The following is a 57671-nucleotide window of genomic DNA, read 5'->3' on the forward strand; positions in this document are numbered from 1 at the left end:
CAGTTCCACCAGTTCCACCAGTTCCACCAGTTCCACCAGTTCCACCAGTTCCGCCAGTTCCGCCAGTTCCGCCAGTTCCGCCAGTTCCGCCAGTTCCACCAGTTCCGCCAGTTCCACCAGTTCCACCAGTTCCACCAGTTCCACCAGTTCCACCAGTTCCACCAGTTCCGCCGGTTCCGCCAGTTCCACCAGTTCCACCGTCATCACCAAACCCACAGCCGCCGTCTTTGCATTTTTCACATTCTTCACAATAGGGCGCTTCGGCCTCGAACGTTTCTAGCTGGGCTGGGGTTAGCGGTGGCGGCACGGCTAATTTCAGCGCCTCAAGAGGAGATTTTATGGAGAGTGCGGAGCCGCTCCCCGCGGAGCCTGTACCGATGTGCACGCCTGCAGACATATAAATGCCTGATGGATTGAGCGTGATAAATTTCCCACCGGCTTTGAGGGTTAACTCGGTTCCTGCATCAATAACGACTTTGCTACCGGCGCTGTAGTGGATTTCTTTGCTGGCCTTCACGATGTGGGATTTTCCGACCTTTTGTTGCAGACTTGCCCCTATCTCAAGCGAAACATCACCGCTGATTTTGCTGCGCATTTCTCCCTGAATGATTTCGTGGCGATCACGGGTTAGCTCGGTAATTTGATCTCGTTCTATTTTGTGATGCTGGTCGCGCAGAATTTGCCATTGCGCGTCGTTTTCAACACGGGCGTGGAAGTCTTTTTGAGCACGTAAATAGAGTTCTTCTTTGCCGGAGGTATCTTCGAAAGAGAGCTCGTTATAGCCTTGGCCTTTCAGAGTTTTACTGCGCAAAACGGTTTTGGTTTTATTGGCGGGTAAGGCATACGGGGGATGATTGAGCGCGTTGTAGGTCATTCCGGTGACGATAGGACGATCGACATCGCCGTTAAGGTAAGAGACGATCACCTCTTGTCCGATACGTGGAATGGCCATCATGCCGAAGCCGCTGCCGTTCCAGCCTTGCGATACGCGTATCCAACACGATGCTTTTTCATCCGCTGGGTTATAACGATCCCAGTGAAAATGCACGCGAATGCAGCCATCTTCATTCACATAGATCTCTTCACCAGCGGGCCCCACCACGGTTGCCACTTCGTCGCCGTCGGCGGTAGGTTTGTAGCGGTAGGGAGCGCGCCAATCAGTTCTCCCCGGAATGAAGCGAAAATGATTCGTTAGCGTGGTTCCCTGATGATGCTCGCCGTTATCTTGCTCAAGCGCTTCAGGCATTTTCCCATGATGCTCAATGGCGACGATTTGCCATTTGTCATTCATGGCGGCAACGGGGTGCTCGGTGAGCGTAAAAATCTCGCCCGGCATCAAGGCGGCGCAGTTAGACTGACCGGTTCCCGTGCGGCTGTCAGCTTGCAGTTGTTCAATACGATATTTGGTTAACGGGGTTGCTTCGCCGTCGTTTTGAAAACGGCCATAGCTTTCAAAGACTGAAAAAGAAGTCGGTTTACGCGAACTGCCGTTAGGCCAACCATCGAGCTGCAAACGGTCGGCAGGATTAAGGTAGTTGCGGTCTTTTTGCACGGTTTTTTGCGGGCGCATGTGCGCCCCAAAGCGCCATTGAGAAATGATATCGCCAGAAACAGCGCCTTTTGGGTGCGGGTTATAGGTTAGGGTACTGCCCGTTACCATGCCTAAATAGCTGTCGCTGTAGCACAAGCCTTTGGGTTCAAACCAAAAGACAAAACCTTCTTCGGCCGCCATACGGGTGAAGAATTCGAAGCCTGATTCGCGCTTTTGTGTCACATACTCATGTGCTGGGTGTGCGTCTTTCATCATCACACAGCTGCCCTGAACACAATGCTGCTTGAGTAATTCAGTCAGTAGGTCAGGTACTGATTTTTGATGATAAATGCGGCTGTCTTGATCAAGCGTCATCACCCACATGGCGGGGCGCACGGTGAGATAATAATAGGTGCGGCGAAAGCCGGAATCTCCCTGTTCGGCGCTGGTAACGACGCCGGTGACGATGCGTTTAACATCGCCATCAACGGTGATGGTCAACACGGCACTTTGTAGCAGCTGTGACTGCATATCGATGCTATCTGACGTGCTGACCAACGTGAGGGTGAGCGTAAACAACTCCGATAACCCTTCGCTCAAGTTGAATTCGGCAACGTCAAACGTCTCAATCGGTAGGGCACCGATTTGACAGGAAAAATAGAGACCAGTATCCATTGGCATGGTGCAACGTTCCTTATAGAAGCTCTATTGGGGAAGTAGAAAATCGTGGAGGGGAAAATATCGTGCTTGATGGGCTTTGTATGTAGTTAATTAATTATGCCAATGAGTTTAACTATTTGATTGTAATGAATATTAATGGTTATTTAATGCAGATTTAATGCTGGGAACAGCAAAGGTATAAACGCCGAGCAGTCAACGTCGGCGTTTAAATAGGATAGGTGAACTAATACATCCGTCGGCTCAGCCCCAGCGTATCGAGGATCTTGGTGGCAATCTCTTCGACTGAGTGATTGGTGGTGTTGAGATAGCGGATTTGATTTTTGCGATACAAGGCTTCAACTTCGGCTAGTTCCAGTCGGCACTGACGCATCGAGGCATAACGGCTATTTTCTCGGCGTCCTTCGCGAATCGCGGCAAGTCGGTCAGGGTTTATCGTTAGGCCAAAAAGCTTATGTTGATAGGCTTTAATCGCGGGCGGCAGTTGGAGGTTATCCATGTCATCGGCGGTAAAAGGATAGTTCGCGGCGCGGATACCGAACTGCATGGCGAGATAAAGGCTAGTGGGGGTTTTTCCACAGCGAGAAACGCCGAGTAAGATGACCTGTGCCTGATCGAGATTACGCAGAGAGATGCCATCGTCGTGCGCTAACGTGTAGTCAATGGCGGCGATACGGGCATCATACTTTAGTAGGTTATGTTCAGTCAGACCGTGGGTGAGATTGGCGACGTGAACTGGATTCATGCCTAATTCATCCTGCAACGGTGCCACCAGCGCCCGAACGATGTCCTGACAAAAGCCTTCGCTGCTGTGAATAATTTCGCGAATTTTAGGCGAGACAATGGAATAGAAGACTAGCGGGCGTGATCCGGTACGTTGATAGATATCGTTAATTTGCTGGCAGACCGCTTCGGCACGAGTTTCAGTTTCTACAAAGGGTAGGGTAAATGAGGTGATGTCGACGGGAAACTGCGACAGTACCGCGTGACCGAGAACTTCGGCGGTAATTGCCGTGCCATCTGAAATATAAAATACGCTTCTTTCCACTCCGCGCTCCTGTAGGGATTTTTCTGACGTAGTTCCTACTCTAGCGCACTCACATTTTATTTACATATTTTATATTTCAAACTGCAAGCATGCGAAAACATGCTTTAGCGGCATGCTTTTAACCGAAGAAGCAGCCAAATTCATCACGATCGACAATACGCATCGCAATACTGAAAGAGGGGACTGCATCGTCTTGATAGAGATGCCATTCGGCATTAGGGCGCATCCAGTAGAGGGTCCATTGTTTGGAGTCTTCTACATAGGTCACTTTTATAGAAGGCTGTTCAACCATTTTGGGCTTCTTACCTTCGTCTGAGGCGTGTAGCTCAAAAATGTCGATGTCATGGCCCGTAATTCGATATGAAAGGTCATTTTCATGGCGCAGGTTTTCGGCAGGGCGACGCTTCGATAAAAATAAATCCATACAGCGTTTAATATCTTGGAGCTCTAAATCGGTAAAAATCATGGCAATAACCTTAAATGTAAAATCTTTTGCTGTGATGTTTAAACAACTAACTCGATAGAACGGGATAAAAACAGATACGCGTGGTGACGGATTGATTAGCCAGAAGGATAACGTTTGAGGGGAAAACGTGTCAGGAACTCATCCATTGATGAAAATTATTGAATGCGTTTAATTACTGAAATTGACTAATCACGCAGTAAATTAACACTAAAATTGATTAATAGCTATTCAAAGCCTTCTGGGCACTGGTTTTTCAGTTTTATCTGTGTGGATATGGACTAATTAACCAAGGAAATCGTTTGCCTGTATCAAACCGATTGTCCTTCAGCTTTCTATGGTTTTTTGCTGACGGATTTCAGCAATTCTGAGTAGAAAAGTGCGGTTTGAAGAAAATTCATGATATTCACCAATAGGTGGATCGATTCACCTGTCTTGGCGAAACCCCACATTGTGCTAGTCTGAAAACGCCGGATTTACGGCCACAATTATTTTCTGTACCCATCTTTGAATGTGAAAAGGATTGTCTCGATGTCTAGTAATGGCCCTGACTTGCATAACGTGCTTTGGTACAACCAGCTCGGCATGCACGATGTTGATCGGGTGGGGGGCAAGAATGCCTCTCTGGGAGAAATGATCACCAATCTGTCTGAGCTTGGTGTTTCGGTGCCTAATGGTTTTGCTACTACCGCACAGGCATTCAATGATTTTCTGGAACAAAGCGGTGTTAACCAGCGTATTTATGATTTGCTGGATAAGACAGATATTGATGACGTAACACAACTGGCCAAAGCGGGCGCACAGATCCGTCAGTGGGTCGTTGAAACGCCATTTACTCCAGCATTAGAGCGTGACATTCGTAGTGCTTATCAACAACTGGCACAAGATAATGCCGATGCGTCTTTTGCCGTGCGTTCATCCGCGACGGCTGAAGATATGCCTGACGCATCATTTGCCGGTCAGCAAGAAACTTTCCTCAACGTTCAAGGTATCGACGCGGTGATGGTAGCGGTGAAGCATGTTTTTGCCTCGCTGTTTAACGATCGCGCCATTTCTTATCGTGTGCATCAAGGCTATGACCATCGTGGCGTTGCACTCTCTGCGGGCGTGCAGCTGATGGTGCGCTCGGATTTAGCTGCTGCGGGTGTGATGTTCACCATTGATACCGAATCGGGCTTCGATCAGGTTGTTTTCATTACTTCAGCCTACGGTCTGGGCGAAATGGTGGTGCAGGGTGCGGTAAACCCTGATGAGTTTTACGTTCACAAACCGACGCTGCAAAAGGGTAAACCTGCGATTGTGCGTCGCACCATGGGTTCGAAGAAAATCCGAATGGTGTATGCCGAAAGCCAAGAGCACGGCAAACAGGTTCGCATTGAAGATGTTGAAGATGACGCACGCAATCGCTTTAGTTTGAACGATCATGAAGTGGAGCAGTTGGCGCATCAGGCGCTAATGATTGAGCAACACTATGGTCGCCCAATGGATATCGAGTGGGCGAAAGATGGACACACCGGTAAGCTGTTTATCGTTCAGGCGCGCCCAGAAACCGTTCGTTCCAATGAACAAGTGATGGAGCGCTACCAACTGACGGGCCACAGCGAAGTCCTTACCGAAGGCCGAGCCATCGGTCATCGCATTGGTGCTGGGCCGGTAAAAGTTATCCATGACATCAGTGAAATGAACCGCATTGAGCCGGGTGATGTGCTGGTGACGGATATGACCGATCCTGATTGGGAACCAATCATGAAGAAAGCATCGGCCATTGTTACCAACCGAGGCGGACGTACCTGTCACGCGGCCATTATCGCACGTGAACTGGGTATTCCTGCAGTGGTGGGCTGTGGCGATGCCACGGAACATTTGCGTGACGGTCAGAAAGTCACAGTTTCCTGTGCCGAAGGCGATACCGGCTATGTTTACAGCGATATGCTGGACTTCACGGTGCATAGTTCTCAGGTTTCGACCATGCCTGATCTGCCGTTGAAGATTATGATGAACATTGGTAACCCGGACCGTGCCTTTGACTTTGCTCGCCTTCCTAACGAGGGTGTGGGTCTTGCGCGCTTGGAGTTCATCATTAACCGCATGATTGGCGTGCATCCGCGTGCTCTGCTCGAGTTTGACCAGCAAGATGCTGAGACTCAGGCGGAGATTAAGCAGATGATGCAAGGCTATGATAGCCCCGTCGAGTTTTACATCGGCCGCTTAACGGAAGGGATCGCCACGCTGGCGGCTGCATTCTGGCCAAAACGCGTTATCGTGCGCCTGTCTGACTTTAAGTCCAATGAGTATGCCAATCTGGTGGGCGGTGAGCGCTATGAGCCACATGAAGAGAACCCAATGCTGGGCTTCCGTGGTGCGGGCCGTTACGTTGCAGACAGCTTTAAAGATTGCTTTGCACTGGAATGTGCCGCGGTAAAACGCGTCCGTAATGATATGGGGCTGACTAACGTTGAAGTTATGATCCCATTTGTTCGTACGGTTGCTCAGGCTGAAGCGGTGGTTAAGCAACTGGCGTCGGAAGGGCTTAAACGCGGTGAGAACGATCTTAAGGTCATTATGATGTGTGAAATTCCATCAAATGCCCTGTTGGCCGATCAGTTCCTTGAACATTTCGATGGTTTCTCCATTGGCTCAAACGATATGACTCAGCTAACGCTGGGCTTGGACCGTGATTCCGGTGTGGTTTCTGAGCTGTTTGATGAACGCAATGAGGCTGTCAAAGCACTGCTTTCTATGGCGATCAGAGCGGCTAAGGCTCAAGGAAAATACGTGGGTATTTGCGGGCAGGGTCCTTCAGATCACGAAGATTTTGCGCGCTGGTTGATGGATGAAGGTATTGATAGTTTATCCTTAAATCCAGATACGGTAGTTCAAACGTGGATTAATTTGTCAGAAAAATAGATTCGGCTATAAATTAAACGAATCTTAAATTGAGCGACTGTTATTTACAGTCGCTTTTTTTATAATTTAAGATATTTTCGATGATTTATTAGGCTGGAAAAATAATAAAAAAAAAGCCCATCATAGGGAGATGGGCAAAGACTACACACAGCAATTCGGTAAGAAGTTACGCTTAAACAAAGCGGCTCCTTTAGGGGTACTTAGCAATCTAAGTTACTGAACATGATAGGTATGGTGGCTTAGATCGTCTTTAAGAATCATCTGAATCAGAATAGGTTATATTATATAACCCATTTTTAGTTATTACGATAGTTTGTTTTCAGCATATTTAAGAATAATCTTTAATGGTTGGATAATTAACCACAAATAAAAAAGATAAATATTTATTTATGATTAATTTAAGAAAAAACTTAAGGATATTCTTAATTGTGTCGCTTGTGTATTGAAAATAAATGCTGCGAGTTGTGAATAGTCTTAATTAAAAACGGGGCCATTGGCCCCGTGATGATATATCGATGTTTTTGATTCTGCTTAGAGCTGATCTAATTCACGCGCTACCTGTTCGACGTCTTTCACCGGCTCAGGCGCTTCATGTACCCAGGCAGAGACCAAGCGGTAAGAAACGGCAAGTACCACCGGACCGATAAATAGACCGATCATGCCGAAGGCCAACAGACCGCCGATAACGCCAGACAAAATGAGTATCATCGGCAAATCAGCACCCATGCGAATCAGCGCAGGACGCAGGAAGTTGTCCAGCGTACCTACCACACAGCTCCACACTAGCAGTACCGTTCCCCATGTGGTGTCACCACTCCAATACAGCCAGATGATGGCGGGAACCAGCACTATCAATGGCCCAAGCTGTGCCAAACAACAAATGAACATGAGCACCGTGAGCAGCGTGGCGTAGCCAATTCCGCTAATCGCCAGACCAATACCGCCGAGAACCGATTGTACCAGCGCGGTGACCACCACGCCGAGCGCAACGGCGCGGATAGCTTGAGCGGCAAGAACTACCGCCGCATCGCCACGTTCAGAGCCAAGGCGAACAGCAAAATGGCGGATACCTAAGGCGACATCTTCGCCACGGCTATAGAGCAGCGCACTGAATAGCAGCATCAGTGAACAATGCAATACGAATGAACCGACATGCGCGGCTTGAGCAACAAACCACGTGATGGTTTGACCAATGTAGGGCTGTATTTTGGCAATAATAATGCTGCCGCCACCGGCTAACATTGAATGCCAGCTGTTATACAGTTTGTGCCCAACGGCAGGAATGCTTTTTAACCAAAGCAGATCGGGAATAGACCAGTTTTTCGCGGACGATGCCCACTCAAGAACAGGGCCGCTATTATCAATAAGGCTGCCTATCACGAGGGCAATAGGAATAATGAAGAGTAGCAGTAATAATAACGTCATGAGCAACACTGCAATCCAGCGCTTACCCCAAAATATATTCTGCAATTTAATTAGCACTGGCCAAGTGGCGATAACAATCATGCTGGCCCATGCGAATCCAAGAATAAATGGTTGCACCACCCAAAGGCAGGCGACAATCATCAACGATACAAACAGAACCCCGAACATGATGCGGGGGAGATCGTATTTGTGCTGCGGTTTATACATTTGAAATCCATCCTAAAATAGAACATTGAGTTCCCTATGCCTATGATGACCCATCACGGGTAAAAACCCTAGCGTCACTATGTAAGAAAGCATAGCAGGTGGATGTAATTTAAGCGTGGATATTCAATCTTATAAGCAGATATCTCACGGCAGCTGAAAGCGATAAGCAAAGGGCTTACGCGGATGCCACTTAGTTGCTGGTGAAATAATGGACGATAAATGCCACTGTCGTTACTACGGCAAATAGCTGAGCACAAAATTCCACAGAGGTTTTAGGGAAATAAGACATAAAATGCACCTAATGAAATAATCAGAGTTGCAGTATCGATTTCGAACCTTAACGAAACATTAAGAAAATTGAGATTCTGATTTTTATAGGCAAAGTGAGAAGGCGTGAGTGCTCAGTAGAATGTTCGACTCACATCGCGTTTAGCCAGCGATATATTTGGTGTAGTTGCAATCGTATTGTTATCAAAGGGTAAATTTTGTTGCCGCTGACATCGGCATCCACGCTTTTTTTGTGATAGCTTCTTAGGTTCATGCTTTGCACATAAGCCATTCAGCGAAGCGCATGAATAATAAAAAAGGGTGGATCTGCCTTTCAGATTCAGGCACTGCGCATAGATGCAGACAGTTTCGATGTGAGCACGCTTTGATAAGCCTTATTTGATAAGCAACCATGACAGGGTTGAGACGGATGATCCCACAAATTTCTCAGGCACCAGGACTCGTTCAACTGGTGCTGGACTTCTTGCAATCGCTGAAAAGTAACGGTTTTACCGGCGATATGGATACTAGCTATGCGGCGCGCCTGACGATGGCCACCGACAACAGTATTTATCAATTATTACCGGATGCGGTGCTGTTCCCTCGTTCCACGCCCGATGTGGCATTGATTGCTCGCGTAGCAAGTGAAGAGCGCTATCGCTCGCTGGTGTTTACTCCGCGCGGTGGCGGTACAGGGACTAACGGACAATCCCTAAACCGCGGTATTGTGGTGGATATGTCACGCCACATGAATCGTATTCTGGAGATTAACCCAGAAGAAGGCTGGGTAAGGGTTGAAGCTGGGGTTATCAAAGATCAGCTAAATCAATATTTAAAGCCTTTCGGCTACTTTTTTGCACCAGAACTTTCCACCAGTAATCGTGCCACGCTTGGGGGGATGATAAACACCGATGCTTCAGGGCAAGGCTCACTGGTGTATGGCAAAACGTCTGATCATGTATTAGGGCTGCGAACTGTTTTGCTGGGCGGCGAGCTTCTGGATACCGCTCCCATCCCGGTCGAACTGGCGGAAAAACTTGCGCAAAGCGGCTCACTGGGAGGAAAAATCTATCGCGCAGTGGTGGATTCCTGCCGAAATAACCGCACGCTGATTATTGATAAATTCCCCGCGTTAAACCGTTTTCTAACCGGCTATGATTTGCGCCACGTATTTAGCGATGATATGCAAACGTTTGACCTGACGCGCATTATCACAGGATCTGAAGGGACTCTGGCGTTCGTGACAGAAGCCAAACTCGATATAACTCCGATCCCGAAAGTGCGGCGGTTGGTGAATATTAAATATGACTCCTTCGATTCTGCGCTGCGTAACGCGCCTTATATGGTTGAGGCAAAGGCGTTGTCGGTGGAAACCGTGGATTCACGGGTTCTGAATCTGGCGCGTGAAGACATTGTTTGGCATTCCGTTAGCGAAATGATTTTAGATGTTCCCAATAAAGAGATGCTGGGGCTCAATATCGTTGAGTTTGCCGGTGACGATCTGGCGTTGATTGATGCGCGTGTTGCTTCATTATGCCAACGCATGGACGAGCTGATAGCGGCACAGCAAGCTGGGGTGATCGGCTATCAAGTTTGCGAAGATCTCTCGGGTATAGAACGCATCTATGCGATGCGCAAAAAAGCGGTGGGGCTACTGGGTAATGCGAAGGGGCAGGCTAAGCCGATCCCTTTCGTGGAGGATACTTGCGTACCACCACAGCATCTGGCCGATTATATTGCTGAGTTTCGCGCGTTGCTCGATAGCCACAATTTAGCCTATGGCATGTTTGGTCACGTTGATGCGGGCGTTTTGCATGTGCGACCTGCCTTAGATATGTGCGATCCTCAGCAGGAAATGCTGATGGAAACGCTATCCGATAAAGTGGTTGAACTCACGGCCAAGTACGGTGGCTTGCTGTGGGGAGAGCATGGTAAAGGTTTTCGTGCTCAATACAGCCCTGAATTCTTTGGTGACACGTTGTTTACCGAATTGCGCCGCATCAAAGCCGCGTTTGATCCGGACAATCGCCTGAATCCGGGGAAAATTTGTTCTCCACTCGACTGCGATGAACCGATGATGCAGGTCGATGCCCAAAAGCGTGGAACCTTCGACAGACGCATTCCGCTTCAGGTGCGAACTGAATATCGTGGTGCGATGGAGTGCAACGGCAATGGCTTGTGCTTTAACTTTGATGTGCGCAGCCCCATGTGTCCGTCGATGAAAATCACCGGCGATAGAATTCATTCGCCTAAAGGCCGAGCTACGCTGGTGCGCGAATGGCTGCGATTGCTTTCCGAGCAGGGAGTCGACCCGTTAACCCTTGAACAAAAATTGGGTGAACGATCAACCGTGCGCGGAATGATTGAAAAAACACGTAATTCTTGGCACGCCAAAAAAGGCGAATATGATTTCTCGCACGAGGTCAAAGACGCCATGTCAGGCTGTTTGGCCTGCAAAGCCTGTTCAACCCAATGCCCGATCAAAATTGATGTTCCCGGTTTTCGCGCCAAGTTTTTACAGCTATATCACACGCGTTATCTGCGGCCGGTACGTGACTATCTGGTCGCAGGCGTTGAAAGCTACACACCGTTGATGGCGAAGGCGCCTAAGGTATTTAACTTCTTCTTCAGCCAGCCGTGGCTGCGTAGTATGAGTGAAAAACGGATTGGCATGGTGGATTTACCGTTACTGTCGACGCCAACGCTTAAGCAGTCGCTAGCAGGTCACAGTGCCTATCAAACCACCTTGGAACAGCTCGAAAAACTGGGCGAGCAAGATCGCCAGCGCCATGTGTTGATCGTGCAGGATCCCTTCACGACTTACTATGATGCTCAGGTAGTGGCAGATTTTGTTCGCTTGGTTGAACGCTTAGGATTTCAGCCCGTCCTACTGCCGTTTTCGCCGAATGGCAAGGCTCAGCATATCAAAGGCTTCCTCACTCGTTTTGCCAAAACTGCCCAAAAAACGGCAGACTTTCTCAATCGCGTTGCGCGTTTGGGAATGCCAATGGTGGGTGTCGATCCCGCGTTGGTGCTGTGCTACCGCGATGAGTATCGTGAGATTTTAGGTGACCAGCGGGGAGATTTCAGCGTGCAGTTGGTTCACGAGTGGCTGCAAAAAGCATTGCCTCAGCCGCAGGAGACACCGCCACAAACGGGGGAGTCATGGTACTTGTTCGGACACTGTACTGAAACGACGGCCTTGCCTGCCAGCACACAGCAGTGGCAGAAAATATTTGCCCGCTATGGCGCTACCTTAGAAAATGTCAGCGTTGGATGCTGTGGCATGGCTGGAACTTATGGCCATGAGAGTAAGAACCTCGCTAACTCGCTGGGCATTTATGAGCTATCGTGGCATCAGGCACTGCAACGCTTGCCGCGTCAGCGCTGTCTTGCTCCTGGCTATTCTTGCCGCAGCCAGGTTAAACGCATTGAAGGAAACGGATTACGCCATCCACTACAGGCACTTTTGGAGATTGTTCGATGATTTGGAAACGTGCGGCAACGCTTGAGCAGCTTAATCAAACCGGTGCCGATTGTATGGTCGGCCATCTTGATATCCAAATTACCCGTATGGGTGATGATGAACTCGAAGGGACGATGCCGGTCGATCGTCGCACGACGCAGCCTTTCGGCTTGCTGCATGGCGGGGCTTCAGTGGTATTAGCCGAAACGCTAGGCTCGCTGGCTGGCTATCTGTGTAGTGAAGGTAAGCAGCAAGTGGTTGGCTTAGAAATTAATGCTAATCACATTCGTGCGGTGCGTGAAGGGCGAGTTCGAGGCGTGTGTAAGGCCGTACATGTTGGTCGACGCCATCAGGTGTGGCAGATAGAAATTTTTGATCAGCAAAATCGCTTATGCTGCACCTCTCGGCTAACGACCGCGGTGATTGATCCCGCTTAAATCATGAATCTTATCGCTACGCCCTTTAGTCAAGCTGAAGGGCGTATCTATTTACGCCATATACTGAGTGAAATTTCCCTGAAGGTTTAAATTTCAAAACGTTAAGGCTAGTATTAGATATCGTTTTTTTGCGACTGAAAGAGGATGCCGTGACTGATACTAATGTCATTTCGGGTGAACAGTTAAAAATTCAGGATGCTGTTTATGCTTTGCAGCTCGACGGCAAAGGTGGAAGCGTTCCGGTTACGGATCTCACGCAGGCGACCTGCGAACATCCTTGTTGGCTACATTTGGATTATGCGCGCCAAGAAACTCAACGCTGGCTGACAAACTCTGTGTTGTTGCCTGACTCCGTACGCGAGTGTCTGGGCGGTGAAAGCATGCGTCCGCGCGTGACACGCTTGGGCGACGGCACCATGATTACGCTGCGTAGCATTAACTTCAATAACGATTCACGCCCCGATCAATTGGTGGTAATACGCCTCTATATGACGGGTAAGCTGGTGGTGTCGACGCGCCATCGTAAAGTGTATGCCATTGACGAAGTGCTGACCGATCTGCAAAACGGCACTGGCCCTGTGAGCAGCGGCGATTTATTAGTACAGGTTGCCGATGCGCTAACTGACCATGCCAGCGAATTCATTGAAGACCTGCATGATAAAATTATCGATCTTGAAGACAATCTGCTCGACCAACAGGTTCCTGAGCGTGGACAGCTTGCGCTAATTCGCAAACAGCTGATTGTGCTACGTCGCTATATGGCGCCACAGCGCGATGTTTTTGCCCGCTTGGCCAGTGAACGTTTACCGTGGATGACCGATGACGATCGCCGCCGTATGCAGGATATTTCAGATCGTCTTGGCCGTGGCTTGGATGACTTAGACGGCAGCATTGCGCGTACTGCTATTCTGGCTGATGAAATTTCAAACCTGATGGCGGATGCGATGAACCGCCGTACCTATACGATGTCGTTGCTGGCCATGCTGTTCCTGCCAACGACATTTTTAACCGGGCTTTTTGGGGTGAACTTAGGTGGTATTCCTGGTAATACGTCGCCGGTTGCGTTTGCTACGTTCTGCTTTTTGCTAGTTTTGTTGTGTGTTTTCGTTGTGGTCTGGTTAAAACGTAGTAAATGGTTGTAAATACTCACGGCGGAATTTTTGTGGCAAATCAAAGAAATCGGTATGAATAGCCAAAACAGCCCGCGATATTGAGCCATATCAACATTTATACTTTAGAGGTAGGGCAAACTTCATTTCGCAGGTGAATGCAACGCCAAGCGATGGGCGTTGCGCTCCATATTGTCTTACTTCCTAATTTTTTGAATTATTGCATAGCACATTTAATTCGTAACATGCCGACTTTTAGTCGGCATTTTTTTTGCCTTCTCAAACTAATCTATTTCCACTACTGCCTTGCATATTTCGTTTTCCAACGAAGCATTACCTCTATAAACCGCTAACTTAACGCTTATCTACGGAGCGGAGAGAAATCATGATCGCGGTAATCTTTGAGGCAAAAACCAACCCAAATCAGCAGGAGCGTTACTTACAGCTCGCTAATGAACTCAGACCATTGTTAGAAGAGATCGAGGGATTCATCAGTATCGAACGTTTTCAAAGTTTGACTGTGCAAGGAAAAATTCTGTCACTGTCGTGGTGGCGTGATGAAAATGCGGTGTTAGCGTGGAGGAATAATGTTTTCCATCAGGCAGCTCAGATTGAGGGGCGTGAATCCATTTTCTTAAACTATACAATCCGAGTTGCTCATGTTGCTAGAGCTTATTCTTCAGAAGATAAAGGATAAGCAAATATGCATGATATCCATATTGTGTTGAAAAATGCACCGGGTGAGTTGGCTTGGTTAAACAAGATCCTTGCACTTAATGGTATTAGGGTTGAGGGGGGATGTGTATTAGCGGTAGAAGGACATTGCCATGTGCATTTTCTGGTCGGTAATGGACACCGAACGAAGGCTGTACTCGAGGGTGAGGGCTTTCGCGTTTGCCATATCCAGCATCCTTTGATTGTAGGATTTCAGCAGGATCGATTGGGGGAAATTACCGCTGCGTTGTCGATCAAAGGTGTTAATGTTTTAGCCCATTATTGCGATCGGGCGAATCGGCTTATTTTTATTACAGATAATGAGAAAATTGCCCTGCAAGCCACGGAGTTATGGGCCGTTCAGACCTAATTGAGATGCCAATACATGAATACCGAGCTGATTGATAATGCTGATGCACTTGAGCTTTCTATGGCAGCAGTAGCTGCCGCGATGTCAGACCCATCACGAGTGAAAATTCTTTGCGCATTGATGGATGGTAGGGCATGGACAGCGACAGAGCTGAGCGCCGTTACTGAAGTCTCGGCTTCGACGGCAAGTGCACATTTGAGCCGATTGCTGACGAATAAGTTAATTATTTGCCTTTCTCAAGGCCGGCATCGCTATTACCGACTAGCAGGAAACGAAACGGCAGAGCTTATTGAAATGATAATGGGGGTTTCGTGGCAGCGAAACCCTGTTCAAAAGACACGTGCACCACTTGAGCTACGAGAGCTAAGAACCTGCTACAACCATTTGGCGGGGGAGGTTGCGGTGAAAATATATGATTCAATGAGTCATGCTGGGTGGTTTAATTCTGAAGGAACTTCGTTAACAGATTTAGGCCATAGACAATTTAAAATGCTCGGTATTCATCTCGACACGAATACCAAAGGTAAAGTTTGCTGTGGATGTGTGGACTGGAGTGAGCGTCGATTTCATCTTGGTGGCGAGGCTGGGGCAAAATTACTATTACACTGCGAGCATAAGCAATGGATACAAAGAGTTAAAGGATTTCGTAAGGTAAACATAACGCCAGATGGCAGAAGGGCAATGGCGAGGCTTTTTAATATCGATGGCTAGCACTCAGATATAAAAACGCCGCTTTGCGCGGCGTTTATTTTACTGATGAGTCATTATTTCACTTCAACGACATCCAAACGTACCACGCTATCGAAGTTTGGTGCATCTTCATCATCAGCTAATCCGACGGGGATCAGAGGCAGCTCTTCGCGGTCAAAAGCCAAATCACCGCCGTCGACAACTTCGCCGCCGTGCTGAATGCCTTTAAAATCAAACAGATTGATATCAGCAAGATGCGAAGGTACTACGTTCTGCATCGCACTAAACATGGTTTCGATGCGGCCAGGATGACGACGATCCCAATCACGCAGCATATCTTTGATGACCTGACGCTGTAAGTTCGGCTGTGAGCCGCACAGGTTGCACGGAATGATTGGGAAAGCGCGTGCTTCAGCGAAACGTTCAATATCTTTTTCACGGCAGTAGGCCAGCGGACGAATAACGATGTGCTTGCCGTCATCACTCATCAATTTAGGTGGCATGCCTTTCAGCTTGCCGCCGTAGAACATGTTTAAGAACAGCGTTTGCAGCATGTCATCACGATGATGGCCTAATGCAATCTTAGTGGCGCCCAGTTCGGTCGCGGTGCGATACAAGATCCCACGACGTAGGCGAGAGCAGAGTGAGCAGGTGGTTTTGCCTTCTGGAATCTTTTCTTTAACTATGCCATAGGTATTTTCTTCTACGATTTTATATTCTACGCCGATGCTTTCTAAATACGCTGGCAGGATATCCTCGGGGAACCCGGGCTGTTTCTGATCAAGATTCACGGCGATTAAGCTGAAATTGATAGGCGCGCTTTGTTGCAGGTTGCGCAGGATTTCCAGCATGGTGTAGCTGTCTTTGCCACCGGATAAGCAAACCATAATACGGTCGCCTTCTTCGATCATGTTGTAATCGACGATGGCTTCACCCACATTGCGGCGCAGGCGTTTTTGTAGCTTGTTGAGGTTGTATTGATCTTTCTTGTTGATGGTTTGTTCTTCTGACATTGAATATGTATCCGGTGTTATGAGGCTCGCAGGGTTAAGCACCCAACGCGCAATAATCATGGCAGACTATCAGGCCTGATGGGCAAGGCCAACTGCATCTAACCTACGCGGTTAGCGCATGTTCTGCTTCGTGGCGTGTATGGTACGGATTACGGCGACGAATTCCAGCGAGTTTTACAGCTTTGTTCCACATTGCCCCGAAATGACGGTAGTCTTTTCTTTAAGCATAAGCGCAGAGTGCTTCGTAGAGTTTATTATTTCGTTTTTATAGATAAATAATCGACAGTTCAAACTGTTACATCGCGAAGGAGCTATTTCTAATAATCTTTGTATGATGAATTTTACTGTCGTATGTAAATTGTTTATCTTGGTAATTGTATGGTTTAAGTCAAATAACTGACTTTTTTAACTTAAATGAAGAAATTTTCATGTGTAATCTGCTGTTCAGCGATTCTTTTTATCGGTTTTGTTGCAACAATGTTGATGATGATGCTCCTCGTTAAAATTATCATATGGGCTGCCCCAATACTTTTTAACGATCACCACAACTATATTTTCTTAAAGGAAGATATTGAATTACATCGTTTAGAGCATTTATTTAAAACGGTTTCATTCAATCTTGGAGACTCATTGATTAATTCAGCTTGAGATGCTTATTTTGAGCAGTTCATGCTAGGCCCCATGCTAAATCAATCATCAACAGGCGCTATCTGACGATTTTTGTTGGTTGTATTTAGCTCGGGGCTAACGGTTAAAACTATTGAACATTGAGACTATACGTTAATTTTGAGCCTGTTTGGTAGTGCGCTGGTTCTATAACGACGTTCCATATTCCTTCCAGAGGAATGTCAATATTTGCTGGGAAGTTACAAAAATACCCTCCGAAGTAGCTAGCCCCATCTCCATCATTGTATGAGTGATAATTACGCTCATCCATGAGTAAAACCATCGCTGGCTGCGAGCAGGTTACAAGTAAGAGCGAATTTTGCTGTAGAAACAGTTTTCTGTGTGGCATAGAAAAAACCTATAAAAGAGAAAAGGCCCTTGCATCCGAATTCAAGCAAGGGTGCCAAAAAGCTAAATAGGGAAATGTTAAATTGATAAGCAGCACTTGATAAACAATGTGATGGCGAATCGGATTATGAGTGCTTGAACACGTTTGTGCAATAAAAATGGAACTAAAAATAAACTTTATTTTAACAAATATGCAGTTTTTCTAATGTAACAAGAGAGGTGTTAGAAAGGTAATGGCTCAAAGTTCCAGTCGATACATGCCTGCAGGCTGATATGGGTATCAGCCTGAGCTACATTGCCGAACTTGGTGCTAATTAGACGGGGTGGTTAGCAGATGCAAAAACTAAGAATAGGGCTTTGAAGTGCTAGCTAGCGGGTGATTGAGTCATTTTTTAAGCCAAACCACAAGTTTTCTTAGTGCTTCATCAAAAAACAAGAGAGGGTACTTCCACACTTCAATTTCTCTCTAACCTCTAATCTCTTGTACATAGATTTAAGTGTGTTCTTGTTTTCTTTAGGAATGCCCATATCGCAGTTAGAAACTGAGAAAGCGAGTATCACTGAAGCTGCAGTGAGAACAGCATTGTTCAATGTTTTGCCCTCGTTGAGATATTTATACAAATAATAGCACTCCTAAATATTTGTTAAACAAATCGCAGATAATTATTTTGTCTCACACTGTTAGGAATTCTCCACATAGGTATTTAACCGTAGATAACGAACCCCGTACTCATGTACAAAAGCGTCTTATGAATATTATTAGCATGAATATAATTTCAATCATTGGCGGTGGTTGCGATGGGAGAGGGAATGTAGTTTTGAACGTTATTACTTTAGATGATAATTACAATTATCTATCGATGTAAAAATCAATTAGCAGAGGACAGCAGCACATGAGTTACACAGATACCATGCTTACCGACATGTTGAACACGGCGAATGAAGGGAAATGCTAACAATATAAAATTACTAACTTAATTTATTATCAACGATGTAAAACTAAAGCCCCTAAATTAGGGGCCAAAGATTATTTTCTACCCAGCAAATAGCCTATAATTAGGCCAATACCGGCTGAGATAGCCACCGAGGCAAGAGGATTTGTTTCTACTTGCTGTTTTGCTGTATCCATCGCGTCAGAGGCTGCACCTAGACCTTTGCCGTAAATTTGTCTGGCTTGTCCTTCTAATCGATGTTGGTGTGAATTGGTCGCTTCGCCATAGGATGCTTCTACTTGACCAGCTGCTTCATTTGCCACGCCTTTCGCTTTTTCGAACATACCCATAAATTAGCTCCTTATTAAATAAAAACGACTTATTCAGCATAGAAGAGAATTTTGAATCCTGCTGGCTATAAGACTATAGTAATATCGATGTTTGCGTTAAGCTATTGATTTTATTTATTAAATCTCTTGAGTGGTTCTGTTCGTTCTCATAAAGCCGCGCCCGCGGTTTCTACTGGTTATTCGCGAGCGGCTACATCGGGTTCCAACGTTCGAGCTATTTCTATTTATATAGGTATTTATATGGGTATGCCTGTTCAGGTATTTGATAAGTTTTATGCCAGTCCGTATGCACGCGCCTGCTCTATTTGGTCAAACAAATTTGCTAGGTGTATTAAAAAGATAGAGTGAATAGGGGGATTATTTTTCCGTGACTAAAATAGTTGGAGCAGAAATTTTTATCTAGTTCAATGAATAGTTATACGCAAAATTATATCGGTGTTGTTTAAAAAATATTGTTTTCATTGCCGATACTGATGACCCATTATCGCTTCGTAACCAGATTATTACTTGATTAAATTAAAAAGAAATAAAATGAAGCGTGAAAAATATGAGTTGTTAACTGCTGATAATGCGATGCTTTTATTAGTAGATAATCAGGACGGCACGATGAGTTGGACAAATACTCTTCCATTACGTGATCTGAAGAGAAATACCTTATTGCTGACTAAAGCCGCAAAAGCAATAGGTATGCCAATGATTATGACAACTAGTATGGAAACTGAAGCTCAAGGGCCATTGATGCATGAGTTGCAGGATATTGTCCCAGATATTTATGACAATCGAATCAAACGTGAAGGCATTGTCGATGCATTTATGGATCCTGCTTTTGAAAAAGAAGTTAAAAATACAAAACGCTGCCGTATTATTATTGCGGGAATTACGACTGAGGTATGTGTAACGTTTCCTACCATCAGAGCACTTCGTGAAGGTTATGATGTGTTTGATGTTCAGGATGCTTCTGCGGCGGTAACAAAAATAGCAGAAGACGCAGCTATGCGCCGTATGGAGGCTGAAGGTGCCGTTCCTGTCTCTACATTGCAGATTGTTGCTGAATTAGCAAAAAGCTGGGCTTCTGACGAGGGTAAAATTCTGAATGAATATCTTTTTGAAGATTTGTTTTCAAAATTATAATCATTAAAACTCACTCTTATTGACTAACACACATCTCGAAATCAAGTACCCATGGAGCCAGGGGCATTGACGCGAATATACTAAAGCACACGTGAAATTAGTAGCACGTGAAACATAAACTTATGCAAAAAAGTTTATGGTGTTTTACCGTGTATTCTACAAAGTATTGATGGACGAGATGTTGTGTTTGTTACGAATTTGCGCCGGTGTATAATACATAGACCGGTATATCTATAATAAGAATCGAACCTTAGTAAGCCTCAGTTAGAAGGTATTGAAATCAACCTGAACGAATAAATGCTGTACTTCCTCGTTCGTTCACACTAAATCAAGAATGATTTACAGAAAAAGTGCATACAAAAAATGTATAATCTGTCTAATAGCAATTGCACGGTTGTCATATGAATATGAATTGTAGGTTTTTTGTTATTTTATTAGCATCATTCACACTCAGTGCGTGTATCGTACAAGAGCCCAAAGATATTTCTTTGGACGATGCTGCAACAATGATTAATGACAATGATACGCAAAATAGCAGTGTGGTTAAAAGTAAATTTGGTGTAACAACGGGAGCAGGGTGCCTAGAAGCATTAAGCTTTCTGATGAAAGAAGAACCTACTAAGTATAACGATCTTGCCGCTGCGTATCATGACATCGCAGAGGGATATCGATTTTTGGATGAAAATAGCAACATCATGGAACCTGATGCGCGTGAAATGTACTCGATGTCGCTTAGTATGAGAAACGATGTGCTTTGCTCCAAGCTTAAGTTTGCAGGTTTTCAACTTCTAAAAGATAAAATGAATTTTTAGCAAAATATTCGATGTTCTTTCAATTTATATGACAGCTGGAAATATTCCTAGCTACGTCTGACAGGTTATTAGTTAGATGCAAAAATCCAACGCTGGCGTAGTTCTTCATGACTTATGCCCAAGAGGGAGAACTGGCTACCGGACAGCGTTGAATTCTGATAAATATTTTATTCTAGATTTTTCTTCAACGAAACAGAGAGTCTCATCTATCAAAAAGGCGTATTTATGCTAGGCACAATACCCGCCTTTATGATGAGAGCCGGAGCCACCGTAGGGGTGCTCGCCTTTTGGACATGCGATTGCTGATGCCGAGGCGGTTCCAAGCATTGCCACAATTAATAATGCTAAAATCTTTTTCATTAATTCGTCCTTAATTAATATTGAATTCATTTGTAGTGGATATGTATTGCCGATAACTATAAATATCCACCAGCGAGTGTATAGCTTTATTGTTTAGCGATCGATTAGAAATGAGTAAATAAATTAATATTTTATTATTTGATTAAAATGTTCAAATAATTCGCATGCCATATATTTCTTGATCTAATGAATTCTTATTTTGATAACTATTGCTTGATGAATTACTTGCTGCAAATGAGAGGCGGCTTAGTGCTTAGCTGCATCAGTTTCTGAATGAAAAATTGGGAGGTGGCCATTAATTATGAAACTAAATTGCTGCCTTAAATATCAATAAAATGTATAGTTTAAATATTATTTATACAAACCTTCTCCAGAGAAACACACCAATGACCATAACGCTTCGTCATGAAACACCGCAGGATATCGATACCATAGAATCAGTTACCGCTAGTGCATTTTTAAATGCGGAACATACCGATCATAACGAGCATTTGATCGTTAACGCGCTCAGAGATGCCGGAGCACTCCCTCTTTCGCTGGTGGCGTTGGATGCTCAACGTCTAGGTGATCAACACATTGTAGGGCACGCTTCTATTTCGCCTGTGACCATTAGCGGCGGTGAGTCAGGTTGGTATGGTTTAGCGCCGGTTTCCGTTGTTCCTGATTTTCAAGGAAAAGGGATTGGTTCTATGTTAGTTAAACAAATTCTTGCTGAATTGAAATCTCTCGGTGCAGCAGGGTGTGTCGTGCTCGGCGATCCAGGCTTCTATGGCCGCTTTGGATTTGTTGCCGATGATTCGCTGGTTTTGCCACAGGTTCCTGCTGAATATTTTCAGACCTTGGCATTCAAAGGACATGTTCCAGTGGGGACCGTTGAGTTTCATGCCGCATTTAGCGTAACGAACTAGGTTTATCCACACTTACGAGCCGTAAAGCCCAAACTGTGGCTTTACGGTTTTTTCAACATAATGTTGAAAAAATGATTTTTCGTTGATATTGTATCCTCCATTCTCTGCATGCGCTTCAGCGCCATCTGGTATTCAGCCTCTATGAAGACTTCGGTAAACGATCCTTGTATTTCTGATGTCACTGATCCTGCCATCATCAGTGAACGTACATTAGTTGTTAAAGTATTACGCAGCGCGCTGCAAATGCTGGGGTGCGTTGTCGGACGCAATACCGAAGTCGTATTGCATGATCTAACTAATCCTCAGAACTCAATATTGGCAATCGCGAATGGACATGTTTCTGGGCGCCAAGTGGGCAGCTCTGTTTTAGCAGGGCCACAAAATGATAGGGGCTTTTCTGCTGTGATGCAGGAGATCCAAGACGTTTCAAGCGATGAACCTTCTGTGGTGGGGGGTTATGAGACGTTGACTCGCTCGGGCAAAAAGCTGCGCAGTGCGACAGTGGTATACCGTGACGCTCAGGGACATCCGTTTGCCAGTTTATGTGTTAACTCTGACATTAGCGGTATTGAGGCTGCTCAGGCGTGTTTAGCTCAGCTTTTGGCGACGGGCGGGCAGCACGAAAATCAGGCATCAGAGCCGCCCGATATGGAATATCTGATGACGGAAATTATTCAGGGCGCAATGCAGCATAGCGGCACGAAAAACGGTGCCATGAATAAGAAGGCTAAGCTTGAGGCTGTACGTCAGATGCAGGATCGCGGCATCTTTATTGTGAAAGGCGGAGTGGAGAAGGCCGCGAAGGCGCTGGGTGTCACTCGCTATACGATTTATAACTATCTGGAAGAAATCAGACAGAGCCAAACTGTCGCCAAAGCTCAGACATCATCGAGGAAAAAATAATGCAAATTGAAATCTTTCAGGTAGATGCCTTTACTGCTCGTGCATTTGGCGGTAATCCTGCAGCCGTATGTCCGCTAGACGAATGGCTTGATGACAGCACTTTGCAGCAGATTGCGACGGAAAATAATTTGTCTGAAACCGCATTTTTTGTGCGTAATGACGAAATGATAGAGCTTCGTTGGTTTACTCCGCTGGTTGAAGTTGATCTTTGTGGCCACGCCACGTTAGCCACAGCATGGGTGTTGTTCAACCATTTCCATGAAAAAAGCCGTGTGTTGAATTTTTCAACGCGTAGCGGTGCGCTGAGTGTGACGCGCGACGGTGATTTTTTGGCAATGGATTTTCCTGCCAAAAATCCTGTTCAAGTTGATATTCCTGATGGGTTGGCTCAGGCGCTTAATCTATCAGTGCCTATTCGTGAAATTTATAAGGCCGACGATTACATTGTGCTGGTGGATTCGCCTGACGATATCGAAAGCCTTGAGCCAGATTTTTCTCTGCTAGCTAACTATCCCGTACGCGGCGTAGTCGTTACGGCGGCAGGGAGTCAGTTTGATTTTGTTTCACGCTGGTTTGGCCCCAACGTTGGCGTGAATGAAGATCCTGTCACGGGATCTGCACATACCTGTTTGGCTCCAATTTGGGCAGAGAAAATGGGTAAGAGCATTCTTACCGCTCAGCAAGGTGGAAAACGAAAAGGGCAGTTACGTTGCCAATTGCATACTCACGCCAACGGAGAGTCGCGCGTTATTATCAGCGGGCAAGCGGTGCTTTATCTCCACGGGACGATAACAGTTTAATTTCTAACTTGCCTAAAGGTGAAAACAATGACGACAAATATTCATCGCTTTGCCAGTGAATTACCTTTTCCGTTTGCTAAAGCCGTACAAGCTGGCGATTTTCTGTTCTTATCAGGACAGGTATCGATGTCTGCCGAAGGTAAACCGATTTACGGCAGCGTTGCGGAACAAACTGAAAATATCATGCAAAGCATCGCGAAAACATTAAGCGAATGTGGTTCTGATTTAGATTCAGTGGTTAAAGTCACCGTCTGGCTATCTGACATGAAACATTTCGCTGAATTTAATCAAGTCTATGCAACTTATTTCAAGCAAGGTTTCCCAGCGAGATCGGCAATTAGCTGCGATCTTGTGATGGGATTAGATGTTGAGGTTGAAGTACAGGCCGTCATCAAAAAATAATTAATATTTATAATAAAAAGGCCTGCAATTTTGCAGGCCTTTTTATATTTGAAATTCTATTTATACACTGAAAACTTCTTGGTAATCGGTTTTAGTGCTTCAGAATCGCCAAACAATGCAATAGCAATAAAGTCTAGCTTATCAAGTTCGGTATTTAGCGTGTCTGAAATTTGCTGTTCAGCGGAATGAGAAAGCATTGTACTCGTAAAGAAATTATAAGTAACACCCGCTTCATTCGCTTTCTGAGTCGCCGTGGCAAGTTGACTACTATTTTTAGCCTGTAATACAACGACAGGGTAGTGGCTCAAGTTGGCTTTTAATCTACTGCTGGCATTTTGATATTCATCAAACACGTTGCCTTCGGCACAGACTGTAATTCCAGAACTAAGGTGGCAGGCTGCATTCATCAGCGTACTGACTTCATGATTTCGATTAAGAATAACATAAAGTTTCTTTTCGTTATCTTCGTACATTTTATTTTCTCATCTAGATATATGCCTTTAAATATATACAATCAAATGGATTCATTCAATTATTATATTTAAATTATTATCGATGATGTTTTTATTTGGATGCAAAGTGAGTGTTTAAAAAAAGATATCAGTTTTTAGTTCGAATGTTAGTGGGAAAGTGTTGCTGTGTGCAAAAAAAGAAAGCCGCAACAAATATATGCTGCGGCATAACATTAGCCTTGATGTGGCATCAAAGAAGGGTCTGCAACTACGGCGGGTTTTTGGCTGACAAGAGCCTGCTCATCTTGAGAAATGCTCCCACTGTTGTCTGCCCATGTCCCTTCCATCGTTTTCGTAACATTCTGATGTTGATAGTTTAAATCTTGATTTTGGGCTGCAATGTGCGTGCTTTCTGTACCACCGCTATTGTCGGCCCATGGGATCTGCATGTCTGCGGCGAACGCAGTACTGGCTGTTACTGTAGCGAATACAACAGATAAAATTAGCTTTTTCATACAATGCCTTATTTTGAAATTAGAATATATTTCTATGGCGTCCATTGCTGTGTTGAAAATTTCCTTATTTGATGGGTTTATTCTCGCGCTTATTGACTATGAATAAAATCCATTAAGTGAAGCCTTATGTATATATTCGTTTCATTTATGAAATACATAAAAATATTGTATTTTTAAATCTTAAAGCTATATGGCATTTTTGTTATTTACTTTGAGTAATTAAAAAGCCACCCGAAGGTGGCTTTAAGCAGAGCGCTGAAAAAAGATTAAAACTGATAAACTAAACCAACAGCGACTACGTCATCGGTAGAAATACCGTTCTCTTTGTAGAAGCTATCGTCATTGTCTAACAGGTTGATTTTATAATCAACGTAGGTAGACATATTTTTGTTGAAGTAATAGGTAGTACCTACAGAAACGTATTTAACCAGATCTTTGTCGCCAATGCTGTTTGCTGCAGATTGCGTGTTGGCGGTGTAGAGATCTTTGCCTTTAGACTGCAGGTAGGAAACTTCGGGACGCAGACCAAAATCGAACTGGTATTGTGCCGTGACTTCAAAGTTTTGAGTTTTATTTGCAATCTGATTGCTATCGCCATCGCCATATGGCGTCATGTTGTTAGTTTCAGCATACATAGTCGCTAAATAGACGTTGTTAGCATCATATTTCAGACCAACAGTCCATGCATCAGCTTTGTCACCGCGAGCGGTAGATAGATTGGTTTGTTGGTCGGTACGATCGGAGGAAGCATAGCTTGCACCAGCGCTGATACCCATACCGAAGTCATAAGTGGTCGATAAGCCATAACCGTCACCGTTCTGATGCTGAACGTCACGTGAGTTATTGCTCAGTTTTTCATTGTCATTATTGATGCCATCGTTTTTACCTTGATACTGTACTGCAACGTTCAGGCCATCAACTAAACCAAAGAAACCAGTATTACGGTAAGTTGCCACGCCGTTTGCACGACCGGTCATGAAGTTATCAGCCTGAGTATAAGAGTCGCCCCCAAACTCTGGCAGCATATCGGTCCAGCCCTCAACGTCGTACAGCACGCCGTAGTTACGGCCATAATCGAATGAGCCGTAGTCGCCAAATTTGAGACCTGCAAAACCTAAACGAGTGAAGTTACCGTCGCTGCCATTACCTTCAGTGTTATTTACCTGAACGTTATATTCCCACTGGCCATAACCGGTCAGTTGGTCTGTAATCTGAGTTTCACCCTTGAAGCCAACACGTACGTAAGACTGGTCGCCATCTTTGCTTGAGTCGTCAGAGAAATAATGTAGGCCATCAACTTTGCCATACAAATCTAATTTGTTGCCGTCTTTATTATAAACTTCAGCTGAGTGAGCTGCGCCTGCTGCCAACAGAGCGGGAATAACCATCGCCAATACTTTTCTTTTCATGATAAAATCCTTGTTATTTTTCGTGTGAATAAAAAACACTTAATCATAGGTTTTAATTAATCATTACAGCCATTAGATGCTAACGATTAAGTTCCATTTATCTGTAAGTGTAATTTGTAATAAGATAGCTGAAAGTGATAATAAACATGTCGTCTGCAATCTTGATTATTTTGATGAATGTTTTTGGTATGATTAATTAAAAGATAATTTTCAGTTAATTCAATACTGATTTATTTTTAATTGTAAATGGCTTACTGCTTTTTTTGCATTCTTGCTCACAATTTATTTTTTATTTTGAAAATAAAAAAGCAGACCGAAGTCTGCTTTTATTTATTATTGGAATATAAAATTAAGCCGCATTTTCTGGCGTTATGATAGGGCGCTGAACAGGAACGTTGAGATACGTCATAATGCCGTCTGCGGCATGTCGACCTTCAGCAATGGCTGTTACAACTAGGTCGGCACCGCGCACTGCATCACCACCGGCAAATATTTTTTTATTGCTGGTTTGATAAGGAATAGCCGTCTCTACGCTGGCGATAATTCGCCCCCATTGATCCAGTTTTACGTTTTCTGCTTCGAGCCAAGGCATTTTATGCGGGTTAAAACCAAAGGCGATGACCACGGCATCGGCAGGCATGACAAATTCGGAACCTGGAACGGGCTTCGGTCGACGGCGTCCTGCGGCATCAGGTTCACCCATAACGGTTCTTAGCATGCTGATGCCGGTAACGCACCCATCGTCATTAATTTCAATGCTCAGCGGCTGCACGTTAAATTCAAATTCAACGCCTTCTTCGCGCGCATTTTTAACTTCTTTCTTCGAACCCGGCATATTGGCTTCATCACGGCGATAGGCGCAGGTTACCGTTTCTGCGCCGTGGCGGATGGAGGTACGCACGCAGTCCATTGCCGTATCTCCGCCGCCCAGCACCACAACGCGTTTGTTTGCCATATTGATGTAGGGTTCTTCTGGGAGCTCAGGTAATCCCATAACCTGCTTGGTATTTGCAATTAAGAAAGGTAGGGCATCGTACACGCCTTCAGCGTCTTCGTTTTCTAAACCGGCTTTCATTGATTGGTAGGTGCCTGCACCGACAAATACCGCATCGTAGCTCTCAAGTAATTCATTGAGCGTAATGTCACGGCCGATTTCAGTGTTTAAATGGAACTCAATGCCCATCGCAGTAAATATTTCTCGGCGATGCGCCAGAATAGATTTATCCAGTTTGAACGAAGGAATACCAAAGGTCAGCAGCCCACCGATTTCAGGGTGACGGTCATAAACGACGGCTTTAATACCGTTGCGCGCCAAAATATCCGCACAGCCTAACCCCGCGGGACCCGCACCGATAATAGCAACGCGTTTATCCACCGGTTTCACGTATGAAAGATCGGGTGTCCATCCCATTTCAAAGGCTTTGTCTGATATGAAACGTTCTATGTTACCCACGGTAACGGCACCGAACTCTTTACCCAGCGTACATGAACCTTCACAAAGACGATCTTGTGGACACACGCGTCCGGTGACTTCTGGCAGACAGTTTGTTTGATGCGAAAGCTCAACGGCTTCCAAAATACGACCTTCTTTAACTAGTTTTACCCAATGCGGTATGCGGTTGTGTAATGGGCATGTCCATTCACACACGCTGTGGCTTCCGCATGACAGACAACGGCTGGCTTGCCCGCTGGCCTCTTCTTGGCTGAAGGTGGGGTAGATCTCAACAAACGTTGCCTTGCGAATTGCAATCGGCTTTTTCACCGGATCATGCCGCGCAGGAGTGCTCAGCATCTGCGGTACTTTGCTCGGTTTCACTGAGCGATTTGGCATCACGATAGGCGCTGCGGATTGGAGTACTTTGCTGGCGCTGCCGTCAAAGAGTAATCCTGAGTCATCGTTCATCATGGCGCGAAGTTGGCGCTGGCGACGCAGATTATTTAGCGTTTCATCATCGATCAGCTTTAATGCATTGCTTGGACAACTGGTGACGCAGGATGGGGCATCGGCGACGCCTGCGCACAGATCACATTTGTGGGCGTTAGCGATAACACCGTCAGGCAATGTTTCTGTGGGCGCTGGCTGGGTAATCACTTCCATGGCGCCAAAAGGGCAGGCCACAACGCAGGTTTTACAGCCAATACATTTCTCTTGAATAACTTGAATACTGTTGTCGCGCTTTTCTATCGCGTGGTTTGGGCACACGTTGGCGCAAGGTGCATCTTCACAGTGACGGCATAATACCGCCGTGTGTTTGTGCTCAAGTTTGAGCACGTGAATTCTTGGCTGGAATTGTGCAGGGGTTAGCACATGTTCGCCGTGATTACGTGCCATAACACAGGCAACTTCACAGGCCCGGCAACCGATGCAGTTTTTAGCATCAGCAATAACAAATCGATTCATAACGACCTCACCCACGTCCGGTTAAAATTATTAGTTTTGTTCCGGTGATGCACATAGCATGCAAAGATTAGGGAAAATGACTTATTGAAGGCTAAGGAATTAGCCAATTGTGCAACGTATCACATTTACCCTATGGTTATTGCTCAAAAGAACGGCAATAACCGAGTGAAGATGCGCTGAGTCAATTTTCAATCGTAATAGATTTTGGATTTGTTTATTCGCGATATCAAAATGACACACCAATGTCATTTGATGTGTAGTTATTGATAATCAAAATAGATAATTAATTATTTCAGACTGAAACCTTTCAGCCCTGAAATAGTAAATGAGAATATTAGGAAAATTGGGGGACTTATTCATTCAACTTCATAATGGTAATAAAAAAGCGATGCCAAAATGACATCGCTTTTAGGGTTATTTGCTAATGAATGCTTATTCGTCGCTATCGGTAATCGGTTTACCCGCCATTTGGCTTAAGAACTCAAAGCGTTTTTTCAGATCAGCAGCGGCATCACGATACAACTGCTGAGCGACTTCGGGTTCTTGCGTATTCAAGCGGCGGAAACGCTGTTCCTTGAGCAAGGTATCTGCCAGATCGATGGACGGCGGACGAGAGTCCAGCGCCAACGGCAGTTTGCCTTCATCACTGCGGCGTGGATCAAAGCGGTAGAGCGGCCAGAATCCGGTGGCGGTGAGCTGCTTCATTTGTTCATGGCTGTAGGCCAGATCGTAGCCGTGCTCTTCACATGGACTGTATGCAATGATTAGGGATGGTCCAGGATATGCCTCAGCTTCTTGGATGGCTTTCACCGTTTGGTTAAGCTGCGCGCCCAAAGAAATTTGTGCAACGTACACATGGCCATACATCATCATACTGACGCCCAAATCTTTGCGCGCCTTACGTTTTCCATGCTCACCAAATTTCGTCACCGCGCCCAATGGCGTAGCCTTGGATTGCTGGCCGCCGGTATTGGAGTAGCACTGCGTATCCAGCACTAATACGTTAATGTTTTCGGTCAGGCTCAAGACATGATCGAGCCCACCGAAACCAATATCGTAGGCCCAGCCATCACCACCGATAAGCCAAACAGATTTATCAACCAGATAGTCGGCGTCGGTGATTAACTGACGAGCGTCGTCAGAGTCGATTTTCTGCAATTCAGTACGCAGTTTTTCAACCTGAATACGACGTTCTTCGTTCGGTAGGTCGGGCTGATGAAGCTCATTAAGCAACTCTGACGGCAACTGCTCAGCTAGGCTGTCCAACAGGCGGTTAACGCGTTGGCGATGCTGATCGATGGTTAAACGGAAGCCAAGACCAAATTCAGCATTGTCTTCAAACAGCGAGTTGGCCCAAGCAGGACCGCGGCCATCAGCGTTAGTGGTGTATGGCGTGGTCGGTAAATTACCGCCATAAATCGATGAACAACCCGTTGCGTTAGCAATCAGGAGGCGATCGCCATACAGCTGAGTTAGCAGCTTAATGTAAGGTGTTTCACCACAGCCGGAACATGCACCCGAGTACTCGAACAGCGGTGAAATCAGCTGTGAAGTACGGATATCAATACGCTCGATTTTACTGCGTTCGATCTCTGGCAGTTCTAAGAAGAAGTCAAAGTTCGCTTTCTCTTCCGCCAAATGCTCTAAGCGCGGCTTCATGTTAATCGCTTTAATCTCAGGATTCTGGCGATCTTTCGCAGGGCACACTTCAACGCACAGATTACAGCCGGTGCAGTCTTCAGGCGCAACCTGCAACACGTATTTCTGTCCACGCATATCACGCGCTTTGACGTCCAACGAATTCAGTGATTCAGGTGCATTCTCCATCTCGTCAGGGGCAACGACTTTGGCACGAATCGCGGAATGCGGGCAGGCAGCAACGCAGTGGTTACATTGGGTACACAGCGGCGCTTCCCAAATCGGGATCTCTTCGGCGATGTTGCGTTTTTCCCAACGAGTGGTGCCCGTTGGCCAAGTGCCATCCGGCGGGAAGGCCGATACCGGTAAAGCATCGCCCAGGCCAGCTAGCATGGCGGCGGTAACGGTTTTCACAAAATCAGGCGCTTCATCGGAGACTACCGGTGGGCGCATTGCGCTGGTGTCATCGATAGGCTGTAGCGGAATAGCCGTTAATGCGGTACGTGAAACCGCCAGTGCCTGCCAGTTGCGCTCAACGATTTCATTGCCCTTACTGCTATAGCTGCGCGTGATGGCATCTTGCAGCAGTTTAAGTGCATCGTCGCTCGGCAACACGTTGGTCAGATGGAAGAATGCCATCTGCATAACGGTATTGATGCGGGCGCCGAGTTTGCATTCACGGGCAATTTTCGCCGCATTGATAATGTATACCTTGGCTTGACGCTGGTGCAGCAACGCTTGCACGTCTTTAGGCAGGTTATGCCAGATCTCATCGGCGCTGTAAGGCGTATTGATCAGGAAAACTCCGCCCGGTTTCAGACGTTCGACCATCTGATATTTTTCAATAAACTGCCACTGATGACAGCCAATGAAATCGGCTTGGCTAATCAGGTAGGCTGAATTGATCGGGTTATCGCTCACGCGTAGGTGAGACACCGTCAAGCCGCCGGCTTTTTTGGAGTCGTAAACAAAATAGCCTTGGGCGTACAGCGGGGTACTGTTACCAATGATCTTGATGTTGTTCTTGGTAGCGGACACCGTGCCGTCGCTGCCTAAACCATAGAAGAGCGCTTCTAAACGTGTGCGCTGCGGCAGAAGTTCGTCGCTCAGCGGCAGAGATAGTCCGGTCACATCATCAAAGATGCCCACGGTAAAGCGTGGACGTGGGTTATCAAGTTTCAGCTCGTTAAATACGGCTAACGCACAGTCGGGGCCAAACTCCTTGGAGGAAAGCCCGTAGCGCCCGCCGATAACGCGAGGCAATGTGTTGCGCTCGCCGCGGCTAAATGATTCAGCCAAAGCAGTCATTACATCAAGATACAGCGGCTCAGCTAACGCACCCGGTTCTTTGGTTCGATCCAAAACTGCAATGCGAGTTGCGGTGCTTGGCAGCACTTTCAGCAGATGTTCGGCAGAGAAAGGGCGGAACAAGCGCACTTTCAGCACGCCGACTTTTTCATCTCGGCTGAGAAGGGTATCAACGACTTCTTCACAGGTGCCAATAGCAGAGCCCATCAGGATCACGACACGCTCAGCTTCTGGATGACCGTAATATTCAAATGGCTGATAGTGACGACCGGTCACCTCACCGAATGCCTGCATGGCATTGGCGACGTGCTGATAGGTTTCTTGATAATAAGGATTGGTTGCTTCGCGTGACTGGAAATAGGTATCAGGGTTAGCTGAGGTTCCGCGGATCACCGGATGATCTGGCGTTAAAGCGCGTGCACGGTGCGCATCGATGGCGTCTTGCGGCATCAATGACTTAATGGTGTCGTCAGAAAGCGGAACGATTTTATTGATTTCATGAGAGGTACGAAAACCATCAAAGAAATGAATAAAAGGTACGCGACTGTTAAGCGTCGCTATATGGGAAATCAGCGCGAAGTCTTGAGCTTCCTGCACGCTATTGGCGCACAGCATGGCACAGCCGGTTTGACGAACCGCCATGACGTCTGAATGGTCGCCAAAGATAGACAATGCGTGTGTTGCAACGGTTCGCGCTGCAACGTGCAAAACGAAGGGAATAAGTTGGCCTGCAACTTTGTACAGGTTGGGGATCATCAGCAGCAATCCCTGCGATGATGTAAACGATGTCGCCAAAGCGCCCGTTTGCAATGCGCCATGAACGGTGGCTATCGCGCCGCCTTCAGACTGCATTTCAACGACGCGTGGGATGTCGCCCCAGATATTGCGGCGTCCATCGCCTGACCAAGAATCTGCTTGTTCCGCCATGGTTGAGCTTGGCGTAATAGGGTATATAGCAATAACTTCACTGGCTCGAAAAGCCACTGAAGCCACTGCGTTATTACCATCAGTGGTGATCATTAAATGTACCTTTTGTTGCTCACAACGTAATACCGTCGGTCATTCAAATGGCAAGCGCAGGCTGCTCTTGAATTCTCTAAGATATATTGCACCGGACGCAGCAATGACAATCGAGCCACGTCTCATCATGGCATGATGATAGCAAAACATAATTAGCCAGCTTGTCAGTTTCATGGCATAGCAATGGATGCTGTAAGACAAAAATAGGGGAAAGGAGGGCAGGATTAATATTAATTTACATTCTGTCATGTTCTCCAATAAGGTGATTAAAAAATGCTTATTGGAGAACGAAATAACGCTGCGTGACGAGATGTCTATTAGCGAATATCTATAAAATGTACACCCTCGATCTGCTGCAGTCTCTGGTATACCTCGCTGATATCCTGTTTTGGGCGTAGCGTTACATCGAGCGACATTTCACACAGTTCGGTATCAACATCGTGCTGGTTTACGGTTAAATAGCCCGGTTTGAGCCGCATTTGTTGTAACGCTAATAAAATGCCGGACACACTGGCGGGAACCAGCTGAATAATGATGGAGTGGTGATGACCGATCAGGCGATTACTCAGCTGACGGAAAACTTCGAGCACAATTAATGTCATTAGCGTGCCATAGATACCAATCGCATACATGCCGCTACCAATTACTAAGCCGATGGCAGCGGTCACCCAAAGCCCAGCCGCAGTGGTTAGCCCGCGCACGACCTGTTTTTGGATCATAATGGTGCCTGCGCCGAGGAAGCCCATTCCGCTAACCACCTGAGCCGCAATACGACTCGGGTCTAATCCAACGTGTGATTCCATCAGGATGTCGTTAAAACCATACTTAGAGACAATCATAAACATGGCGCTGCCGATACCGACCAATACGTGCGTACGCAATCCGGCCTCTTTAGCCCGTAGTTGGCGTTCAATACCAATTAAGCCGCCAAGAAATCCGGCTAATACGACGCGTAGCAATAAATCAGTAATCATTTGTTCCTCTCGCTGTAATTTTATTGTTTTGCAGAACGATTAAGCGTAAAAACGAATAATTATTTCACAGTACGCCCAGCTTTACGTAGCCGGCAATTTTATCTTAACCAGCCTACGGGAAAAACAGGCTAAAAGGCCTTATTTTCGTGCTATTAGCTTTTTGTAGAGATTCAGTTGATACCTTAAGCTGGCATAGGGGAATTCTGTGTGAAAAATGTACCTAAGTGCTAGCCAATTAAGGACTAGCCAATATTGATCTACAAATTAAAATCTTTGAATAAAACGAAGCGAGAGGAGTGAGTGGAAATGATAGCAAAGTTAAGTTTAGCTCTTGCGGTGGGTATTTTGCTGTCGGGATGTAGCAGTGAGCCTGAACAGCAGGCAACCAGTGCTAACGTTCATCAGCGTATCGGGATGTCAAACGCGGCGGCTGAAAATTGTGCGCTGGCGGGGGGTACTCTGGCTCTTTCAAGCCAACTCGATGGCAGTGCGGTCGGTATGTGCCAATTACCTGATGGTAAACGCTGTGGCGAATCTGCATTAATCCGTGGTGCCTGTCCCGCAAACTAATCTTGCTTTATTCTTTCGCTATCAATCATTGGGATAGCCAAACGATGATGCCGGCTATGACTCCAGCCGGCAGGGCGCATTGGCTAAATTACATCCAATCACGTTGCTGATAGACCAGCGTATGCTTGGCATTTTTCAAGATGAGTTGGCCCTTCACTAAAGTAATATCCGCGCCTTTGCTCAACACATCGCTGATGATCGGATCTAACTCCGCACGCGCGGGATCGATACACGCCATACGAGTTGAGGCTAAATTCTCCACCTTCAATGTATTATTGTTCAGCTCGCCCTGACCCATAAAGCGGTTACACATCGCCCCAGAAACATGCATTTTTTCGCCAAACTCAATTCCGGGTTCCATACGCGTTTTCGCACCGGTGATAACTTTGCCATCTACGCTTTGCAGGACAAAATGGCGATGCAAGAGATCGCTTTGCTGCAACGGCTGCTGAGCCTGAGTCGTACACGCGGCAAGTAAAACCGAGCCTAATGCCAGAGATAGCGTTTTAAATTTCATTGTATTGCCTCTATCTATTTCTACAGAATAATCGACGGCTTACACCGTAAACATAAGCCTATTCTACTCGTTTACCCCAACTGATACATACCTTACTAAAAGCAGATTTTTCTTTTGCTTCACAAAAGCGCTCTGGCGATAGGTTTTTTGTTTGCCTGCCACGTTTCTTTCGGTTTATAAATCAACACAAGTAAAAATGAAAATATCCCATAAATAAGATATTGAAAGATAAACACACAGAGGATGTTATGGTGCTGGATACGCCGGTCTTAATGACCGAACGACTGGTTTTACGGACTCACCGGCTTGAGGATTTTCCTGACCTCTGCGCAATGTGGTCAGATCCTGAAATTGTGAAATTTATTGGTGGTTCTCCACAAACGCCCGAGCAAGTTTGGCAGCGTCTGTTACGCTATACAGGCAACTGGGCACTTTTCAATTATGGCTACTGGGCCGTTTTTGATAAGAGCACACAGCAATACATCGGCAATATTGGCCTCGCCGAAAATCATCGTGAAATTGAACCGAGTCTGCGTTATCCCGAAATGGGATGGACGTTTATTCCTTCTTTTCATGGTAAAGGTTACGCGTTAGAAGCCGCAAAATGCGTTCTTGCCTGGGCGGATGAAGTGCTAAAAACGCCGGTGTGTTGCATCATCGATGAAGAAAATGTTCGTTCGGTTCGTTTAGCTGAAAAATGTGGCTTCACGTTACATAAAGAGACGGGTTACCACGGCAACATGATTTATATCATGGAGCGCAATAATGTGATCTCCAACACGGTCTAGGTCAAAAAACAAGCACGCAGTGTTTAGTCTCTAGTCACCGTGTAGGGGATACTAAGTCAACGCAGCATATTAACCTTTTTTCAAAATCAGAAAGAGGAGTGTGCCAGATGGTGAAGACTACCGCACAGCGTGTTTCAACGAGTGATGGAAACAATTTTGGCGAAAATAATATGGATTTTTTAGCCAGCAGCATTGCGTTAATGGAGTCGCAAGGACGTGAGATGGATGCCAGCAAGGTGTGTGGCAACATGTCGGCAAAGCAGCGTGAGCTGTTTAATCAGCGTTTAGCACATTATCGTCAGGCATTGCTGGTGGAGCATATCGCCTAAATTCGACGAGGGTTTTATCGCACTTTTAGTGCGAAGCTTTCAACACATAACCTCAAACAGAAAACCCCAGTTTGCACTGGGGTTTTGTTTTGCTATCTGTGAAATAAGAACCTACGCGGTGATCAGGTTTTCACAGTGTTCGCCGTTGACCAGCGTACGAATGTTATTTAGCGTGGTTTCAGAAATACTGGTCAGCGCTTCTTCGGTCAAGAAGGCCTGATGCCCGGTAAACAACACGTTGTGGCAGGCTGACAGGCGACGGAATACGTCATCTTGAATCACGTCGTTAGATTTATCTTCGAAGAACAGATCGCGTTCGTTTTCATAAACGTCCATTCCCAGCGAACCAATTTTCTGCTGTTTCAACGCTTCAATGGCCGCATCTGAATCGATCAGGCCGCCACGACTGGTGTTGATGATCATCACACCGTTCTTCATCTGGCCAAACGCAGACGCATCCAAAAGATGATGATTTTCTGGTGTTAATGGGCAGTGTAGGGTGATCACGTCAGATTTTTCATACAGCGTTTTCAAATCCACATATTCCGCGCCTAATTCCAACGCCTGTGGGTTTGGGTATGGATCATAGGCCAGCAGCTTCATGCCGAAGCCTTTTAGTATACGCATTGTGGCAACGCCGATTTTACCGGTGCCGATAACGCCCGCGGTGCGGTTATGCATATTAAAGCCAATCAGTCCTTCCAGCGAGAAGTTGGCATCGCGGGTACGTTGGTAGGCGCGATGAATGCGGCGGTTAAGGCTCATCATCAACCCCACAGCATGTTCGGCGACCGCTTCCGGTGAATAGGCCGGTACGCGTACCACTTCTAAGCCAAGCTCTTTGGCGGCTTCAAGATCGACGTTATTAAAGCCTGCACAGCGCAGCGCGATAATTTTAACGCCGAGCGCAGCCAGTTCGGTCAGCACTTCACGGCTCGCATCGTCGTTGACAAAGATACACACCGCTTCACAGCCCTGTGCAACTTTCGCCGTTTTAGGGCTTAACAGAAAGTCAAAAAACTCCAGCTCGAAACCGAATTCTTTATTTACTAGTTCAAGATATTTGCGGTCATACTGTTTAGTACTATAAATCGCGAGCTTCATAGGGGTTTCTCCACCAGAAAAGTGTGATCATGATAGCAAAAATGAACAAAACAGACAAAGCGAACGACATTTAGTATGACAAATAAGCTGATGGCCTAAACGTGCACTTTCGCTGAACTAAAATTCAACACAACGGCTAGATTTATCTAGGATTTTGCCCGATTCGTTCAGATGTATCCATTATTATGATATGTTGCGGCAGATTATTAAAAAGCAAGGCGAATTATGATCAAGTGGCTCAAAAGGTTATTTGCAGCGCTGATCGCCATATTTTTGGCATTAACGTTTCTCTGGTTAACGGTGGCACATTGGCTTCCGTGGGTAATAAAGCAGTGGCTTCCTGCCGGAACGCGCGTTGAGTTTAGCGCTCGTCCGTATTGGTCGAACGGTGCATTGCATCTGCCGGGGCTAAGCTATGTGGCGGAGGATTGCCGTTTGGGCGATCTGTCTGCGGCACGCTTACGCTATCAGCAAGGCCGCTGGCAAATGCTGGCAGATACGCTTGACGTAAATACCCAGTGTTTGGAAAAGCTCCCCTCATCGGATACTCCCTCTACGCCGCTTGAGCTGGATAAAATTCAGCGCTCTTTACCGCTGTTTGATGTGGCAATAAACCATCTTATCGTGAGTCCGTGGCAGGACTATGCCGGCGCCATCAGCGTGGTCAATAGCGCCGAGGGTCAAACGGTACGTTATCGTAGCGATCGCCTTAGCCTCGATGCGCGTCTCGATGACAAACAAAAGCTGACCGTTAAAAAGCTTTCACTGAAAGTCCCTCAAACAGATCAACCGATAGAGTTGGACGGTGAGCTACAAATACCGCTGGATATGGCGTCACTGCCGCGCAGTGGCAATATGCAGGCTCAGCTTAAAACGCCGTTTGTTGAGCAACCGCTGTTGCTGATTTCTGAATGGAAGAACAAACAAGGTAATTTGAAGATTGTTGCTAAGGGCGATAAAACGCCGTTGGCCGATTTGCCGTGGACGGTGAGCCGTCATGAGATCCACGTGAATAAAGGGCAGTGGCGTTGGCCTTATGCGCAGCAACCGTTGCAGGGTGGTATCGATCTAACCCTGACCAACTGGGATAAAAATTACCAGCAAACGCAAATTGAAGCGCGAATGAACGTGCTCACGCAGGGTAATCACGGCAAAGGTAACGTGGTCGTTAATCTCGGCCCAGGCAAACTCAGCGTGATCGATAGCAGCATGGCATTCCGCGTTACCGGCCTTGTGAATAGTCAAAATCTTTCTTTAACGGCGTCGATCCCCGGTTTACTGACCGGCAGCGTATTGAATCCTTTGCTGACGCTGGACAGTGGTTCACTGCTGCGGGCATGGGGACGTTTAGACGATCAAACCACGCTGCAAGAAGCGCGTTGGCCGCTGGCAGGCATTAAGCTCAACGCGGAAGGTGTGACCGGTCGTTTACAAGCGATCATGAAAGTGAAAGACAGCTACTGGGGCAATTTCAAATTGCACTTAGACGGTCAGGCACAGCAATTCATGCCTGATAAAGGACAGTGGCAATGGCAATATTGGGGTAACGGCGATTTACCGCCGTTGGCAGCGAAATGGGATGTGGGTGGTCGCGGCGAATGGCTAGGAAATACCATTCGTCTGAATCAGCTTTCGACCGGATTTGATAGAATTCACTATGGCATGATGACGGTGGTCAAACCGCGTTTAACCATCGGCCAGCCGATCGTTTGGGTTCGGGATGAAAAACAGCCGAAATTTACCGGTGCGTTCATGCTGGATACCAACAAAGTGGAGCTGGAAAACGGCGGTTATCTCCCACATGCCATTTTGAACCTTGCTGCCACCGGAACAGCGCCGGATCAGTTCTTATTGAAAGGCGATCTTCACGCCGAACGTATTGGCCCTATTAAGCTAAATGGGCGCTGGGACGGGGAAAGACTGCGCGGTGAAGCCTGGTGGGCAAAACAACCCACGGCGGTATTCCAACCGCTGTTATCGCCTGATCTGAATATCACGCTGCGCGACGGTGATTTTTACGCTCAGGCGGCATTCTCGGCAGCTCGAGAACAGGGCTTTGAGGCAGGCGGACACATGGTGGTGAAAAATGCCGGTATGTGGCTGAAAGACGGTGAGATGAGTGGATTAGATTTCATCATGGCTTATCGTCTGAAAAATGATGTGTGGCAGTTAGGGGCTAAGCAGCCGATTAGCCTACGAATCAAACATCTGTCTAACCTGTTTGAGATGAGCAATATCTCGGCCGACCTACAGGGTTATTATCCGTATAGCGATCGCGCTCCGTTGGTACTGTCAAACGTCGGTGTCGATATGCTTAAAGGTCATATTGGTTTTGATGCGCTGCGTCTTCCGCAACCGGCGTCAACGGTTTTGAGGCTGAAGGATATCGATCTCAGCGTGCTGTTCACCGCGCTAAAACCAAAACAGTTTGCGATGTCAGGTCGGGTAGACGGTGAGCTGCCGCTGTATCTGAAAGATGCACAATGGCTTATCCGTAACGGCTGGATTGATAACGCGTCTATGCTGACGCTGCGTCTCGACCCTGATATGGCTGATGCAATGGCTGCCAACAATATGGCGGCAGGCGCTGCGATTGAGTGGCTGCGTTATATGGAGATAAGCCGTTCGCGAGCCGAAGTTAATTTAAGTAATTTAGGGGTACTCACCATGGCGGCGACGATCCGTGGCGTGAATCCTCAGCAAAGCGCACACCGTGAGGTCGTGCTTAACTATCATCATGAAGAAAATATTTTCGAGCTTTGGCGGAGTTTACGTTTTGGCGATAATTTACAGGAGTGGCTGGAGCAAAGCCTCTCAACCCCTGCGAGGAGTGAGCATGAGCAACCTTAAGGTTTGGCTACTGGCGACGGCAGTCTGTGTACCATTGACGGGATGCATCCCCCGCATTGAGGTAGCCGCGCCGAAAGAGCCGATTACCATCAATATGAACGTCAAAATCGAACACGAAATTCATATCAAAGTAGATAAAGACGTCGAGAATTTATTGAAAACCCAATCGGGGCTGTTCTAAGGAGAATCCGATGAGAAAATCGTTAATCGCTCTGTTGGGTGCCGGTTTACTGTTTAGCAGCGCCGTTTTTGCGCTCACGCTCGATCAGGCCAAGCAGCAAGGCCGCGTGGGTGAAACCTTGAGTGGCTACATTGTGGCTATTAAACAGGACAAGGAAACGCTGGCGCTGGTGCAACAAATCAATACTGGGCGCGCCGAGAAATATCAGGAAGTGGCGAACAATAACCATATCAGCCGGGAAGACGTTGCCAAAATGGCGGGGCAAAAGCTGGTGGAACGCGCTGCTTCTGGTGAGTATGTGCGCGGTATCAACGGACAGTGGCTGCGAAAGCCCTAATTTTTCCTACAGATAATTTGGCTATAGAAATATAGACATAAAAAAACGCGCTTCTGCTTAAACAGAGCGCGTTTTTTGTTTCTTGCTTACGACGTTATCCAGACACAGGCGTTAGAGAGTAAGCAATACGAATAATACTTATGCTGTTGCTAACTGATTGATCAGTGCTTTAGCATCTTGCTGCGCTTTGGTTGCCATCTCTGGGCCGTAAGCGATCCCTTCTTCAAACACGAACTCAACGTCGGTCAGGCCAATGAAGCCTAAGAACACGCGCAGGTAAGGGGTTACCAAGTCGGTGTTGGTATCTTTATGAATACCGCCGCGGCTCGTCAGCACATAAACTTTTTTGCCTTTCAGCAAGCCTTCTGGACCTGCTTCGGTGTAGCGGAAAGTCACACCGGCACGTGCTACTAGGTCAAAATAGTTCTTCAACTGGGTTGGAATGTTGAAGTTGTACATTGGTGCTGCAATCACGATAACGTCAGACGCTTGCAGCTCTTCAATCAGGGTATTAGATAATTCTAACGCATCCTGCTGGCGCGGCGTCAATGGCGCATCGGAAGGGCGCAGCGCACCAACTAATTCACCATCTAGCACTGGAACTGGGTTTGCGGCAAGGTCACGAACCTGAATTTTGTCGTCGCTGTGCTGCTGACGCCATTGGTCAACAAAGTAATCAGCCAGAACGTTAGACTGAGAGTAGTTAGCCAGAATGCTAGATTTAAGAACCAATACGTTGCTCATGGTGATTTCCTTGTGACCTAATCGCTTAGGCTGTTTCAGACTATTTGTTGATATCAGGACGTGGCGTCCATCGCATGGAAGACACTTTATTCATAAAATCACACCAGTGATAGCGCAATAATTCGAGCCCTTTGTTCAGTTTTATTGAATGTCATTATGCGAGGGTCATATTCAAAGGAATAGTGGACGTATGCGGTGACGAGAGAATGCGTGCCTCAGGCTGCTGACAAACGCAGGCCTGTGATACAATTACAGACAGAATCCGTCATTAGAATGACGTTATTAAAAACAACAAATAACGATGGTTTTACATTTTCACCTGTTGTTCGCCATTCGTTTCAAGGAATATTGATTGTGACATCCCCGCTAAGCGCCATCGCCTCGCAGCTTGATGAATTGATGCTGCGCGATAAACAGCGTCTGATGCGCCGCATACAGGGCGCTAAAAAGGTCAAAAAATCCGAGAGCCAACAGGCTATTGCCGATACCTTGGCTATCGATCTTGCTAATGCTATGCAGCGCGTTGAAGCGCGTCGTGCTGCTTGCCCTAAAATTACCTATCCAGAAAGTTTACCGGTTAGCCAGAAAAAAGATGACATTCTGGCCGCTATTCGCGACCACCAAGTGGTTATCGTGGCGGGTGAAACCGGTTCGGGGAAAACCACGCAGCTACCGAAAATTTGTCTGGAATTAGGGCGCGGAATTAAAGGGCTGATTGGCCATACCCAGCCGCGTCGTTTGGCCGCACGCTCGGTCGGTGATCGTATCGCTCATGAGCTGGATACGTCTCTCGGCGGTGCCGTTGGTTATAAAGTTCGTTTTAACGATCAGGTGAGTGATACCACGCTGGTTAAGCTGATGACAGACGGTATTTTGCTGGCTGAAATTCAGCAAGACCGCATGCTGATGCAATATGACACGCTGATTATCGATGAGGCGCATGAACGTAGCCTGAATATCGATTTCATCCTCGGTTATCTGCGCCAGCTTTTGCCTAAACGTCCCGATCTGAAAGTGATCATTACGTCGGCGACGATTGATCCTCAGCGTTTCTCTCGTCATTTTAATAACGCACCGATTATTGAAGTCTCAGGCCGCACCTATCCGGTAGAAGTGCGCTATCGTCCAGTGGTTGATGATGCTGACGATGTAGACCGCGACCAGCTTCAGGCTATTTTTGATGCCGTGGATGAGCTTGGACGTGAGAGCCCCGGTGACATTCTGATCTTTATGAGCGGTGAACGCGAAATTCGCGATACGGCCGATGCGCTGACCAAGCTGAACTTGCCGCATACCGAGATTTTGCCGCTATATGCGCGCTTATCGGCCAGTGAACAAAATCGCGTTTTCCAAAGCCATCACGGGCGCCGCATCGTGCTGGCCACCAACGTGGCAGAAACGTCGCTAACCGTTCCGGGGATAAAATATGTTATCGATCCGGGAACGGCGCGTATTAGCCGCTACAGTTTTAGAACCAAGGTTCAGCGCTTGCCGATTGAACCTATTTCTCAAGCTTCGGCGAATCAGCGTAAAGGCCGCTGTGGACGTGTATCTGAAGGTATCTGTATTCGGTTATACAGCGAACAAGATTTCCTTTCACGCCCAGAATTTACCGATCCAGAAATTCTTCGCACTAACTTAGCCTCGGTCATTCTGCAAATGACGTCGTTGGGGCTAGGCGACATCGCTGCATTCCCGTTTGTGGAAGCACCGGATAAACGCAATATTCTTGACGGCGTTCGTTTGCTGGAAGAGCTTGGCGCGGTAACCACCTCGGAGCAGGGCCATCAGCAGCTGACGCCAATGGGTCGCCAACTGGCTCAGTTGCCTATCGATCCACGTTTGGCGCGTATGGTGCTGGAATCACAGAAACATGGCGCGGTACGAGAAGTGATGATCATCACCGCTGGGCTGTCGATTCAAGATCCGCGTGAGCGCCCGAGTGAGAAGAAGCAGGCCTCTGATGAAAAACATCGTCGCTTTGCTGATAAAGAGAGTGATTTTCTCTCGCTGGTGAACCTGTGGGATCACCTAAAAGAGCAACAAAAAGAGCTCTCGGCCAACCAATTCCGTCGCCAGTGTAAAACCGACTACCTGAATTATCTGCGCGTGCGTGAATGGCAGGATATTTACACCCAACTTAGGCAGGTCGTCAAAGAACTACGTATTCCGATTAACTCGGTACCGGGTGATTTTCGCGGCATTCATTGCTCGTTGCTCAGCGGTTTGCTCTCGCATATTGGGCAAAAAGATGCGGATAAACAGGAATTCACCGGCGCGCGTAATGCCCGATTTGCAATTTTCCCTGGTTCGGCATTATTCAAGAAACCACCAAAATGGACCATGGTGTCGGAGTTAGTGGAAACCTCCCGTTTGTGGGGGCGTATCGCCGCGCGTATCGATCCCGAATGGATCGAACCGCTTGCACAGCACCTGATTAAGAAAAGCTATAGCGAGCCGCATTGGGAGAAAGCCCAAGGTGCGGTGATGGCGACAGAAAAAGTCACGCTATACGGGCTGCCGATTGTGGCTGCGCGTAAGGTGAACTATGGCAGCATCGATCCGCAGGTCAGTCGTGAACTGTTTATTCGTCATGCGCTGGTGGAAGGTGATTGGCAAACGCGTCATGCCTTTTTCCGCGCGAATCAGCGGCTGCGTTCAGAAGTGGAAGAGCTTGAACACAAATCGCGTCGCCGCGACATTTTGGTCGATGACGAAACGTTGTTTAGTTTCTACGATCAGCGCATTGGCCATGATGTGGTGTCTGCTCGTCATTTCGATAGCTGGTGGAAAAAAGCCAGCCGCGAAGAGCCTGAGCTGCTCAATTTCGAAAAATCGATGCTGATTAAAGACGGTGCGCAAGGCGTTAGCCCACTCGATTACCCTAATTTCTGGCATCAAGGCTCATTCAAGCTGCGTCTTTCCTATCAGTTTGAGCCGGGCACTGACGCAGATGGGGTAACGGTACACATTCCATTGGCGATCCTAAACCAGATTGAAGAGTCTGGTTTCGATTGGCAAATTCCGGGCATCCGCCGTGAGCTGGTGATTGCGCTTATTAAGTCATTACCCAAACCGATTCGACGCAATTTCGTGCCAGCACCGAACTATGCCGAGGCTTTCTTGGCAAGGGCGACACCGCTTGAAATGCCGCTGTTAGAGTCAATGGAACGAGAACTGCGTCGCATGACAGGTGTGACAGTGTCACGCGAGGAGTGGCAACTCGATCAGGTTCCCGACCATCTGCGTATGACGTTCCGCGTTATTGACGACAGGAAGAAAACGTTAGCGGAAGGCAAGTCGCTGGAGGCGTTGAAAGCCGAGCTTAAAGGGCAGGTGCAGCAGACGCTATCCGAAGTTGCTGACGAAGGACTTGAGCAACAAGGTTTGCACGTATGGAGCTTCGGCTCGCTTCCGCAAAGCTACGAGCAAAAGCGTGGCGGCTACTCCATGAAGGCATTCCCCGCGTTGGTGGATGAAAAGGATAGCGTCGCTATTCGTCTTTTTGAAACTGAGCAGGAGCAGCAGCAGGCCATGTGGCAGGGTTCCCGCCGTTTATTACTGCTGAACATTCCTTCTCCGATCAAATATTTGCATGAAAAGCTGCCGAATAAAGCCAAGCTAGGACTGTATTTTAACCCTTACGGCAAAGTTTTGGATTTGATTGATGACTGTATTGCCTGTGGAATTGACTCATTAATCGCCAAACACGGTGGGCCAGCGTGGAGTGAAGAAGGGTTTACTGAACTTCATGAACAGGTGCGTGCGGAACTCAACGATGAAGTGGTTTCTATTGCGCGGCAGGTCGAGCAAATCCTGACGACGGCAAACGGTATTAATAAGCGCCTAAAAGGGCGAGTCGATATATCGCTGGCGTTGGCGCTGTCTGATATTAAAAGTCAGGTGGGTAACCTCATCTATCGTGGGTTTGTTACAGCAACGGGGGCGGCGCGTTTACCGGATGTAGAACGCTACCTGCATGCGATTGAAAGACGCTTAGAGAAACTGGCGATTGACCCACATCGGGATCGTGCGCAAATGTTGAAAGTGGAACAGGTGCAGCAGGCATGGCAGCAAATGTTGAACAAGCTACCGCCGCCACGCGTCAACGAGCCTGAAGTGAAAGAGATTCGCTGGATGATCGAAGAACTGCGGGTAAGTTATTTTGCGCAGCAATTGGGTACACCGTACCCAATTTCAGAAAAGCGTATTATGCAGGCTATTGATCAGATTCTGGCTTAGCATTTTGTTGCATCAGGCGTTTTAGGCCGTCACTGAACGCGGTGACGGCCACCGCGCGATTGTCGGCTAAATCACGATTCTCTGCGGCAGGTGCCGAGCTTTGAATCGCTATCAACCGCCAACCTGCATCCGTTGCCATCAGCAGCGGAGAACCGCTGTCACCAGGCAACGTATCACACTGATGGCTCAGCACGCCGGTTTGAGCCCAGCCCGTCACCAAGCAATTTTCATGGCTATACAAATCATCCAGATGATCCTGCGGATATCCAGCCTGCGTCACTAAGCGCTTGTTAGCCTTCAATGCCGCAGTCAGTTGTCTGCTCGTACCTTGCCATAACGGTAGGGGCTCAATCGCCGGTAACCGATCGCTTTCGATTTCAACTAAACCATAATCTTGCTGGGCAGCGGAAGAGGGAACAATCCAACCCTCGCCGTCGGCTTTAAGCCGTTTGCCTAATTTAGGATCGACCAGCGTGCGCAGTTGGGTTATTTCGTAGCGCCATTTCTGATTGTGAGAGGAAAAGCGTAGCGCAATCGCAGGATCAACCTTTCCTGGGGGCGCTAATAAACAGTGCCCTGCAGTCAGAACAAGGCGTGACGTAATCAGCGTAGCGGTGCATAAATTTCCGCTCTCGGTTTCGATTTGCCCAATAGCATCCCACGGTGAGTGAGTCACATTGGTAATTTTGATGCGGTCATCTTTGCCATAGAAGAGCTGAATTTGCTGCGCGGGTGTCAGAACCTCATCATCAGCGACGGCGGGTTGGGCGGTAATGGCACAATATAAAACCGGAGCGCATAACGTAACGGTACGTAGTAATCGCATAGAGCGGAACCTAATTGCAGTCATCCATTTACTCAGTAGTTTAACCAAATGATTGATTACGGCGAGAAATATTTGCGTAACAGATGTGAAATTCAGTTTTTTTCATGCACGACCGGCTACAAATAGAAGCATGCTGTGATGATTCCGCACAGGATCAGGGATATCAGAAGAAGTTCAAAACCATAGCGTCGAAACATATGCCATCTCCGAACCCTTCGTGGCCGCTGAAACCTATGTTCTTAACGGTGTGTGCGGCTGAATTATTCTCAAATTCAATAGATGATTAATCTTAGTGGATAGCGATTATAACGGCTGTGAGTGATTGGTTTCGGCATGTAACGCTTTGTACTCTGGATGAAAATAATTCAATAGCTCACTATTGAATCACCCTAGATGCCTGACTATAGTGGAAAAAATGTTTTATTAACCCGTGAACAGCAGGAGAGTGCATGAGCAATCAGCAGAGTCATCATAATGTCGTCGATCGTCAATTTGCCGATCAGGCCAACGCTTATCTCAGCAGTGCGGTACATGCACAGGGCGAAGATTTAAAACGCCTTACGCATCTGCTCAGCGGTGAAGACTTTGCGAGCGTTCTCGATCTCGGCTGTGGAGCCGGTCATGCAAGTTTTGCCGTGGCAGCTCAAGTTAACGACGTTGTTGCTTATGATCTCTCCGAAAAAATGCTCGCAGTGGTAAAACAGGCGGCAAGTGATAAAGGGCTGACTAATCTGAGTACCGCGCAGGGCGTTGCTGAATCCCTGCCGTTCGATAATGAATCTTTCGATATTGTTATTAGCCGTTATTCGGCGCACCACTGGTACGATGTTGGTCAGGCATTACGTGAGGTTAAGCGCGTGCTAAAGCCAGGGGGAAGGGCGATCTTTATGGACGTTGTGTCGCCAGGTCACTCTGTTTTAGATGTACATCTGCAAACGGTGGAGATTCTGCGCGATACGTCGCACGTGCGAGATTATGCGCCTGGCGAATGGTTAGCGTTTTTCACCGAGGCAGGACTACAAATCCAAACCGTCACGTCTGACCGTTTACACCTCGAGTTTGGTAGTTGGATTAGCCGCATGCGTACGCCAGAACCGCTGGTTACCGCGATTCGAATGGTACAGGAAAGCGCATCGGAAGAGGTTAAACAACATTTTGAAGTGCAGCCCGATGGCTCATTTACCAGTGATATCATGATGTTTGAAGTCGTTAAGGCTTGAAAATAGGCCGGAGCAAGTCTCCGGCTTAATCAGACATCGATTTAGTTACAACATACATTGTAAGTGCTATTAATACCCACATGAGACTTCAGTGAAGCGATGGAGTTTCGTGGAATATGAACGTACGCGCGCCGAGCAAAACAGTAGGCCCCTCATAAACAACGGATTCTGTTCTGAGAGGCCTGAGTAGTTAGCCTAAATAGCGCTGCTCTAAATGACGACGGAAGAAGCTTGGGTTGAGTGTTTCTCCGCTAGCATTTTGAATCAGCGTATCAGTATCGAAACGTGAGCCATGCTGCCAGATATTTTGGCGTAACCAACCTGAAAGCGCAGAAAGATCGCCGCGCAAGATCTGTTGGTCAAGGTCAGGGAAGGCATTTTTTGCTGAGGCGAACAGCTGAGCGGCATACATCGCACCTAGAGTGTAGGTAGGGAAATAACCAAAGGCACCGTCTGTCCAATGGATATCCTGCATACAACCATCACGGAAATTACCCTGTGTGTTTAAGCCGAGGTAAGACTGCATTTTTTCATTCCAAAGCTCTGGAATATGTTGCACTTCAATCTCGCCCTCAATCAGCGCGCGCTCAATTTCATAACGCAAAATGACATGAGCTGGGTAGCTAACTTCATCGGCATCAATACGTATAAAACCGGCCTCAACGCGCTGGTTCATACGCAAAAAGTTGCCTTGTTCAAAAGCGGGTTGATCGCCGAAAGCTTTTTGCACATAAGGGCGTAAAAACGCGAGGAAAGGCTCGCTGCGCGCCAGTTGCATTTCGAAAAATAAGCTTTGGGATTCATGGATTGCCGTTGAGCGTGCTTCACCAATCGGTTGTCCAGCCCACTGTTTTGGCAAGTTTTGCTCATACCGAGCGTGGCCTGTTTCATGCACGATGCCCAGCAATGCACTAAGAAAATCATCTTCGGTATAGCGTGTAGTAATACGCACATCTTCAGGTACTCCGCCGCAGAAGGGATGAGCACTCACGTCTAATCGGCCGTGATTAAAATCAAAGCCGAGTACCTGCATGATTTCTATGCCCAGAGCGCGCTGTTTATCAACCGCAAAAGGGCCCTGCGCGGCGAGTGTTGATTCTGTTTTCTGTTTTTCGACGATGTTTTTTAATAAATCCGGCAGCCAGCTTTTTACGTCAGCGAAGATCGTATCGAGGCGCGCGCTGGTCATGCCCGGTTCATAGAGATCGAGCAAGGCGTCGTAGCGGCTCACATTGGTTTTTTCAGCACGGATTTGCGCTTCTTCACGGCTTAATTCCACAACCGGAGTAAAGTTTTTTACGAATCCATCCCAGTCGTTATTCGGGCGCTGGGTACGCCACGCGTGCTCGCATTGCATACCGGCTAATGATTTTGCCGAAACAAACTTTTCCGGCAAGATCACGGCCTGCTGATAGCGACGTGTAATTTCAGCAAGGTTTGCCTGTTGCTCTGGGTTTAAATCTTCACTTTTCGCCTGTTCGATCCAGTCTGCAACCTGCGGGGCGGTTAACGTTTGGTGCATCAATACGCTTAATTCGGCTAGCGCTTCTGCTCGCGCCTGACTGCCGCCGGCAGGCATTTGTGTTTGCATATCCCAACCAGTAATGGCGGAAAGGTGCGAGAAGCGAGATAGGCGAGTAAACGTGTCGCGAAGATGCTGGTAGGCGTTTGTCATCGTAGGCTCCAAATGGCGTCTATACTCGTCAAACTTGAAGCGGCATCTTAGCTGATGCAACGCCGATTATTGGGGAGTATAGAGGCAATAAAAATTATAAGCGGTTATCGCTTTGTACATTGATAACCGGCACGGTATCAGCCTGACGGCGTGGCCAGGTAAATAGCATGGAAGCACCGCCCAGCGAGCTACCGCTGGCAGAAATAGTCCCTTGGTAGGCTTGAGCAATGCTGTACACAATGGCGAGCCCCAGCCCGCAGCCACCGGTTGCCCGATCGCGGCTTGGGTCTAAGCGAACAAAGGGCTCAAAGACTCTTTCGCGTTCTTCTGGCGGAATCCCTGGGCCATCATCGTCAACCTGTAAACAGGCAATGTCACCATCCAACCACAGCCCAATGCGCAGTTTTTTCTGGCTGTAGCGTAAGGCATTGTTCACTAAATTATCTAATACGCGCTCCATCAGCCGCAGATCGACTGCGCCAAAATCACCGGCGTGAGGAATATCGAGCGTAATTTCATGCTCAGGATGAATCATCTGAAAGTCTGCGATGCGTTCGGCTAACCATTTAGGCAGATCGATGGCTTCTAAATTGGTCTCAACCTGAGGGCGGTCAAGGCGAGCGTAGGTCAGCAGTTCGTCTATCAGCCCTTCGAGCTGCGCGATATCACGATTTAACGCCGTTTGCTCGGATTCAGACAGATTTTCACTCATGGCTAAGCGGTAGCGTAGACGAACCAACGGCGTGCGCAGTTCGTGGGCTATGCCATCTATCAGCTGTTTTTTGCTGATGATGAGTGTGTTGATATTGTCGGCCATTTGATTGAAAGCCACCCCGAGCCGATGCAGGCTCGACGTGGGTTCGAAATGTGTTCGCTCTTCGAGATGGCCTTCACCTAAGCGCTGAGCCGCATTCTCTAATTTCAATAAATCCTGCCAATGAGGGCGCATCCAGAGAAAAACCGGTAGGGCTAACGAAAGCCCGATGAACAGCAACAGAGCCAAATCCAGCAGGCGCATTTCATGCAAATAGAAAAGGTACGGAATCGGGCCGACGGCTAAAACGTAGTGGCTACGCGGGATGCGCTGAATAAATGAATATTCACTATCCAAAGCCACAATTTCGCCATTTCTCAATTTTTTTTCTAAATCAGAAGGGAGCTGACGTTTACCCAATGGCTCAATATGGAACTTAAACGAGAGATTCCAATCGAGCTTGTTAATGGTTTTATTCCAATCGCGTGGGGGAATTTCGCGCAGCTCACTTCGGATAAGATAGAGCGAGCTTTTCATCAGGTCATCCATTGATTGGCGTCCGGCACGCTCGGCGGTGACCTTATAAACTAGCCCAACTAGCATGGCCATCACCAGAAAGCAGACGAACAACAACAGATAAAACTGAACAAAAAGCTTTCTCATTGAAAATTATTCCCACGCATTCGGTGCAAACAGGTAGCCCTTATTTCGCACGGTTTTAATACGGAACGGGTCAATTGCGTTGTCATCCAGTTTTCGACGCAGGCGAGAAATCGCCACGTCGATGCTGCGATCCATGCCGTCATAGCTCACGCCGCGTAGAGTGAGCAGCAGGGCATCGCGATCCATAATGGTTCCCGCATGGGTCGCCAGTTCCCACAGCAGGTCGAAATCGGAGGTCGAAAGGTTAATATTCTTATCTTTCAACGTGATCTGACGATTCACTGGGTCAATACGCAACTGCCCAAAATGAATACCGTTGCGGGTATTCACCGGTGTCGCTTCGCTTTCTATTGTTTGTGGTTGATGCTGGCGTAAATGCAAGCGCAAGCGCGCCAGCAATACCGCCGGTGGCGTCGTTTTTAGAATATAGTCATTAGCGCCCATCTCAAGCGACAAGATATGATTCATATCGCTGTCGAGCGAGGTGAGCAGCACGATAGGGCCTTTGTACACGGGGCGTAAATCGCGGCATAACGTCATACCGTCTTTGCCGGGCAACATGATATCCAGCAAAACCAAGTCAGGATTAAGGCGAATAATCGTTTCCATTGCCGTATCACCGCGCGGCTCGATGGTGACATCGAGATCGTGCTTACCAAGGTATGCCGCAATAAGCTGCCCAACCTCTTGATCATCTTCAACAAATACAATGTTGTTCATAACGATTTCTATGCCTTCGCGTGGTAAAACGATTTTATATGAGTTTTGCAAACTAACGCAGTGGACGCCCACCATCCACGCTAATAGTACGGCCAGTCACGAACCGGCTGTTCAACAGAAACTCAATGGTATTCACTATTTCATGTTCACCCGGCGCTATTTTCATCAATGATTTGTCTAGCGCCTTTTGGCGGTACTCATCATCATCCAATGAATTAAACATGATTAGCGCAGGAGCAATGGCATTCACTTTAACTTCTGGTGCCAATTTCGCCGCAAAAGATCGGGTCATATTGTCCAATGCCGCTTTGCTTGCGGCATACGCGATATGTTTGGCGCTGCCGCGTTCCACCACATAATCGGTGATGTGGATAATATCGGCTCCGGCTTCGCCTTGACCAACCAGCAATGGCTCCAAAAGTTGATTAAGAAGATAGGGGGTATAGACATGAATTTGCAGCATAGATGCCAACGTTTGTTCGGGCGCGGTCTCTGGTGATTCGGCCAACCACGCACTGGCGTTATGAATAACCGCACGCAGTTTGGGCGTGTGAGCTTTAACCAGTTCGGCAAAACGATAGATTTCGTCAGTTTGGGTGAAATCACCTTGAATGCAAACCGCACCCGCGCTGCGTAATCCTTCTAACGCTGGGTATTCACTGCGATAGGCCACAATCACAGCGGTTCCCTGTGACAACAATGCATGCGCTAATGCCAGCCCGATTCTGCGGGCACCTCCAGTGATTAAGACGGGGGAGGAGTAGGCATTGGTCATGTATTCGGTCCCTATGTTTAGTGGCTTTGGCATAATGCAAATGTTGCCGCAGATTATGCCACTTGTTGCAGTTGTTAGCACATAGAGAAACGTATCTGGATGACTAATTAGATAAGGCGTGGCGTTGCTTTTAATCGTCAGACGTCCCGCCATAAACGGCGGGAAACTATTATACATCTATACAGTTAATTCATTTACCACGTCGGCCACGCTTTTCACTCCTCGGATACTGCCGATACCGGTACCCAGCGAGATATAACCTTCATCGGTATTGCCTTCAAGCATACCAATTCGTAAACCGCGCAAGCCGCCCATCACTTTTCCGATCTCTTCGTTACTGGCTCCCGCTTTATCCATCGCAACCAGTTTTTCTGTTAGCTTACCGGGCAGAGAGCGATAGTAGGCAGGTTGAGTACGGAAAAGCTGCATATCTAAGCCATCAGACTGAATAATTTTATCTTTTACCGACTGAGGCACACGGCTTTCTTCAGTGCTGATAAAGACTGAACCCGCAAAGACTCCGCTAGCGCCAAGGGCCTGTGCCGCTTTAGCCGTTCGGCCATCAGTGATGCCGCCAGCCGCCAATACAGGCACGTTTTGTACCGCATCGGCAATTAGCGGTACCACTGAAAATGTGCCTAAGGCTTTGCCGGGGAGGGTTCCACCTTCATCAAAACCGGTTGCCACAATAATATCTGCACCGGCGGCTTCAGCAATGCGGGTATTTTCTGGCGATGGGTCGAGATCGCGATAGATGATAGCAATGCCGGCGCCTTTTAATTCGTTAAACAATGCGGGGATCACCGCACCTTCACCATACGCGGTATAAACCACGACTTTGACGCCTTCTTCTTTAATAACTTGCAGGATAGGCGGAGTCCAGATGTCATTCTCAGGTGAGGGGATCAGGTTAACGCCAAACGGTTTTTCAGTCAGCGCTTTGGTTTTTCGAATTTCTTCACGCATTTTTTCAGCCGTTTCGTGTGGCGTAGATACCGCCGTTTCAGCCGTTAAACCTGCATTGGGGCCCAAAACACCAAGACCTCCAGCGTTGCTGACCGCTGCAACTAAACGGGCATCGGTAAGCCAGGATAGTGGTCCCTGAATCACCGGTTTTTCTATGCCTAAGATTTGGCAGATACGATTATTTTGCATAACACAATTTCCTTCTGAAGAACGCTTCAGACTGGTTTTTAAGAGTAGGGCGAGTCTAGTGATTTTTATTATTGAGAAAAATAGCAATACTGATACATCACTATTATTAGATATGTAACAATAAGGTTTATATATTCTCGCGTTCCGCGATTGACCTCACTGTGAATGAAGCGTGCTATGCAAATTAATCTTTTTGAATTAATTAAAGTTTTTATCGAGATTGTTGAATCTGGCAGTTTTACCCGAGCCGCAGAAAACCTGCAAATTCATCGTCCAGCAGTAACCAAAGCCCTACAGCAGTTAGAGCAGCACAGCGGCGTGCGTCTGCTACAGCGCACAACGCGCCAGATAAATTTGACGCCTGAAGGTGAGGATTTTTATCAGCGCAGCAAACCACTATTGGCACAGGCGGATGATTTGCTCGAATCCTTTGCCCCAGACCGTCCTTTATCTGGGCAGTTACGCGTGGATATGCCGATCTCCTTTGCTGCCTTGCGCGTGGTACCCAATCTGCCGGATTTTTATCGTATGCACCCCGATATAGAAATTATTCTCAGTTGCTCCGATCGTCGCCGAAATATGCTGCGTGATGGTTTGGACTGCGTCTTGCGAATGGGAGAGTTAGAAGACGGCGACTATATTTCACGCCCGTTGGGAAACATCGACATGCTCACCTGCGCCAGCCCTGCCTATCTTGCCGCGCACGGTAGGTTAGATACCCTCGAAGACTTACAGCATCATCAGGCCGTTAACTGGGTTAATAGCAATAGTCGTCAGACAATGCCGTGGATATTTAAAACAGAGACAGGAACGGCGGAGATTCACCCACCGGGTAAACTGATCATGGATAATTCTGAAGCCTACATCGTTGCAGGCCTTGCTGGCTTAGGGCTTTTACAGGGCATGCGATTTTTTCTACAGCCTTATCTCGATAGTGGGCGGCTTGTTGAGGTGTTGCCTAACTATCCAGTCCCGCACCGCAAACTGTCGTTGCTTTATCCACACCGTCACCTTTCAAGAAAAGTACGTGCGTTTGCTGAATGGCTTGAAGAATTGTTGCGGAAAGGTTAATTAAAACTAATTGGCTGACAAAAAATAAAATACTGAATATCAGTATTTAGAATTTAGAGAATGAAGTCATTAGGTATTGAATCTAGTGATATTCACTTTAAAGAAATACTCTGGTGGATGAGTATAGTGTGACTTAAATATAAGTTAGGTGAATTAAAAGAAAGGTTTTATTAGATTGCGTAAAATCACTGAGCTTAAAATTTATTTTATATAGAGAGTAGTTACTTAACGTTATAAAAACTGCAATTCAATAGGGGCAAGCTAAACATTGCTCAGGCTAGATAGTACCTGACGTCACGCCGGTAAAGGGAGGTTTGACGTTACCCATAACATAGCCGATCTTGCTGGTACTATGAAGGTAATATATTAAGTGTTAACAATGTAAAATCAAATTAACAAATAAGTTAAATTTTTAATGAGACGATAAAATAATGAAACGGCGATGATGATATTTATATTTATTATATTAAGTTTCATTTTGCATATGGTTTTCTATTTCAGAAAATGCCATTATGGGTTGGGCGTTAAAATATAAATATGACTGATTGCGTCTGCATTTTTAACCATTAAATTATTCTTTGTGCGTATGTGTCGCTGTCTTACAGAGGGGAGGCTAAGGAAATGTCCGGTATTCATTCGACCGTCGGTGATAGAGAAACACTTTGTTTTGATTACACGCGGTTTCTGTCAGCTTCCTGTGACAAGCACTGGAGTTTCTTAGACGCAATCTACGGCGTGATGCCGTTATTTGGCATGGTGACGCGTTCCCAGAATCGTTGCTCAGAATTCAAATCGATTGAAAATCTTAATGTACAGATCCGCCAGCTCGCGATGCAGGTGCTTTCTACGCAGGTCAGTGATGAAACGAATATTATCCGTCTCATTGAATTGGTGAAAAGCCAAGGATTGCAGGAGCTCGATATCCAGCTGCCTTATGCGCTTGAAGATGAACAGCTAAAAGTGATTAAGGCCGAGTGTCGTAATGCGGTTAGCATGACTCAAGATGACGAGCGTTTACACGTTGTTATTGCCGCCAAATAATCTAACAAAATAACGTTCCTAAAATTGAAAGGTGGCCTAAGCCACCTTTTTGCGTTTCTACTGGCTAATTAGCCAAGCATATTAACCAAACATAAACCATGCAGCTGGGAAGGTTGCAAGCAGCAGCAGGAAGATGCCCATGCGCTCCATTCCACACAGATCTTTTTTGCTCTCTAAACCACGACGAGCAAACATAAAGACCAACAGACCGGGCGCATACAGCATGACAGACATCAGCAGATGTGTGATGCCGGAAGCATAAATCAGCCATAGACCATAAGCACAGGCGCCGTAGGCGGCAAACATAATTCGTTTGTCTTGCTTCTGACGACCCACTTTTAACAGGAACGCGCCGACTAAGAAATAAGGCACCAAAATCATCTCTGAAGCGATAGTGAGCAAGTTATTGTAGTTTGCTCCCGTCAGCCAGATGATAATCAGGGTAACTTGAACGGCACCGTTGGTCAGCCAAAGCGATGAAGCGGGGGCTTCTTTGCTATTTTGTTTACCGAAAATCTTAGGGAACGCCCCTTGCTGGGAAGCAAGGAAGGGCACTTCCGCAGCCATAATAGTCCAGCTCAAGTAGGCACCGCACACCGATACAATCAGCCCTGCGGCAATAATAATCTCGCCGATTGGCCCCATCATATTCACCATCAAACCTGCCATTGATGGATTACGGATTTCAGCCAGTTCAGCGCGAGGCATCACACCGAGTGAAAGTAGAGTGATGAGCAGGTAAACCACTAACGCCGAAATCACGGCCAGCATGGTGGCTAAGCCAACATCTTTCTTATGCTTAGCGCGTGCAGACACGACGACTGCGCCTTCAACCCCGATGAATACCCATAGCGTGTAGAGCATCGTGTCTTTTACCTGTTCCCAAACAGGAACGCCCAGCTTGATGCCGGTAAAATCAATCTTAAAGGTATCAAGCTTGAACGCCATCGCGGCGAGAACCACAAACAGGCCCAGAGGCAATAGCTTAGCCAGTGTTGCGGCAAGATTAATACCCGCCGCCGTTTTCACCCCGCGCAGGATCAGGAAGTGAACCACCCAAAGCAAAATAGACTCGCCGACGATAGCCTGCCATGTATTACCGTCGCCAAAGACGGTATGACCCGCCGAATCAGTAAAGAAACTCAGGGCAGCAAATACAATCACCAGATACGACACGTTCGCAATAACCGCGCATAGCCAATATCCCCAAGCTGAGCAAAAACCGATGAGTTCACCGAACCCTTCTTTGGCGTAGGTAAAAATACCGCCGTCTAAGTCAGGTCGAAGTCTGGTCAGTAGCAGCATGGCGAAGGCGAGGAACAAAATGCCAACGCCGGTAATCGTCCAACCGATCAGCAATGCAGCGGGACTCGCTACAGCAGCCATATTTTGTGGCAGACTAAAAACGCCAGCCCCTAGCATAGAGCTGAGTACTAAAGCCGTTAGGGCGGTGAGTCCGAGTTTTTTATCCAATGCGAAGTCCTGAAACCAGTGTAATTAACTGTTTGATAACATATGATGAGTTTAAATACGGTTATGCGTTCAAATATGCAAAACATTAAACCGTAAAAGTGGCGCAGATTGTACGAGTTGAGGGGTGGGGGTGCAATGGATGAATATGCGTTTTATGCAAAAAAGTATGCAATTGTTAGCTGATGTTTTTCGCAGATACGTTTCGTTGCGATCGCGTGAATAATTACGCCAATAAGAAAGGGCAGCCAATGGCTGCCCTTTGCACGACATATGAAAGATTTATTATTTGAACAGATCGGCACTAATGGTGAGGTTACCACCGCTTTTGTTCTGCCACTGACGCGTAATGTGGTAGTACTTCGCACCTTTCTTCGCTGCGCGCTTAGCCACTTCAGAAGACACATCGGTCATGCTGTTGAAGTGACCTGTAAAGGTCACTGAGTCAAATGGAACCATTTGAGCAGCGGTAGTGTTATTCACTTCCTGAATCTGCGTACCGTCTGGCAGCGTAACGGTATAGCGCTTACCGGTAGACGACTGAGTTTCGAAGAAGCGACCTACACCAGTGCTTGGTGTGCCTGATGAAGCCACGCCTGGGATCTCAACGTTGGCAGCCGCTGCGCCACCGGCAGCCAGTGCGGCTTTACCCGCGTCAGAATCGGCAGGGATCGCATCTGGGCTCTGAACCTGACGTTTCGGGGCGTCAGCTTTATAAATGTAAGCCGTAATGTATTGGTTGCCGCCGCTATTGGCGTCAATCTGGCGAACGATAAAGTAGGAGGCTGCACCTTTCTTGGCTGCTGCACGGCTGATGGCATCGGTCACATCAGGCTGGCTGCGGAAGAAGCCGCTTACGGTAACGGTGTCGTAAGGCTGGAGCAGATAAGCTTCTGTCTTAGGCAGTTCTTTCACGCCGTTGAATTCGCGGTAGTTTGTCGTTTCTTTCACGGTCTCGGCATCTTTCTTATACACGTCCGCCGTG

General features: G+C 47.0%; 47 protein-coding genes and 1 pseudogene (1 of these 48 running past the window's edge). 23 read left to right on the forward strand and 25 right to left on the reverse strand.

Translation table 11 applies throughout. From position 1 onward, the window contains the following. The 3 genes from RSC70_RS05635 to RSC70_RS05645 all read right to left on the reverse strand — a co-directional run. Positions 1 to 2212, reverse strand: a 2212-nt coding sequence (locus tag RSC70_RS05635; RefSeq protein ID WP_332541977.1) for a type VI secretion system Vgr family protein, incomplete at its 3' end; no start/stop codon positions are given. 223 nt (positions 2213 to 2435) lie between these two features. After that, the gene (gene ppsR, locus RSC70_RS05640) at positions 2436 to 3257 is read right to left on the reverse strand and encodes a posphoenolpyruvate synthetase regulatory kinase/phosphorylase PpsR (protein ID WP_025801296.1); all 822 of its coding nucleotides are present in this window, start codon (positions 3255 to 3257) and stop codon (positions 2436 to 2438) included. Positions 3258 to 3375: 118 nt separating this feature from the next. After that, entirely contained in the window at positions 3376 to 3723 is a 348-nt protein-coding gene (locus RSC70_RS05645) for a DUF3024 domain-containing protein (RefSeq protein WP_040044993.1), read from the reverse strand. Positions 3724 to 4251: 528 nt separating this feature from the next. On the opposite strand from RSC70_RS05645, the gene ppsA reads away from it, so the two are divergent. Continuing rightward, positions 4252 to 6627 carry a phosphoenolpyruvate synthase gene (gene ppsA, locus RSC70_RS05650; RefSeq protein WP_025801298.1) on the forward strand — a complete coding sequence of 792 codons (2376 nt, stop codon included), beginning with the start codon at positions 4252 to 4254 and terminating at the stop codon, positions 6625 to 6627. A gap of 531 nt (positions 6628 to 7158) precedes the next feature. Here the strand turns inward: ppsA and ydiK are convergent. Continuing rightward, positions 7159 to 8259, reverse strand: coding sequence for an AI-2E family transporter YdiK (ydiK, locus tag RSC70_RS05655; protein WP_130971222.1), 1101 nt, complete (start codon positions 8257 to 8259; stop codon positions 7159 to 7161). Between the two features lie 697 nt (positions 8260 to 8956). On the opposite strand from ydiK, the gene ydiJ reads away from it, so the two are divergent. The 6 genes from ydiJ (at position 8957) to RSC70_RS05685 (ending at position 15333) form a co-directional block, all read left to right on the forward strand. Next, complete coding sequence (ydiJ, locus tag RSC70_RS05660) at positions 8957 to 12013, forward strand: D-2-hydroxyglutarate dehydrogenase YdiJ (protein WP_332541980.1); 3057 nt, start codon at positions 8957 to 8959, stop codon at positions 12011 to 12013. Then, complete coding sequence (menI, locus tag RSC70_RS05665; protein ID WP_046459535.1) at positions 12010 to 12429, forward strand: 1,4-dihydroxy-2-naphthoyl-CoA hydrolase; 420 nt, start codon at positions 12010 to 12012, stop codon at positions 12427 to 12429. Before ydiJ ends, menI begins: the two co-directional genes overlap by 4 nt. A gap of 134 nt (positions 12430 to 12563) precedes the next feature. Continuing rightward, entirely contained in the window at positions 12564 to 13571 is a 1008-nt protein-coding gene (gene zntB / locus RSC70_RS05670; protein WP_408581962.1) for a zinc transporter ZntB, read from the forward strand. Between the two features lie 352 nt (positions 13572 to 13923). Next, positions 13924 to 14235 (forward strand): antibiotic biosynthesis monooxygenase family protein, encoded by a 312-nt coding sequence (locus RSC70_RS05675; RefSeq protein WP_282807027.1) that lies wholly within the window; start codon positions 13924 to 13926, stop codon positions 14233 to 14235. Between the two features lie 6 nt (positions 14236 to 14241). Next, positions 14242 to 14622 carry an amino acid-binding protein gene (locus RSC70_RS05680; RefSeq protein ID WP_115102690.1) on the forward strand — a complete coding sequence of 127 codons (381 nt, stop codon included), beginning with the start codon at positions 14242 to 14244 and terminating at the stop codon, positions 14620 to 14622. A gap of 15 nt (positions 14623 to 14637) precedes the next feature. Then, complete coding sequence (locus RSC70_RS05685; protein ID WP_332541983.1) at positions 14638 to 15333, forward strand: ArsR/SmtB family transcription factor; 696 nt, start codon at positions 14638 to 14640, stop codon at positions 15331 to 15333. A 53-nt stretch (positions 15334 to 15386) separates the two neighbouring features. Here RSC70_RS05685 and ttcA read toward each other — a convergent pair whose 3' ends face one another. The 4 genes and pseudogenes from ttcA to RSC70_RS05700 all read right to left on the reverse strand — a co-directional run bounded on the left by ttcA (position 15387) and on the right by RSC70_RS05700 (position 18621). After that, positions 15387 to 16325 carry a tRNA 2-thiocytidine(32) synthetase TtcA gene (gene ttcA, locus RSC70_RS05690; RefSeq protein ID WP_332541984.1) on the reverse strand — a complete coding sequence of 313 codons (939 nt, stop codon included), beginning with the start codon at positions 16323 to 16325 and terminating at the stop codon, positions 15387 to 15389. Positions 16326 to 16455: 130 nt separating this feature from the next. After that, positions 16456 to 16524, reverse strand: a pseudogene (locus RSC70_RS05695) (hypothetical protein); the annotation flags it as partial. Positions 16525 to 17082: 558 nt separating this feature from the next. Continuing rightward, the gene (locus RSC70_RS21015) at positions 17083 to 17340 is read right to left on the reverse strand and encodes a DUF1883 domain-containing protein (RefSeq protein ID WP_071842627.1); all 258 of its coding nucleotides are present in this window, start codon (positions 17338 to 17340) and stop codon (positions 17083 to 17085) included. Positions 17341 to 18366: 1026 nt separating this feature from the next. Beyond that, positions 18367 to 18621, reverse strand: a complete 255-nt coding sequence (locus tag RSC70_RS05700) for a glycine zipper domain-containing protein (RefSeq protein ID WP_052439889.1) — start codon at positions 18619 to 18621, stop codon at positions 18367 to 18369. Positions 18622 to 19152: 531 nt separating this feature from the next. Here RSC70_RS05700 and RSC70_RS05705 point away from each other — a divergent pair. The 6 genes from RSC70_RS05705 to RSC70_RS05730 all read left to right on the forward strand — a co-directional run bounded on the left by RSC70_RS05705 (position 19153) and on the right by RSC70_RS05730 (position 23937). Beyond that, the gene (locus RSC70_RS05705) at positions 19153 to 19752 is read left to right on the forward strand and encodes an isochorismatase family protein (protein WP_332541986.1); all 600 of its coding nucleotides are present in this window, start codon (positions 19153 to 19155) and stop codon (positions 19750 to 19752) included. Between the two features lie 401 nt (positions 19753 to 20153). Beyond that, the gene (locus tag RSC70_RS05710) at positions 20154 to 20564 is read left to right on the forward strand and encodes a hypothetical protein (protein WP_332541988.1); all 411 of its coding nucleotides are present in this window, start codon (positions 20154 to 20156) and stop codon (positions 20562 to 20564) included. A gap of 746 nt (positions 20565 to 21310) precedes the next feature. Further along, a complete protein-coding gene (locus RSC70_RS05715) occupies positions 21311 to 21832 on the forward strand; it encodes a GNAT family N-acetyltransferase (RefSeq protein ID WP_332541990.1) in 522 nt (173 codons plus the stop codon). 141 nt (positions 21833 to 21973) lie between these two features. Then, positions 21974 to 22735 (forward strand): helix-turn-helix transcriptional regulator, encoded by a 762-nt coding sequence (locus RSC70_RS05720; RefSeq protein WP_332541992.1) that lies wholly within the window; start codon positions 21974 to 21976, stop codon positions 22733 to 22735. Beyond that, a complete protein-coding gene (locus RSC70_RS05725; RefSeq protein WP_304186053.1) occupies positions 22735 to 23535 on the forward strand; it encodes a PhzF family phenazine biosynthesis protein in 801 nt (266 codons plus the stop codon). The genes RSC70_RS05720 and RSC70_RS05725 overlap by 1 nt, the downstream gene beginning before the upstream one ends. Positions 23536 to 23562: 27 nt before the next feature. After that, the gene (locus tag RSC70_RS05730) at positions 23563 to 23937 is read left to right on the forward strand and encodes a RidA family protein (protein WP_103009675.1); all 375 of its coding nucleotides are present in this window, start codon (positions 23563 to 23565) and stop codon (positions 23935 to 23937) included. A 56-nt stretch (positions 23938 to 23993) separates the two neighbouring features. Here RSC70_RS05730 and RSC70_RS05735 read toward each other — a convergent pair whose 3' ends face one another. The 6 genes from RSC70_RS05735 to RSC70_RS05760 form a co-directional block, all read right to left on the reverse strand. Then, complete coding sequence (locus tag RSC70_RS05735) at positions 23994 to 24410, reverse strand: DUF2000 domain-containing protein (RefSeq protein WP_130999232.1); 417 nt, start codon at positions 24408 to 24410, stop codon at positions 23994 to 23996. Positions 24411 to 24622: 212 nt separating this feature from the next. Further along, positions 24623 to 24904: a hypothetical protein gene (locus tag RSC70_RS05740; RefSeq protein WP_040045166.1), complete on the reverse strand. Its 282-nt coding sequence runs from the start codon at positions 24902 to 24904 to the stop codon at positions 24623 to 24625. Positions 24905 to 25170: 266 nt separating this feature from the next. Further along, complete coding sequence (ompC, locus tag RSC70_RS05745; RefSeq protein WP_332541993.1) at positions 25171 to 26313, reverse strand: porin OmpC; 1143 nt, start codon at positions 26311 to 26313, stop codon at positions 25171 to 25173. Between the two features lie 349 nt (positions 26314 to 26662). Continuing rightward, positions 26663 to 28714, reverse strand: coding sequence for a formate-dependent uric acid utilization protein AegA (aegA, locus tag RSC70_RS05750; RefSeq protein WP_332541995.1), 2052 nt, complete (start codon positions 28712 to 28714; stop codon positions 26663 to 26665). Between the two features lie 432 nt (positions 28715 to 29146). Beyond that, positions 29147 to 32680 (reverse strand): pyruvate:ferredoxin (flavodoxin) oxidoreductase, encoded by a 3534-nt coding sequence (nifJ, locus tag RSC70_RS05755; RefSeq protein WP_282814255.1) that lies wholly within the window; start codon positions 32678 to 32680, stop codon positions 29147 to 29149. Between the two features lie 317 nt (positions 32681 to 32997). Beyond that, a complete protein-coding gene (locus RSC70_RS05760) occupies positions 32998 to 33654 on the reverse strand; it encodes an MgtC/SapB family protein (RefSeq protein WP_040044980.1) in 657 nt (218 codons plus the stop codon). Positions 33655 to 33960: 306 nt separating this feature from the next. Between RSC70_RS05760 and RSC70_RS05765 the strand changes: the two genes are divergently transcribed. After that, on the forward strand, positions 33961 to 34224 hold the full coding sequence (locus tag RSC70_RS05765; protein WP_130999228.1) for a putative hemolysin: 264 nt from the start codon (positions 33961 to 33963) through the stop codon (positions 34222 to 34224). 88 nt (positions 34225 to 34312) lie between these two features. On the opposite strand, the gene hslJ is transcribed toward RSC70_RS05765, so the two are convergent. Continuing rightward, complete coding sequence (hslJ, locus tag RSC70_RS05770) at positions 34313 to 34741, reverse strand: heat shock protein HslJ (protein ID WP_332541998.1); 429 nt, start codon at positions 34739 to 34741, stop codon at positions 34313 to 34315. A gap of 248 nt (positions 34742 to 34989) precedes the next feature. Between hslJ and RSC70_RS05775 the strand changes: the two genes are divergently transcribed. Both RSC70_RS05775 and RSC70_RS05780 read left to right on the forward strand, forming a co-directional pair. Beyond that, entirely contained in the window at positions 34990 to 35529 is a 540-nt protein-coding gene (locus tag RSC70_RS05775) for a GNAT family N-acetyltransferase (RefSeq protein WP_332542000.1), read from the forward strand. 107 nt (positions 35530 to 35636) lie between these two features. Beyond that, positions 35637 to 35858 carry a glycogen synthase gene (locus tag RSC70_RS05780; protein WP_040044977.1) on the forward strand — a complete coding sequence of 74 codons (222 nt, stop codon included), beginning with the start codon at positions 35637 to 35639 and terminating at the stop codon, positions 35856 to 35858. 111 nt (positions 35859 to 35969) lie between these two features. On the opposite strand, the gene RSC70_RS05785 is transcribed toward RSC70_RS05780, so the two are convergent. Beyond that, positions 35970 to 36962, reverse strand: a complete 993-nt coding sequence (locus tag RSC70_RS05785; RefSeq protein ID WP_040044976.1) for a 2-hydroxyacid dehydrogenase — start codon at positions 36960 to 36962, stop codon at positions 35970 to 35972. A gap of 225 nt (positions 36963 to 37187) precedes the next feature. On the opposite strand from RSC70_RS05785, the gene RSC70_RS05790 reads away from it, so the two are divergent. From RSC70_RS05790 to RSC70_RS05800, 3 genes are read left to right on the forward strand one after another with little or no spacing between them, the layout of a single operon-like run. Next, complete coding sequence (locus tag RSC70_RS05790) at positions 37188 to 39812, forward strand: YdbH family protein (protein WP_332542002.1); 2625 nt, start codon at positions 37188 to 37190, stop codon at positions 39810 to 39812. Then, on the forward strand, positions 39799 to 39993 hold the full coding sequence (locus RSC70_RS05795; RefSeq protein WP_025801325.1) for a YnbE family lipoprotein: 195 nt from the start codon (positions 39799 to 39801) through the stop codon (positions 39991 to 39993). The genes RSC70_RS05790 and RSC70_RS05795 overlap by 14 nt, the downstream gene beginning before the upstream one ends. Positions 39994 to 40003: 10 nt before the next feature. Then, positions 40004 to 40330, forward strand: a complete 327-nt coding sequence (locus RSC70_RS05800) for a YdbL family protein (protein WP_025801326.1) — start codon at positions 40004 to 40006, stop codon at positions 40328 to 40330. A 138-nt stretch (positions 40331 to 40468) separates the two neighbouring features. On the opposite strand, the gene RSC70_RS05805 is transcribed toward RSC70_RS05800, so the two are convergent. Then, on the reverse strand, positions 40469 to 41074 hold the full coding sequence (locus tag RSC70_RS05805) for an FMN-dependent NADH-azoreductase (protein ID WP_282814251.1): 606 nt from the start codon (positions 41072 to 41074) through the stop codon (positions 40469 to 40471). A 354-nt stretch (positions 41075 to 41428) separates the two neighbouring features. On the opposite strand from RSC70_RS05805, the gene hrpA reads away from it, so the two are divergent. Continuing rightward, positions 41429 to 45316, forward strand: coding sequence for an ATP-dependent RNA helicase HrpA (hrpA, locus tag RSC70_RS05810; RefSeq protein ID WP_332542004.1), 3888 nt, complete (start codon positions 41429 to 41431; stop codon positions 45314 to 45316). Here hrpA and RSC70_RS05815 read toward each other — a convergent pair. Beyond that, positions 45294 to 46142 carry a trypsin-like serine peptidase gene (locus RSC70_RS05815; RefSeq protein WP_332542005.1) on the reverse strand — a complete coding sequence of 283 codons (849 nt, stop codon included), beginning with the start codon at positions 46140 to 46142 and terminating at the stop codon, positions 45294 to 45296. The genes hrpA and RSC70_RS05815 overlap by 23 nt on opposite strands. 449 nt (positions 46143 to 46591) lie before the next feature. On the opposite strand from RSC70_RS05815, the gene RSC70_RS05820 reads away from it, so the two are divergent. Then, the gene (locus tag RSC70_RS05820; protein ID WP_282807039.1) at positions 46592 to 47362 is read left to right on the forward strand and encodes a class I SAM-dependent methyltransferase; all 771 of its coding nucleotides are present in this window, start codon (positions 46592 to 46594) and stop codon (positions 47360 to 47362) included. Positions 47363 to 47552: 190 nt separating this feature from the next. Here RSC70_RS05820 and RSC70_RS05825 read toward each other — a convergent pair whose 3' ends face one another. From RSC70_RS05825 to RSC70_RS05845, 5 genes are all read right to left on the reverse strand, one after another. Next, on the reverse strand, positions 47553 to 49037 hold the full coding sequence (locus RSC70_RS05825) for a carboxypeptidase M32 (protein ID WP_332542006.1): 1485 nt from the start codon (positions 49035 to 49037) through the stop codon (positions 47553 to 47555). A 94-nt stretch (positions 49038 to 49131) separates the two neighbouring features. Beyond that, positions 49132 to 50454: a two-component system sensor histidine kinase RstB gene (gene rstB, locus RSC70_RS05830; protein WP_332542008.1), complete on the reverse strand. Its 1323-nt coding sequence runs from the start codon at positions 50452 to 50454 to the stop codon at positions 49132 to 49134. 6 nt (positions 50455 to 50460) lie between these two features. Beyond that, positions 50461 to 51174: a two-component system response regulator RstA gene (gene rstA / locus RSC70_RS05835; protein WP_332542009.1), complete on the reverse strand. Its 714-nt coding sequence runs from the start codon at positions 51172 to 51174 to the stop codon at positions 50461 to 50463. Positions 51175 to 51226: 52 nt separating this feature from the next. Beyond that, a complete protein-coding gene (gene folM / locus RSC70_RS05840) occupies positions 51227 to 51949 on the reverse strand; it encodes a dihydromonapterin reductase (RefSeq protein ID WP_282807042.1) in 723 nt (240 codons plus the stop codon). A 177-nt stretch (positions 51950 to 52126) separates the two neighbouring features. Further along, positions 52127 to 53104: an NAD(P)H-dependent flavin oxidoreductase gene (locus tag RSC70_RS05845; RefSeq protein ID WP_040044967.1), complete on the reverse strand. Its 978-nt coding sequence runs from the start codon at positions 53102 to 53104 to the stop codon at positions 52127 to 52129. Positions 53105 to 53281: 177 nt separating this feature from the next. Here RSC70_RS05845 and RSC70_RS05850 point away from each other — a divergent pair, with 177 nt between their 5' ends. Then, positions 53282 to 54175 (forward strand): LysR family transcriptional regulator, encoded by an 894-nt coding sequence (locus tag RSC70_RS05850; RefSeq protein WP_332542010.1) that lies wholly within the window; start codon positions 53282 to 53284, stop codon positions 54173 to 54175. 621 nt (positions 54176 to 54796) lie between these two features. Then, positions 54797 to 55216, forward strand: coding sequence for a hypothetical protein (locus tag RSC70_RS05855; protein ID WP_115102662.1), 420 nt, complete (start codon positions 54797 to 54799; stop codon positions 55214 to 55216). 81 nt (positions 55217 to 55297) lie between these two features. Here the strand turns inward: RSC70_RS05855 and RSC70_RS05860 are convergent, their stop codons facing one another. Then, complete coding sequence (locus RSC70_RS05860; protein WP_025801336.1) at positions 55298 to 56689, reverse strand: amino acid permease; 1392 nt, start codon at positions 56687 to 56689, stop codon at positions 55298 to 55300. Between the two features lie 282 nt (positions 56690 to 56971). Then, positions 56972 to 57671: the 3' portion of a DUF1471 family protein YdgH gene (ydgH, locus tag RSC70_RS05865; RefSeq protein ID WP_040044964.1), read on the reverse strand. 251 nt of this gene lie beyond the right edge of the window; the window shows 700 of its 951 coding nt (coding positions 252–951); its start codon lies beyond the right edge, outside the window; its stop codon occupies positions 56972 to 56974.

It is taken from the genome of Hafnia sp., assembly GCF_036648275.1.
In the GTDB taxonomy this organism is placed as follows: Bacteria; Pseudomonadota; Gammaproteobacteria; order Enterobacterales; family Enterobacteriaceae; genus Hafnia; species Hafnia alvei.

Coding starts and splice junctions, on each gene's coding strand:
- RSC70_RS05680 (WP_115102690.1), top strand. CDS start 14,242: ATGCATGATATCCATATTGTGTTGAAAAATGCACCGGGTGAGTTGGCT.
- rstA (WP_332542009.1), bottom strand. CDS start 51,174: ATGAACAACATTGTATTTGTTGAAGATGATCAAGAGGTTGGGCAGCTT.
- RSC70_RS05795 (WP_025801325.1), top strand. CDS start 39,799: ATGAGCAACCTTAAGGTTTGGCTACTGGCGACGGCAGTCTGTGTACCA.
- ydiJ (WP_332541980.1), top strand. CDS start 8,957: ATGATCCCACAAATTTCTCAGGCACCAGGACTCGTTCAACTGGTGCTG.
- RSC70_RS05720 (WP_332541992.1), top strand. CDS start 21,974: ATGAAGACTTCGGTAAACGATCCTTGTATTTCTGATGTCACTGATCCT.
- RSC70_RS05685 (WP_332541983.1), top strand. CDS start 14,638: ATGAATACCGAGCTGATTGATAATGCTGATGCACTTGAGCTTTCTATG.
- RSC70_RS05815 (WP_332542005.1), bottom strand. CDS start 46,142: ATGCGATTACTACGTACCGTTACGTTATGCGCTCCGGTTTTATATTGT.
- folM (WP_282807042.1), bottom strand. CDS start 51,949: ATGACCAATGCCTACTCCTCCCCCGTCTTAATCACTGGAGGTGCCCGC.
- RSC70_RS05845 (WP_040044967.1), bottom strand. CDS start 53,104: ATGCAAAATAATCGTATCTGCCAAATCTTAGGCATAGAAAAACCGGTG.
- hslJ (WP_332541998.1), bottom strand. CDS start 34,741: ATGAAATTTAAAACGCTATCTCTGGCATTAGGCTCGGTTTTACTTGCC.
- RSC70_RS05730 (WP_103009675.1), top strand. CDS start 23,563: ATGACGACAAATATTCATCGCTTTGCCAGTGAATTACCTTTTCCGTTT.
- RSC70_RS05715 (WP_332541990.1), top strand. CDS start 21,311: ATGACCATAACGCTTCGTCATGAAACACCGCAGGATATCGATACCATA.
- RSC70_RS05820 (WP_282807039.1), top strand. CDS start 46,592: ATGAGCAATCAGCAGAGTCATCATAATGTCGTCGATCGTCAATTTGCC.
- RSC70_RS05785 (WP_040044976.1), bottom strand. CDS start 36,962: ATGAAGCTCGCGATTTATAGTACTAAACAGTATGACCGCAAATATCTT.
- RSC70_RS05855 (WP_115102662.1), top strand. CDS start 54,797: ATGTCCGGTATTCATTCGACCGTCGGTGATAGAGAAACACTTTGTTTT.
- rstB (WP_332542008.1), bottom strand. CDS start 50,454: ATGAGAAAGCTTTTTGTTCAGTTTTATCTGTTGTTGTTCGTCTGCTTT.
- ttcA (WP_332541984.1), bottom strand. CDS start 16,325: ATGTCAGAAGAACAAACCATCAACAAGAAAGATCAATACAACCTCAAC.
- RSC70_RS05805 (WP_282814251.1), bottom strand. CDS start 41,074: ATGAGCAACGTATTGGTTCTTAAATCTAGCATTCTGGCTAACTACTCT.
- menI (WP_046459535.1), top strand. CDS start 12,010: ATGATTTGGAAACGTGCGGCAACGCTTGAGCAGCTTAATCAAACCGGT.
- RSC70_RS05800 (WP_025801326.1), top strand. CDS start 40,004: ATGAGAAAATCGTTAATCGCTCTGTTGGGTGCCGGTTTACTGTTTAGC.
- RSC70_RS05740 (WP_040045166.1), bottom strand. CDS start 24,904: ATGAAAAAGCTAATTTTATCTGTTGTATTCGCTACAGTAACAGCCAGT.
- nifJ (WP_282814255.1), bottom strand. CDS start 32,680: ATGATCACCACTGATGGTAATAACGCAGTGGCTTCAGTGGCTTTTCGA.
- RSC70_RS05850 (WP_332542010.1), top strand. CDS start 53,282: ATGCAAATTAATCTTTTTGAATTAATTAAAGTTTTTATCGAGATTGTT.
- RSC70_RS05725 (WP_304186053.1), top strand. CDS start 22,735: ATGCAAATTGAAATCTTTCAGGTAGATGCCTTTACTGCTCGTGCATTT.
- RSC70_RS05825 (WP_332542006.1), bottom strand. CDS start 49,037: ATGACAAACGCCTACCAGCATCTTCGCGACACGTTTACTCGCCTATCT.
- RSC70_RS05675 (WP_282807027.1), top strand. CDS start 13,924: ATGATCGCGGTAATCTTTGAGGCAAAAACCAACCCAAATCAGCAGGAG.
- ydiK (WP_130971222.1), bottom strand. CDS start 8,259: ATGTATAAACCGCAGCACAAATACGATCTCCCCCGCATCATGTTCGGG.
- RSC70_RS05760 (WP_040044980.1), bottom strand. CDS start 33,654: ATGATTACTGATTTATTGCTACGCGTCGTATTAGCCGGATTTCTTGGC.
- RSC70_RS05735 (WP_130999232.1), bottom strand. CDS start 24,410: ATGTACGAAGATAACGAAAAGAAACTTTATGTTATTCTTAATCGAAAT.
- RSC70_RS05710 (WP_332541988.1), top strand. CDS start 20,154: ATGAATATGAATTGTAGGTTTTTTGTTATTTTATTAGCATCATTCACA.
- RSC70_RS05645 (WP_040044993.1), bottom strand. CDS start 3,723: ATGATTTTTACCGATTTAGAGCTCCAAGATATTAAACGCTGTATGGAT.
- ompC (WP_332541993.1), bottom strand. CDS start 26,313: ATGAAAAGAAAAGTATTGGCGATGGTTATTCCCGCTCTGTTGGCAGCA.
- RSC70_RS05705 (WP_332541986.1), top strand. CDS start 19,153: ATGAAGCGTGAAAAATATGAGTTGTTAACTGCTGATAATGCGATGCTT.
- RSC70_RS21015 (WP_071842627.1), bottom strand. CDS start 17,340: ATGCCACACAGAAAACTGTTTCTACAGCAAAATTCGCTCTTACTTGTA.
- RSC70_RS05790 (WP_332542002.1), top strand. CDS start 37,188: ATGATCAAGTGGCTCAAAAGGTTATTTGCAGCGCTGATCGCCATATTT.
- aegA (WP_332541995.1), bottom strand. CDS start 28,714: ATGAATCGATTTGTTATTGCTGATGCTAAAAACTGCATCGGTTGCCGG.
- RSC70_RS05765 (WP_130999228.1), top strand. CDS start 33,961: ATGATAGCAAAGTTAAGTTTAGCTCTTGCGGTGGGTATTTTGCTGTCG.
- RSC70_RS05780 (WP_040044977.1), top strand. CDS start 35,637: ATGGTGAAGACTACCGCACAGCGTGTTTCAACGAGTGATGGAAACAAT.
- RSC70_RS05775 (WP_332542000.1), top strand. CDS start 34,990: ATGGTGCTGGATACGCCGGTCTTAATGACCGAACGACTGGTTTTACGG.
- RSC70_RS05700 (WP_052439889.1), bottom strand. CDS start 18,621: ATGGGTATGTTCGAAAAAGCGAAAGGCGTGGCAAATGAAGCAGCTGGT.
- ppsA (WP_025801298.1), top strand. CDS start 4,252: ATGTCTAGTAATGGCCCTGACTTGCATAACGTGCTTTGGTACAACCAG.